Below are 56,524 nucleotides of genomic sequence, written 5' to 3' on the forward strand. Positions count from 1 at the left end.
TTTACGCGGTGTTCAAGCTAGAAAGCTTAAAGATCAAGCACAAAGCTAACCACTTTGCGCTACGCGCCAAGCTCTATATCAAAGCAACCCAGCAGGCCTTGGTGGAACTACAAAACCTGCGGGCTGCGTAACATCAGTTATTAAACAAGGACTGCCTAAGCGATGATAAAGTTTTTGTGTGTGTTGCTTATTGCCTTTGGTGCTTGGAATTGGTATTCCAAGCACCAAAGGCAAGTAGATGAGCCCCTTGCCTTAACGCCCAATCATGCCGAAGTAGTGCCAGAAACAGTCTTAGCAATGAGCACCCCTGTGCCTGTGAGCCGTTATAGTTGTGACGGTAGAATCCATTGCTCACAAATGTCATCTTGCGAAGAAGCTACCTTCTTTTTGAATAACTGCCCAGGCACAAAAATGGACGGGGATCATGATGGCATTCCTTGTGAAGAGCAGTTCTGCCGCCGTTAACACTGCCTATTTAAATTCGAGAAATCAATGAGTGAAGAACAATTAAGCCAACATCGTGATGCCATTGATGCCATCGACGAACAAATTATTCAGCTATTAAATAAGCGTGCTAATCATGCCCGTACCATTGGTGAGATTAAAGGCAGCGGCATTGTGTATCGCCCAGAGCGCGAAGCGCAGGTTTTATCGCGGGTAAAATCTTTAAATAAAGGCCCTTTAAGTGGCGAAACAATGGCCAAGCTATTCCGCGAAATTATGTCGGCCTGTCTTGCGCTGGAGCGCCCGCTAACCATTGCCTATTTGGGGCCAGAAGGCACGTTTAGCCAAGCTGCGGCGATTAAGCAGTTTGGCCATGCGGCGCATACTATGGCTTGCAGCTCGATTGACGAAGCGTTTCGCGTGGTAGAAGCTAAAACCGCCGACTATGTGGTGGCTCCAGTAGAAAACTCCACCGAAGGTGCGGTGGGCCGCACGCTGGATTTAATGGTCAATACCCCATTAAAGATTTGTGGCGAAGTGGTGCTGCGCATTCATCATCATTTGCTGCGCAAGGTGGAAGGCAAGGCAGGATTGCAACGGGTTTACTCGCACGCGCAAAGCCTGTCGCAATGCCATGAGTGGTTAAATAAAAACCTGCCTGCCGAAGTGCAGCGGGTATCGGTGTCCAGTAATGCCGAAGCAGCACGTTTGGCCAGCTTAGATGGATCTTCTGCGGCTATCGCTGGCGATGCGGCTGCAGAAAACTACGCGCTCATCAGCCTGGCACAAAATATCGAAGACGAGCCAAATAACACCACGCGCTTTTTGGTATTGGGCATGCAGGAAGTGGGCCCAAGCGGGCGGGATAAAACCTCTCTAGTGATCTCCGCCCCTAATCGCCCCGGTGCGCTGCATACCCTAGTAGAGCCGCTGGCAAGAAACGGCGTATCGATGGATAAGTTTGAATCGCGCCCTAGCCGCGCTGGCCTTTGGGAATACGTGTTCTTTGTGGATGTAGAGGGGCATGTTAGCGGAGCACCACTACAAGCCGCGCTGGCCGAGCTGGCCGATGTGGCTGCCTTTGTGAAGGTGCTAGGGTCGTATCCTGTTGCGGTGATTTAAATCTGATGTCGCCAAAATGCCGCTCTTACGGGGGGCGGCATTGCTTTGTCTGGCAGATGCTTTTTTGCGGATAAACCCCACTCTTTAACCCCAGAGAGCACTTCGGCCCCAGAGTTTCACAGAGAAAACCCAAAGCAATACTTACTTTGTGTTTCTTGTGTTTTTCAAGGGTGGTTCCAGCAATTCTATCAACTTAAGCAAAACCCGCAGGGCTTGACGGTTGTGTAGGTTGGGTTAGCTGGTTTATTCGCCGTGTAGGGCGGATAAACAAGCGTAACCCAACATTTATGCACAAAAGGATGTTGGGTTACGCGATAAAGCTTGCTAACCCAACCTACCAATTTCCTTGAGTTGATAGGATTGTAGGCTCTAGTTGAAGTTAAAAATTTAAAGGATAAAAAAATGAAATCAGTAGCCGTTTTTTGTGGTGCCAAGCACGGTATTCAGCCTAAGTTTACGGCTGCGGCACGGGAGCTGGGCGTAGTGTTGGCCGAGCGCGAAATTACCCTTGTTTACGGCGGTGGGCACGTTGGTCTGATGGGCGAGGTGGCCACGGCGTGTTTGGATGCGGGCGGCAAGGTGATTGGGGTGATCCCTGAATTTATGGCGGTGCGGGAATTGGCTTTAGAGTCATGTACCGAGCTAATCATTGTGGATTCAATGCACAGCCGTAAGGCCAAGATGGCGGAGTTGGCAGGGGGCTTTATTGCCATGCCGGGCGGCTTTGGCACGCTAGATGAGCTGTTTGAAATCTTAACTTGGTCGCAAATTGGTTTGCATAACAAGCCGGTTGGCTTGCTAAACACGGGTAATTATTACAATTCACTCACAAAGTTTCTTGAAGAAACGGTGGCTGCGGGCTTCTTAGCGGCGGCAGAATACAGTAAATTGCAATCTGCGGCTGATCCACGCAATTTATTGGACATTCTGGCTAATTCGCTGGGAGCAATAGAAGGTGAGTGGTGGAAGGCTTAGCATATTACATATTTAGAAAGCATTGTTTTAACGCCCGATTTAATTCTATGACGGCGTTTTAATCGTGCTTTTACTTAATGAATCGCACTACTGCTTGTGCTGTTCCCTCATCCCCGATTCGTCGGATAGCAAAAAGGATTTTCAAATGAGTTTGCAAGATCTAGCCCCAGAATATGTTCGCTCAATTGCGCCTTATCAGCCAGGCAAGCCGGTTTCTGAATTGGCGCGTGAAATGGGCTTAAACCCTGACCATATCGTGAAATTGGCCTCAAATGAAAATCCGCTGGGGATGGGCAGCAAGGCCCGCGCCGCGATTGAAAAAGAATTAGCTGAATTAGCCCGTTATCCAGATGGCAATGGCTTTGATTTAAAAAGCAAAGTCGCAAAAAAATATAATGTAAAAACAGAGCAAATTGTTTTAGGCAATGGCTCGAACGATGTGCTGGAGCTGATTGCCCATGCTTTTTTAGCCCCCGGTGATTCAGCGGTTTATTCGCAATATGCGTTTGCTGTTTACCCTTTGGCAACGCAAGCCGTTGGCGCAAAAGGCATTCAAGTAAATGCACTGGATTACGGCCACGATTTAGACGCCATGCTGGCCGCGATTGTGCCAAGCACCAAGATCGTTTGGATTGCAAACCCAAACAACCCAACCGGCACTATGGCTAGGCCAGGCGATTTGCTTGAGTTCTTACAAAACTGCCCAAAAAATGTACTGGTGGTATTGGATGAGGCTTACACCGAATTCTTTACCCCAGAAAAACGCCCAGATTCAATCGCTTGGCTGAAAGACTTTGCGAATCTAATCGTGGTGCGTACCTTCTCTAAAGCCTTTGGCTTGGCCGGTTTACGCGTAGGCATGGCGCTGACCTCACCAGAAGTGGCCGATATCATCAACCGCGTGCGCCAGCCGTTTAATGTGAATAGCCTCGCGCAAGCCGCAGCAACAGCCGCGCTGGACGATGAAGAATTCCTAAAAGAAACGCTGCGGGTAAATAGCGAAGGCATGGCGCAATTAACAGCAGCCTTTGTGCGCTTGGGCATCAGCTTTATTCCTAGCCAAGCCAACTTCATCGCCTTTCATTGCGGCGATGCAGCCGCACTGAATTTATTTATGCTGCAACGCGGCGTGATCATTCGCCCATTAGCGCCGTACGGCCTGACCAATACACTGCGCGTTTCAATTGGCCTGCCAGCAGAAAATGCACGTTTTATTGAAGTGCTGGAAGAAGCATTGGTTGATTAATTATCCATAAGATCGTCTGATCATAAAAAAAGCCCCGATAGAAATAGGATCGGGGTTTTTTTATTGCGGGTTTGCCCTTGCCTAATTGGGGCGAGTTTTGTAATTGTTTTGAAGTTGAACCGGTAGATATAATTTATCTGCACGCTATTTTGTGAGTGCGGATTTTACGATTGTTATGCCTATTAAACCAAGCACGGCGCCTGTGATTTTATCGATATAGTAAGCAGCTTTGGAAAACTTTGTTCGGACTCGTTTTGTTGATAAGAAATATATAATTGCTACGTCCCAAAAAAAGACCATAGAGGTCATCCAGACGCCGAGTGCCAGTTTAAATGCAAAGCTTACCTCGCCTGTTAAAACGACCGTAAATAAGCTTAGATAAAATAGTAAATTCTTTGGGTTTAAGATGCCCGACATAAAGCCTATGAGCATTTCTTTGATGAATGTCGTCTCGATTTTTTCGCGCTCAGCACTAATAACGGCTAGATCAATATAGCTGGCCTTTTTTGCTTTTAGCGCCATGATAGCTAGGTATATTAGGAACAGACCGCCTGCAATTTTTAGGGCGATCATAATTGCAATTGAACTGGCAAGAATAGAACCTACACCAACTAAACAAAGACTGATATATGCTGCGTTAGCGCTAGCTATACCTGCAGCGACGCCTATCGATTTTTTACCTCCGTTTTTAATGGCGCTTTTCACTAATAAAACAAAGTCGGGGCCTGGACTGAGCAATGCTAAAAAATGTGCAAAAGCTACCGTGAAGAAAATACCCAGTAAAGTCATGTCCATATATTTTCCTATTTAAGATGGATGAGTTGGCCTGAAAGAATATAGAGCCAAACACAGCAGCTGGCCTGCGCTGCAATTGGATAAGAAAGTCGCACGTTCCGGTAAGTTTGCTGGAATGCCGTGTTAGGAGATTTATAGTGGTTTGCAAGGCCGGTTAAATTAATTGCTTCATGTCAAAGGTAAGACCTGGCCCCATGGTTTTTTTGAATACTCCTTGCTTTTGACGAAAGCCTTACATATGCCAAAATAAAGCCGATTGGACCAAATAAAAAAGAAATAATACCCCAAACAAATGGAGATTCATTTACTGCATTCGCTAACAAACAAGAAGCAATTATAAAAACTAACCAAAGTGACAATTGAGCAAAAAATAAAGCATAAAAAACACTGGAAGGAGCGCCTGAAATTACAGACCAAGCAACTAGAATGCCGGAAATAATGAACAGCCAAAACACAATTGCTTGGGCTAGCGCATATTTTTTCAAAATCGATTTACTCATTTAATATCCAAAAAAATAAAAAAGAAAATAATTTAAAGATCAATGAATGATGTGACGGGGTCAGGTCTTACATTTTACATAAGATAAAATTTACCGTGGTTTGCAAAGCAGCTTAAATTGATTAATTCATGTCAAATGTAAGACCTGATCCCATAGGTTTTTCTTTGTGGTGGAGCGACCACTGGAGCGGCGGGTTATGTTCGTTCACAAAACACCCACTCTTGCGTAATATCAAGTATCTTTCCGCACGCACATGTCACATGTGAAGGATTATTTAAGCAAGAATAATTGATAGGAATTGTTTTTCCACAAGAGCAGGAAATATCTACGTTAACAGGCTCATAGGTGAAATTTCCCCCCTGTATTGCATTGATGGCATATAACATTCCGCATCCTGCATTTGGGCATTTAACTTGGACACCTATATTTAATCCAGAATCTCTGTGATATATCCTTCCACCACAATAGCCGCATGAAAATGTGATCACACTTCCGATATTTTCATCAAAGCTAGAACTAACAATTGGCTCTAGATCATTAAGAATTTTAATCAAGTCCGTTTTTAGTTTAGAGCTTTTCTGCGAATAATCTTTTTGTTGAAGTAAGGTTGGTGTGTGTAAGTTACTACCAAGCTTATTGTATGTTTTTTTAAAGTGATTAGATTTAAGTGTGCGGTGACAATCTAAAAAAACTGTCTTTCCAAGAGAAGAGTTAGTATTTTGTTCCGTAACTTTGAATGTGTAATCTTTCGTCGAATTAGGTGCTACTTTTTCCAAAAACGTAAATACCCTCTGGGGTTGCCAGTTTTTGAGTTCTTCCTCAGGTACAAATTTTTTATACAATCTCAATTTATCGTATGCTACAGATTCAATACATTGCCTAAGTTCTAAGCAAGCATATCTCAAAGAAGCTTCATCTCCTTTAGCAATTAAGTCTTTTGCTCGGTTAAAGCATTCTTTTTTATGAAAACTGTACACAATTTTCCTTTGACATAGCGTTGGAAATAACCTGCCGCCGGAATGCCGTAGGCATGGAGGGAACCCAAAGCGCAGCTTTGGGCGGTCAGGTTGATTGAAAGGTTAGGTTTTATACTACGTATCCAGCAGCCCTAATCTCTTTGGTCAGGGAGGCTTTCCATTCGCCATCTGTATCAAGCGCAGTATAAACAACCCCACTGATATCATTCGGTGTTTCAACTTGCCCTTTAACAATTGCAGCCACTCTGGAGCGCCCCAGTTTCCCAATTAGATATCCATGCTCAAATACAACATTTTGACGTGCCCTGTATGAGGAAGAAAGAGCACCAGCCTTTGAACCAACATCGCATGGTGTATATAAAACGACGCCAAAGCCAACATTTGAGTAGTGCTCTATTTTTTCAATAATTGTTCTGCCGGAGCTGGCTTGAAGGTGCAGAATAATTGGCTCCAAATTAAGGCTTTTAATAAAGTCTGCCATTTCAAGCTTTGCAATTTCATCGTGACCGTGAACTATAAATACTTGTTTTTTATTAAATTCACCTGGAGGTGTTGGGATTAGCGCCGGGTCTGGATTATTTTCTTTCGTAAAGTGTGCCGATGCATTTAATTGTTCTTGTGTTACAAGTCCATTTTTTAAGAGAATTTCAAAGATTGGTTCGTCCTTGATTGCCCAGTGTGTTCGATATAGCTCAAACTTCCCAAGATCAATTTGAGTGCGCATACTTTCTATAGAGCCAATTGGGAGCGCAGGAAGAGATTGGTCAATCTGAAATTCTATAAATATGGTTGATGCTCTAACCTTAATGTTGGTAATTAGCCCAATTTTTGACTCTGTTTTTTCATTTTCTGTGACAAATAAAGTCGGAAAGCCCTTCAGTTCTTCTATGGATTTGCTATCTAAAGATTTGTATCGTTTGCTGATTTCTGTGGCTGCTATATTCTATAGCCACTCGACTCTTGTCGAATTCATATGAGTCGCCGGACCAACTGTCCGGATGTGATGAAATCAACAAGTTGAACATGAGCTATTTCCTATATGAAACCTAACAATATGTAGAAACCCTAAAACGGCAGAAAAACCACCATCTTGGGTGCATAAAAACGCTGAGCCCCTTGTGAAACCCTTGCTGGGCGCAGCCTGAAGTATTTTATGCCGAGATACGATAGTCGATTGAGCGGGGATTTCCATCCTGTTCGTGCTGTTGAAGCCGGATCATGCCTGACTGCTTGCTTTATATTTAAGCAGAATAGGGTTCAGCAGTGTAGCAAATCTTACTGTATTGGCTGTCGTGTAATTGACCATCTCCGTCATTTTTTGATGTTGTTTGCATCGTGATTGATTTTGTAGCCTGAAAGCACGATGCGCAGCAATACGGATCAATGCAGTCCATCAGTCCTCCGGCAGGGCTTTAGGAGTCACTTCTTCCAGCCGCGTTTCAATAAATTGATAGTAAGCCGTTTGCATCACTAGGCGCGTGGCCCGCACTTTGCAGATGCCGCGTGAATCGTGCACGGTGAACATGCGCATGGCTTGGTATTGCTTGCCGGCCAAAATCAGCATGCCGCTGTGGCCTCGGCGGATGTCGGGCGCGAGGCTTAGGGCTGGGGCGAGGGTGTCTGCGCCAAGGCTGGTAATCGGTGCGATATGCACGGCTTCTGGCGAGCGGCCGATTAGCTCGATGCCGCATTCGCTGGATAAGCCGTCGCCCCGTAAGCTTAACCAACGCACTAGCCCAAGCTGCCAGTGTTGGCCACCGCGCCGCAGCATCAGTATTTCGCCAGCTTGCAGGGGCTGGTTGAGCGATTCGCCTTGCAGCAGTAAGCCGGATGCACTGATATTGCAAATATTGAGTTTGGCGGGCTCTGGGGCGGCCTCGTCAATATGGCCTGCGGCAATATCCCAGCAGCGTGACCATAGGCTGATCAGCTGGATTTGTTCGCCATTGCTGCGGCGTAGGCGAAAGTGTTGCCGCCGTGGCGGGGCGGCCCATTCTTGTAATAAGCGCCCGATCAGCTGGATTTCAAAATGTCGGTCTTCGCTTTGTGCCAGCAGTAGCTGCAGCCTGCTACTGAGCTGTTTTAATGTGCCTTGCGTTTCTATCGTCCACCAGATTTGCTCTGGTTCGGGTAGTTCGTGCGCAAAGCGCGGTGCTTCATCGCTGTCGGTCTGATAAATAAACGCGCCTTGCTCATTTAAAGTTTGATCCAGTTGCACAAGGTCTGAAAAGCGTGCTTCTTCCCGCACTATTTTGAATAGCAGGGCCATTTTTTGTGGCTCTAGCCGGTTGCTGGCACTGATGCCTAATAGCAAAATTTGCCGGTAGAGTGCCCCCAAACTGCTGCCATTTTTAAGGCTGCGCTTGGCCCAGCCCAGTGTATGTATTTCGGTGAAAAGTTGGTGGCAGCTCAGCCAAAACCCGGGCGGTAAGGGGGCGAGCGTGCGCGCATACAGGCAAGCTAGCTGCCAGCCGCTTTCAAGCGCCATACCAAAAGCCTCAAGGCGGGGGCGGCTACTGATAAACAAGCTGGTTTCATTGCTGCGCAACAGGGTTATTCTGATAAACGTTTGGTGCAGGCTGCGCAGTAGGCTTTGTGCTTGTTGGGCTGCTAGGCGTGTATGCGTCTGTGCTTCGGCATTTGCAGTGCTGGATTGCTCAAGTTGTGGCAATAAGGCCATGCTGCGTTCGTAGCAGAGCAGCGCCGCCGCATTTAGCCGCTCTGGATGGTTTTCATAATTCAATTGCCAAATTTGTTCTTGTAAGCTAAGGGCGGTCGTCAGCCCAGTATCGGGGCTGGGAGTGGTAAGTGGCATCATGAAAGGGTGTAAGGCATATTAATTAGAGCGTCATCATAACGCGGGTGCAATTTTACACTGGTTGCTAAGTAACGGCATTATTACCATAATTTGTAAGAAAGGAAATGCGCCGTTTCTGCGAGCTTTACTTTCACAAATCTTAGGCAGATATAAGGCAAACTGCGAGTTGGATTATTCAGATATTTATTTTGAGAATGGGTGTTATTTATCACTAGGCAAGTGCTTATTTTTAGCTATAATGAGAACAGTTATCAATCTGAGAAGCTACCATGTACGTCTGCATTTGCAATAGTGTTACTGACAAAGCCATACACAAAGCTGTGGCCGGTGGCGTGCGCACATTTGCTGAATTACAGGCAAAAACAGCCGTGTCTACCTGCTGTGGGCAGTGCACCAGCTGTGCAAAACAGGTTTTGGCTGATGCCCTGAGTGCTCAGCCGCTCGTGCAAACTATCAGCTGGATGCCACAGCTAACCGCCGCCTGATTGCCATCATTTATCTTCTCTGAAGCGTGCTTGGCCGGCACAGGCAAGGCTAATTGTAAAGCGTGCCCCTCCCAGCTCTGATTGATCTGCCCGTATTATCCCCTGATGCAAAGTAATTGCTTTTCTGGCAATGGCCAGCCCTAAGCCAAAGCCTCCGCTTGCCCTGTCACGGCTTCTATCGAGGCGGTAAAAGGGCTCAAATATCCGTTCGCGCTCATTTTCTGGGATGCCTGGCCCATCGTCTTCAATGGTGATATCAATGCCCCCGCTTAGATTGCTAAATGTGGAAACTTTAATCTGCTGATTGGCGTATTTGGCGGCATTGCGCAAAAGATTACTTAAGGCTCGCCCTAGTAATTTAGGGTCCCCCATGATCATGCTAGTTTGCGAATGCAGGCTATGGCTTATTTTTTTGCTTTGTAATACATGATCGAGTGAGTTTAAAATGAGATGCAAGGTTTCGGCCATATTGATGGTCTGCATGGGGAGGGCTTGTTGCTGCTCTATTTTAGCTAGGCTAAGTAGCTCGCTGACTAAATCATTTAATTCATGTAAATCATTTTCCATTGAAATAAAACGCGGCTCTAGCTGCTGATTTTTAGCGTCGTTTTTAAGAAGTGCTAGGCCAAATTCTAGCCGTGCAATTGGCGTGCGTAATTCATGCGAAACGGAATGCAGTAATTCACGTTGCGAATCGATTAAACGCTGAATTCTTTCTGCCATTAAATTCATGCATTGGGCGAGTGGATAGACGCTGGCGCTTTTTCTGACCTTGGCGCGGCTAGATAATAGGCCAGAGCCAAAATCATTGGCTGTTTTAGACAGCGATTGCAATTCTCGCCAATGCAGATAAGACCAAATTCCACAAGGAATAAGCAATAAAAAGAAGATAATCGTATATTGAAATCTTTTTATTTTAGTAATCAATGGGTCATGATCTTCTTTGTTTGTTACATAAATAACCTGATTGGCACTGCCTGGGAATGTTAAATTATTGGTATCTACTCGGCGGAAATAAGCATTACTTTTAACATCAACAACGACCTTTCTATTTAATAGCCTTTGTCGATTGCGGGGAGCAATCATGGCTATTGTGCGATCAAGCGTGATCAGATTGTAGCTTTCATTGGCTTTTTTTTGCAAAGTTTTAAAGCGATCTAACCAGAGTTGTCCGTGGGTATTATCTAAATATTGTTCAACCAAAAAAATTTGTGCGTCGGCATCTCTCACTGCAAATTGTTCAAGCTGCTCTGCATAAAACTGGTTGGTCATATAGCTAAGCACTTGCGTTAATGAGATTGTGACTACTGAAATTAATATAAAAATACGCAAATAAAGACGCCACATGGCTTACTCCCAAGCCGAAGGGCTAAATAAATAGCCTTCGCCCCACACTGTTTTTATTTTCTCAGAATCATAATCATTAAATTTGCGGCGTAAGCGCGAGATGCTGTTATCTATACTTCTATCCATGCCATCAAATTCAATGCCGCGCATTGATTTTAAAATATCATCGCGTGATAAAACGCGGCCAGCAGATTCAGCCAGTAATAGCAGTAATTTAAACTCTGAGTTACTTAAGGATGATGCTTCGTTTTTCCAGTGTACGCTGCGGTTTGTTTTGGATATTTCCAGTTCGCCAAAAGTTAGGAGGGCATTTTGTGCGCTGGGTTTTCCCATGCCTCTTCTGAGTAATGCCCGTAAGCGAGCCAGTAAAATACGTGGCTGAATCGGCTTGTTGACATAATCATCGGCGCCTTGCTCAAGGCCAGAAACTTCATCAAACATATCTTCACGTGCGGTTAGTATTAAAATAGGCACGCTGCTTATTTCACGAATCTGTCTACATACGACCATGCCATCTAAGCCAGGCAGCATGAGATCAAGAACAATAATGTCAGGCTCCGTTGCTTTGTAATGAGCAACCGCCGTATCGCCACGGCCGATAATCTCTACATTAAATTCATAGCTGCTGAGGTACTCCTGAATGAGTGCCGCTAGCTTGATGTCATCTTCTACCAGCATCAATCTGAACATTGTTTTTCCCTAGTCGAGTATGCAATCAACATTGCACAAGCAGCTTGTTGGCGATGGCTTGGGGAAAGACACTTCATTGCAATGCGCTACACTTTTTATACATTTGTTTGTGGCTTTGCTACCCTACAATTTAGCGACAAATTGCAGACAGTTTAGGTGTGATGTTTCAATTTTCTCTCTTTAAGATGGCTTACTTTTTCAAAAAGAGAGTTGCTACGATGCGTTATCTAATTGCCCTGATTGCTCCGTTAATGGTTGCCCCCCTCTGCGCGGCAGAGGCGCCGAAAGATGAATCCAAGATTACCCTCGGAGTGGGGGTGGGTTATGGCCCTGAGTTTGTTGGCGGTAAAAAAAATAAAGTATCCCCCATTTTTTATGCCGATTATCAAGCTGCCAATGGTTTTTTTGCAGGAATGCGTGGGATTGGCTTTCAGGCAGAAAAAGGCATTTTTGATGGCAGTATTGCGCTGGCTTATGGCGGTAGCCGTGGTGATGACGTGGGCAATTTTTCTGATACCAAAAGTAAATTTAAGGGCATGGGTGATATACAAAACTCGGCCTTATTAAATTTAGAGGCGGGCGTTAATTTATGGGATGTAGCGCATTTATCTATGGGGGCAGAATTAAAACTGAATCATCGCGAAAACGGCCATGCCTATCACTTAGGGATTTCTGCGCCTCTTTATTCCACAGAAAGTAATCAAATCTCTGTGAGTAGCTTTGCGCATTATGCCGATGCTAAATATGCGCAAACTTATTATGGGGTGACGGCAGCACAAAGCCTTGCTTCAGGCTATAAGATTTACGCTCCTAAGGCTGGTTTTGATATGGGTAGCTTAACGCTGACTTGGAATCACTCCTTTGATAAAAACTGGGGAATTTCTTCATCAATAGGGGTGCAGCGTTTATTTAAAAATGCTGAAAATAGCCCCTTAACAGAATCAAAAACGAGCCCTACTGCCACAATGGTTGTGGGCTATTCATTCTAGTGGCTATAGGCAATGCCTTATCTGATTATGCCTCTTGCTCAATGGGCTCTGTGTAGATGGATTTCTTGAGCGCTTGGTTTGGTTTGGAGTTTGTAGGGCGGGTGAAACCCAATCCTATCAACTTAAGGGAAATTTGCTGATCGTTAAATCTTAAGCGATCAACTTAGATCTATCTATTGCAAGCATTGAAACATCGTAGGGCGGGTGCAACCCGCGTTTTTTTTAGCATGACTCGCGGGTTGCACCCGCCCTACGAATGGCATATTGCTTAAGTTGATACACTCACTATGCGGTGATATTTTGCTTGAATGGATTGCTTAATGCATGGAGGTGATATGAAACAACGTGTCCTGGGTTTCGATCTGGCTCGTGCGCTGGCCATTTTTGGAATGGTGATTGTTAATTTCAAGATTGTGATGCACGCCAATGCCAGTGAAAATTTGGCCTGGTTAAAAATAGTTAATATCATTGATGGCCGTGCTTCTGCATTGTTTGTGATATTAGCTGGGGTGGGTTTATCTTTGCTGACTCGACAATCAAGATTGGCTGGTGATTTACAGCTATTGGCTATAGAGCGAAAGTCGTTATTTAAGCGGGCTGGATTTTTATTTGTACTGGGGCTTTTGTATATAGAAATCTGGCCTGCTGATATTCTTCACTATTACGGTGTTTATATCTTAATAGGGGCTTTATGCTTGATGCTGGCAAGCCGTTATATTATGGTTTTTGTTTTACTATTGCTGATTATTTCTACTATTTTATTTACTATGCTTAATTATAGCACTGCTTGGAATTGGCAGACGTTAGCCTACGCTGATTTATGGACGATTAAAGGCTTTGCTCGTAATTTAATTTTTAATGGTTTTCATCCGATTTTACCTTGGTTGGGTTTTTTATTATTAGGTATGGTTATTGGGCGGCAAAACTTAGGTCAAGTTGCTATTCGAGAGCGTTTGTTTTTATTGGGTTTGTTTGCTGCTGTACTGGCTGAGTTGATTGTTTTATTTTTACCCTATGCCCGTTTAATGGGGATGCCTTTAGCGTATGAGATTTTTTTTAGCACCCAGCCTATGCCGCCTTTGCCTGTGTATTTTATTGGTGCGGCAGGAAGTGCCGTGGTAATCATCTCACTCTGCGTGGCCTTGGGCGAAAAACATGGGAAAAAAGCATGGTTAATGCCTTTTGTATATACCGGCCAATTAGGGCTGACTTTCTATTTGGCACATGTCATTTTAGGCATGGGCTTATTAGAGTCTTTAGGTATGCTGGAAAAACAATCTTTAGCTTTTTCCGTTATGAGTGCACTGCTGTTTTGTGCCTTTGCGGTGGTGTTTGCAAACTATTGGCGCAAGTTTTATCGCTTAGGGCCTTTGGAAAGCGTATTGCGGCGTTTGAGTTAGGCTTGGGTAAAAAGTGCAGCGCGCAGGGCCAATTGACTACTTCAGGGGGGGGCGGTGCAAGAAAACATCCCTCAGTCGATTGCAGCAGGCGCTACACCACTTCAGCTAAAACAATTCAAGAAGTTGTTTTGTAAGTAAGCTGAAGAGTGCCCTTATGTTTATCGCTAGCAATAAAAAGCTTGGTGTTCGAGAAGTCATTCACGGCGACCAAGCTTTTTTTTTGGCTTACAGCCAGTCCAATCTAAGCGATCAGTTTTTCTAAGGCTTTTTCATAAATAGCAGCGAGCTTGGGTAGGTCTTCAATGGCTACGCATTCATTGAGTTTATGAATGGTTTTATTGATAGGGCCAAATTCGACCACTTCAGGGCAATACTTGGCGATAAAACGCCCGTCTGAGGTGCCGCCCACGGTATTCAGCGCTGGGGCATGTCCACACACTTCGGTGACTGCCGAGCGCATGGCGTCAATCAGTTGGCCGTGATCGGTTAAAAATGGCTCGCCCGATAGCGCCCAGTCGATTTCATATTCAAGCTGATGCCGGTCCAAAATTTCATGTACGGTGGCTTTTAACGATTCTGCGGTGCTGGCGGTGCTGAAGCGAAAATTAAACAAAGCATCTACAGTGCCTGGGATGATGTTGGTGGCACCGGTGCCGCTGTTTAAATTGGAGACTTGCCAAGTGGTTGGCGGGAAGTATTCATTGCCATGATCCCAAACGGTGCTCGCAAGCTCAGCCAGCGCTGGGGCTAGTAGATGAATTGGATTTTTGGCAAGATGCGGATAAGCAATATGGCCTTGCACGCCGTGCACAATTAAATGCCCAGAAAGTGAACCACGACGGCCATTTTTGATGGTGTCACCAAAGGTCTCGCTCGAGGTTGGCTCGCCAACAATGCAGTAGTCAATGGCTTCGCCACGCGCTTTTAGTGCTTCAATCACTTTAACCGTGCCGTGATGCGCAGGGCCTTCTTCATCGGATGTAATCAAAAAAGCAATCGAGCCTTTAGGCTTGGGGTGCTTCGCTAGAAACTGCTCACACGCAACGACAAACGCCGCTAAAGAGGCCTTCATATCGGCCGCGCCTCGTCCAAATAAGTGGCCATCCCGAATCGTGGGGTCAAAAGGGTCGGAATGCCAGCGATCTAGTGGGCCGGTTGGCACTACATCGGTATGGCCAGCAAACACTAGCACGGGGCCGCTATCGCCAAAGCGCGCCCATAGATTGTCGACATCTTCAAAACGCATATGCTCAATCTTAAAACCAATTGCGGCTAAGCGGGCTGCAAGCATATTTTGGCAATTGGCATCGTTAGGAGTAACCGAGGCTTGGCGGAGTAATTGTTGGGTAAGTGCAAGTGTTGAGTCGTTCATTGCGGTGTCGTCAGTCTCGAAAAAGTGAAGGACTTTGGGGGTGAAGCCTGCCGTAATCCTACCTATGCTGGGCTGCTGCAGTGTGCCCGCATGGCTGGCTACGCTGTAATTAGCTTGGAAAAAGCGCCGCGTAGACGTCAGGTTTGAAGCCGACCGTAATCGTACCATTGTTGTCGAGCACTGGGCGCTTGATGATTGAGGTTTGCATTATCATTAAGGCGATTGCGGCGTCTTTATTGTCAATTTGTGCTTTTGTAGCATCGTCTAGCTTACGCCAAGTGGTGCCTTGGCGATTCAAAAGGGTTTCCCAGCCAACTTGGCTGACCCATTGCTCTAGTGTTTCTGCGCTAATGCCGGTTTTTTTATAGTCATGCCATTCAAAATCGTGGCCTTGTTCGCTGAGCCATGTTTTGGCTTTTTTAACGGTGTCGCAACTGGGGATGCCATAGAGTTTCATTGGAATTTTTCTAATGTAATGAGAAGGGAGCGGCGTTGAGCTGCCGCTGGTAATGCAGATTGTGCAGGGAGATAAATCTTTACTTAATGCAAAGAGAGATCAAATCCCATGTCTGGCTCGTCATTAGGCCCTTTGCTGACTGTGCTGGCTTCGTGCTCAACAAGGGGCTGCGCGTTGTTAACCAGCCAAGATAGATTGGTTGCGGAATCGGCGCTTTTGAGCGCTTCGTCCAGCTCGATTTCGCCATTGCGATAAAGTTTATACAGCGCTTGCTCAAAGGTTTGTGAGCCTTCAGAAAGGCTTTGTTCCATCGCTTGCTTGATATCGCTAAGCTCACCAGCACGGATCAGCTCAGAAATGCGTGGGGTGTTGAGTAGCACTTCCACGGCGGCAACCAGCTTACCTTCTTTGTTTTTAACGAGGCGCTGGGAAACAATGGCTTTCAGTGAGGAGGATAAATCATAGAGCAGTGCTTCACGTGATTCTTGCGGATAAAAGTTAACCACGCGTGAAAGGGAGTGGTAACTATTATTGGCGTGTAGGGTAGAGATACAGAGGTGACCTGCTTGCGCGTATTGCATGGCGTGCGTCATGGTTTCGCGGTCACGAATTTCACCGATCATCAGCACATTGGGCGCTTCGCGCATCGCATTGCGTAGTGCTTCATGGTAGCTCTTGGTATCGATCCCAATTTCGCGTTGGTTAACTAAAGATTTCTTGTGTTTGTGTAAGAATTCGATAGGGTCTTCCATCGTCAAAATATGGCCCGCATGATTCTCGTTGCGGTGGTTGAGCATCGCGGCCATGGTCGACGATTTACCCGAGCCGGTAGCCCCAACCACCAGAATAATGCCGTGCTTTTCCATGATCAGATCTTTAAGCACGGGGGGGACGCGTAATTCATCAAAAGAGGGGATGTTGCTGCGGATATAGCGTGCCACCATTGATACGGAGCCACGTGCTTTAAAAATATTGATACGAAAACTACCTACCCCAGCCACAGGGTAGGCAAAATTCATTTCCAAGGTGTTTTCAAATTCTGCAATCCGCTCCGGCGTCATTAATTGATAAGTGAGTTGCTTAACGTGCTCGGGAGCCAAGACCTGATTATTGACTGGATAACACAGGCCATCGATTTTAATCACAATGGGTGATTGAGCTGCAAGAAACAAGTCGGAGGCGTTGCGTTCCGCCATCAATTTAAAAAACGGCAAAAGGTTCATGAAAAACTCGATTAAGTAGGGCGCAATTCGCGTCTCAGTATTTTACCTACATTTGACTTAGGTAGGCTGTCGCGAAACTCCACTTGTCGCGGAATTTTATAATTGGTGAGGTTTTTACGGCAGTGGGCAATGATGTCTTCTTGGGTTAATTTAGGATCCTTTTTAACCACAAAGATTTTCACGGCTTCGCCCGATTTATCATCGCTAACGCCAATGCAGGCCACTTCTAATACGCCCGCTAGGCTGGCGACTACATCCTCAATCTCATTAGGATAGACGTTAAATCCTGAGACCAGAATCATGTCTTTTTTGCGATCAACCAAGCGGAAAAATCCCGTGGCCGACATGATGGCAACATCGCCCGTGCTGACAAAGCCATCTTTGCCTAACACTTTGGCCGTTTCGTCTGGCCGCTGCCAGTAGCCAGCCATGACTTGAGGGCCGTGAATAAATAGCTCGCCCGCTTCACCCGGAGGGAGGGGCTGGCCCTCGTCATTGCGCACTTCACCAATGGTAGAAGAGATGGGTAGGCCAATCATGCCGTTAAATTCTGGCAAGTTCATAGGGTTCATCATGGCGGCTGGCGAGGTTTCGGTTAGGCCATAGGCTTCAATTAAGCGGACACCCGTTGATTTTACCCAGCGTTCCGCTACGGCGTGTTGCACCGCCATGCCACCACCTAGGGCCAGCTTCCATTTGCTAAAGTCTAGTTTGGCAAAATCGGGGTTGTTGAGTAAGGCGTTAAATAAAGTGTTAACGCCGGTGATGCAGGTGACAGGATATTTGCCAATTTCTTTGATAAACCCTGGGATATCGCGCGGGTTGGTAATCAGTAGGTTGGTTGCACCAATTTTAGAGAAAACCATGCAGTTCGCAGTCAGTGAAAAAATGTGATACAGCGGTAGCGCTGTCACAATCATTTCGCTGCCTTCATTCACTACTGGGGCAATCCAGGCGTGTGCTTGTTGCATATTTGCAACAATATTGCCGTGGGTAAGGATGGCACCTTTAGAAACGCCGGTGGTGCCGCCAGTGTATTGCAAAAATGCAATATCACTGTGGTTAAGATCCACGGGCGTAGCTGTGAGCGCGTTGCCGCGTTCAATGGCATCATTAAAGCGGGTGTGGCCAGGCAGATTAAACGCTGGAACCATTTTTTTGATATGTTTGACCACTGCATTCACGATCAAGCGCTTAGGAAAACTCAGCCTATCGCCAATTTCGGTCAGTAAAACGTGCTTTACATCGGTATCTTTAATGACTTCTTCAAGCGTGTGGGCAAAGTTAGCCAAGATCACAATGGCCACTGAGCCTGAGTCTTTTAATTGGTGGCTTAACTCGCGTGGCGTATAGAGTGGGTTGACGTTAACCACCACCATGCCTGCCCGCAAAATGCCGAAAATAGCGATGGGATATTGCAATAAATTAGGCAGCATCACGGCAACGCGTGAGCCACGGGGGAGTTTTAGCTCGTGTTGCAAGTAGGCGGCAAAGGCAGAGGATTGTTGGTCAAGTTCTTTATAGGTAATTGATTTGCCCATATTAAGAAAGGCGGGCCGCTCGCTAAAACGCTCTACTGAGCGAGCAAGTACTGCAGGTATTGCTGCGAATTCATTCATATCAATGGTCTGGGGAACCCCAGGTTGATAGCTTGCCCACCATGCTTGTTCCATCTAACTGTCCTCTGTTTAATTACAGGTAATCATAGAACTCTATTGTGTTGCTGTCAGCTGAACAAGTATCTATGTTCCCTGTTTCGCCAAGTGATTGTTTCTGTTACAATCCCGCCTTCTTCGGTAAAAGGCCGGAGAAGTGGTAAAGAAATGGGCGCAGTTTTGCAGCCCATTTTTTGTTTGTGGCGATAGCGTGCCGTATTCGATGTGCAGCTTTTGCGATGGATGCAGCGGCGGGATTAGCCAGATAAGAGATGAAGGAATGTATGGCAGCAAATTTACAAGATGTACTGGAAACTACCCTGCCAGGGCTCGGGTATGAACTCGTAGATCTGGAGCTGGCGCGTAATGGCTTAGTGCGCGTCTTTATTGATAAAGAGGGCGGTATTAATGTGACTGACTGCGTAACCGTAAGTCATCACCTTGAACGACTTTTTATTGTTGAAGGCGTGAATTACGAGCGCTTAGAGGTTTCATCCCCAGGCTTGGACCGTCCGATCGCGAAAGCAGCAGATTTTGCTCGCTTTGCTGGGCAGATGGTGAAAGTGAAATTGCGCTTACCGTTGCCGGATAAACGTAAAAAGCTCGTCGGTATTTTGATTGGGCTAGAAAATGATGTGGTGCGCGTAGAAGTCGATGGACAAGAGCTATCCCTGCCGCAATCACAAATTGACAAGGTGCGGTTAGAGCCGCAGTTTTAAGAACTAATCAGCCTAGAATATTGGGGTTGTTTGCCGGAGGGGTAGTGAGATGAGCCGGGAAATTCTGTTGCTGGTCGACGCGCTGGCGCGTGAAAAAAACGTAGAAAAAGATGTCGTATTCAGTGCCTTAGAAATGGCATTGGCTTCGGCGACCAAAAAACGTTACGAAGAAGATGTGGATATCCAAGTGGATATCGACCGAGATAGCGGCGATTACAGAAGTTTTCGCTGCTGGACTGTGGTTGAAGACAATGATCATGAAGAGCCATCTCGTCAGATCGCCATTACTGATGTGCCGGATTACGATCCAGAGCTGAAGGTGGGCGAGACTTGGATGGTTGAGCTTGAAGCGATTGAATTTGGTCGCATCGGCGCGCAAACCGCTAAGCAAGTGATTTTGCAAAAAATCCGTGATGCAGAGCGTGAGCAAAATCTGAATGACTTCCTGCAACGCAGTGAATTCATTGTTTCTGGCAATATCAAGCGCATCGAGCGTGGCAGTGCCATTCTTGAGCTGGGTAAGCTAGAAGCCGTATTGCCGCGTGATCAAATGATCCCTAAGGAAAACTTACGGGTTGGCGATCGCGTTAAAGCGTTCTTATTGCGTGTTGATCGCATGGGCCGTGGCCCGCAGCTGGTATTGTCGCGTATTTCAAATGAATTCATGACCAAGCTCTTCGAAATGGAAGTGCCTGAGATTGAAAATCAGCTGATCGAAATCAAAGCAGTAGCCCGTGATGCGGGTGCGCGTGCCAAGGTGGCGGTTAAGTCGAACGACGCACGTGTTGATCCACAAGGCACATGTATTGGTGTGCGCGGTACTCGCGTGAACGCTGTAACCAATGAATTGGCCGGTGAGCGTGTTGATATTGTGTTGTGGTCGCAAGATCCTGCGCAATTCGTGATTAACGCCCTGTCTCCTGCTGAAGTGAACTCCATCGTGCTTGATGAAGAAACGCACAGCATGGATGTAGTGGTGGATGAAGATAATCTGGCCATGGCGATTGGTCGCGGTGGCCAGAATGTGAAACTAGCCGCTGAATTAACCGGCTGGAAAATCAATATCATGACCGTTGACCAAGCTCAGCAAAAACACCAAGAAGAGTTCGCCAATGTGCGTCAGCTCTTTATTGATGTGCTGGGCGTTGACGAAGAAGTGGCGGACGTTCTTGTAGAAGAAGGTTTCACCACGCTAGAAGAAGTGGCTTATGTGCCGATTGCTGAGATGCTAGAAATTGAGGCCTTCGATGAAGACGCCGTCAATGAGCTGCGTACTCGCGCACGGGATGCCTTGTTAACACAAGCCATCGCCCGCGAAGAAAAGCTTGAGCATCAAGCAGAAGACCTTAAAAACCTTCAGGGAATGACACCAGAATTAGCAGCCCTTCTGGCTGATAAAGAGGTGCATACCCGAGACGATCTCGCCGACTTAGCGGTCGACGAACTAATAGAAATGACCGGAATTGATGAAGAAGCTGCCAAGCAACTGATCATGAAGGCGCGCGAGCACTTGTTCGCCTAACGCTCGGGAGAGAAATGCATGAGTGACCTTAATGTCAACCAATACGCGGTAGAGCTGAAAATGCCATCGCAAGAGCTGCTAGAAAAATTGCGCGCAGCTGGCGTAAATAAATCGAGTGAAATCGATGTGATTACAACTGAAGATAAAGCGAGCTTACGTGCTTATCTTGAGAAAAAGCATGATGGCGATGGTGATAAAAAAATCACAATTCATCGTAAACAAAACAATGAAATTCGTAAGACAGATGCAACAGGTAAAGCGAAATCAATCCCTGTTGAAGTGCGTAAAAAGCGTGTGGTAGAAGCCAGTGCTGTGGCAGAAGCTGCCGTACCGCGCGCGGCTGAAGCTGCTGTGGCCCCAACGGCTGCTGGCCAAGTGATTGATGACGCTGAGCGTTTATCACGCGAAGCGCAAGCGCGTCGCCAGAATGAATTGTTCGCACGTCAGGCGGCAGAAATGCGTGCTAAGCAAGGTGGTAAAGCTGCTGCTGAAGCGCCTGCTGCGGTGACTACTACTGCCGCACCCGTTGCTACTGCTCCAGTTGCCGCGCCAGCGCCTGCTCCGGTCGTTGCGCCAGCTAAGCCTGCTCAGCCAGCACCTGCTCCGGTTGCCGCTAAACCTGCGGCTCCAGTTGCTAAGCCAGTAGCGCCAGTTGCAGCTGCTCCTGCGGCTTCAGTTGTGCCGCCAGTTGCAGCACGTCCTTCACCTGGCGCATCGCAAGCTAGCCATCCAGATCGTCCGCGAGTAGGGATGCGTGTTGAATTGCGTAAGCCACGCAATGAGCCAATGAAAGCGCCTGAGCCAGTTGCACCGGCTCCGGTGGCAGCACCTGTGCCAGCACCGGCTCCAGTGGCAGCGCCTGCACCAGTTAGTCGACCAAAACCAGCCGCTACGCCAAGCAGCGCATCTCCTGCGGCAAAACCTGGCGATAAAAAGCCAGCGGCAGCCCCAGGTAAGAAAGAGCCTTGGAGCGATGGTCGTGGTAAGAAAGGTATTCGTAGCCGTGGCGGCGATGCCGGTAATGATTGGAAGAGCAAAAAGGGTGGTAAGGGCCGTCAGGCTGCAGCTAACCCAGATAATGCACACGGCTTCCAAGCGCCAACTGACAAAGTTGTGCATGAAGTAATGGTTCCAGAAACGATTTCCGTAACCGATCTTGCGCATAAAATGGCAGTGAAGGGTGTGGAAGTAGTTAAAGCCCTGATGAAAATGGGCATGATGGTAACTATTAACCAAGTGCTGGACCAAGAAACCGCGATGATTATCGTCGAGGATATGGGCCACACGCCAATGGCCGCTAAGCTTGATGACCCAGAAATTTACTTGGGCGATGGCACGGTTATAGAACATGTGCTCTTACCACGTGCGCCAGTTGTGACCGTAATGGGTCACGTTGATCACGGTAAAACCTCCTTGCTTGATTACATCCGCACCGCAAAAGTGGCGTCGGGTGAGGCCGGTGGTATTACTCAGCATATCGGTGCGTACCACGTACAAACCGAGAAAGGCATGGTTACCTTCCTTGATACTCCAGGTCACGAAGCGTTTACCGCAATGCGTGCCCGTGGTGCCAAGCTGACCGATATCGTGGTGCTGGTGGTGGCTGCTGATGATGGCGTGATGCCACAAACCATCGAGGCGATTGCTCACGCAAAAGCTGCGGGTGTGCCAATTGTAGTTGCCGTGAATAAGATCGATAAGCCAGAAGCAAATCCTGAGCGTATCCGTCAAGAGCTGGTAACACATGAAGTAGTTCCTGAAGACTGGGGCGGCGATGCCATGTTCGTGGATGTCTCGGCCAAGAAAGGCTTGGGTATCGATGAGCTGCTAACAGCTATCTTGCTGCAGGCTGAAGTGCTTGAGCTGACTGCCGCGACCGATGCTCCTGCGAAAGGGATTATCATCGAAGCGCGTCTGGACAAGGGTCGTGGCCCGGTTGCTTCTATGCTGATTCAATCAGGTACATTGCGTAAGGGTGATGTGATTCTTGCTGGTCAAGTATCAGGCCGCGTTCGTGCGATTATTGACGAGCATGGTAAGTCGATCCTGGAAGCGGGCCCTTCTATTCCGGTAGAAATCTTGGGTCTGTCTGATGTGCCGGCTGCTGGTGAAGACGCCATGGTGCTGACAGATGAGAAGAAGGCGCGTGAAATCGCACTGTTCCGTCAAGGTAAGTTCCGTGATGTGAAACTGGCTCGTCAACAAGCATCTAAGCTTGAAAATATGATGGCACAAATGACAGAAGGCGAAGTTCGCAATCTGCCTATCATCATTAAAGCCGACGTTCAAGGTTCTGCAGAAGCGTTGTCACAAAGCTTGCAAAAACTATCAACCGACGAAGTACGCGTGCAAATCTTGCACAGCGCCGTGGGTGGTATCAGCGAATCCGATATCAACTTGGCACTGGCGTCGAAAGCCGTGGTGGTTGGTTTCAATTCGCGTGCAGATGCAGCGGCACGTAAACTGGCAGAATCCGAAGGCGTGGACATCCGTTACTACAATATCATTTACGATGTAGTGGATGACGTGAAGTTGGCGCTGTCAGGTATGTTGGCCCCAGAGAAGCGTGAACAAATCATTGGTATGGTTGAGATCCGTCAGGTCTTTACTGTTTCCAAGGTGGGTACAATTGCGGGTTGCTTGGTCATGGAAGGCTTGATCCGCAGTCATGCGGGTGTTCGCTTACTACGTAATAATGTGGTTGTGCACCAAGGTACGCTTGATAGCCTGAAACGCTATAAAGACGATGCAAAAGAAGTGAAGGCTGGTTTTGAGTGTGGTCTAAGCTTGAAGAACTACAATGATCTACAGCTTGGCGATCAGTTGGAAATCTTCGAAATCGTTGAAATTGCTCGTACACTGTAATTAATTAAACGGTGAATCGATAGGGGGAAGAGGGCGTTGTCCCGCTTCCCCTTTTGCGCTTTACCAAAAGGTTTAAAAATGGCCAAACAATTTACGCGTGCTGATCGTGTAGCACAACAAATCCAGCGTGATTTAGCCACCGTGATTCGTGCGGAGCTGGATCATCCCCAAGCATCTTTAATTACGATTACAGACGTTGAAGTCACGCGTGATTACTCGCATGCCAATGTTTTTTACACTTTCCTCGGGACAGAAGAGCAGGGTAAAGATATTGCGTCTTTGATTGAACGCGCTAAGGGTTTTTTGCGCAGCCAGCTGGCGCGTGGTATTTCCTTATACAAAATGCCAGAATTGCATTTTGAATACGACCATTCGGTTGAGCATGGCATGACCTTATCCCGCTTGATTGATCAGGCGACAAGCTTGCCCAAAGCGCCTGAAGATGATGGCGATGATGAATCTACCGGCAAGCCACTAAATGGCTAAACGTAAGGTTGATGGCGTTTTATTACTGGATAAGCCATTTGGTATCTCTAGTAATAATGCCCTGCAAAAAGCGCGCTGGTTACTGCAGGCCGAAAAGGGTGGGCATACCGGTGTGTTAGATCCGTTTGCTACCGGTTTGCTGCCACTTTGTTTTGGTGAGGCGACTAAATTTGCTCAGCGCATGCTGGAAGCCGATAAAGGCTACCGTGCCACCATTAAGCTAGGAGAGATCTCTACTACGCTGGATGGTGAGGGTGAAATTACCAAAAGCGGTGATGCGCCTAGCGATCAAGCCTTGATTCGTGCGGCAATCAACGTCTTTGTTGGCCCCGTGACACAAACGCCGCCAATGTATTCTGCGCTAAAGTTTCAAGGCAAGGCGCTGTATGAGTACGCGCGAGAAGGCGTAGTGATTGAGCGGCAATCCCGTCAAATCACCATCTATAGTATTGATATTATTTCGATTGATGGTGATGTCGTGGTGATCGATGTGAGCTGCTCAAAAGGCACTTATATCCGTGTTTTGGCGGAAGATATCGGTAAGGCATTAGGCTGTGGTGCTTACCTTACTGGCTTGCGCCGTACCCGCACTGCGGGGTTTTTGCTAGAAAGCTCGATTAATTTAGATGATTACAATCATGTGCCAGTTGAAGAGCGTGATAGCTATTTATTGCCGGCAGATTGCTTGTTGCTTGATTTACCCGCTTTGTTTTTTGATGCGGCAGAGTTTGAAAAAATTCGCCATGGCATAACGGTTGAGTGCGCTGGTTTAATCCCTAGCGAGTATCGTCTTTACGCCGAGGGTGAAACTAGGGATAATGCACGGTTCATCGGTTTGGGCGAAGTGGCCACTGCGGCTGAGAATCCGCATGCATGGCTGCGGCCTAAACGACTTCTGTCTGGCTTGTAAAAGTCAGGCAGATTAAAGGGAGCTTGATTGGGTTGAAATCCTTAGGGATAGACGCTCGGCCTAGCTCGACGGTGCTTTATATGTGTAAAGCACCTTATCTCAATGGAGCAGTAAAATGTCAGTAACAGTTACTCAAAAAGCAGACATCGTTAAGAAATTCCAACGTGCTGAAGGCGATACGGGTAGTCCTGAAGTGCAAGTTGCACTGTTGACTGCACGTATCAATGACTTAACACCTCACTTCAAAGCCAACAAGAAAGATCACCACTCACGTCGTGGTCTGCTCAAGATGGTTAGCACACGTCGTCGTCTGCTTGATTACTTCAAGCGTGTTAACTCTGCTGGTTACCGCGCCCTGATCGCTGAACTCGGTCTGCGTAAGTAATACAAAAAAGTCGCAGTCGCCAAGACTGCGGCTTTTTTGTTGGCTGAGTCAGTTTTAAAGAAGTGTCGTGGTGGCTTGTCAATATTACGCAAGAAACTGAGGTACTTTTTTAAGTAAGTCCCTTCATACCTGTCAAATAGCGGTTTCGGCGGCGGGTTGGAGTAGTGGTTGTGCCGAAGCCGGCAGCGCCTCAGTCGAGCTGCAGCGGAAAATCAATCACGCCTTGGACTGGAGGCGTTAGTGTGAAAAAAGGATCAGTCAGTGTTCAATAAAATTGTGAAATCATTCCAGTACGGTAAGCATAATGTCACCATGGAAACAGGTGAAATTGCCCGCCAAGCGAGTGGTGCCGTCCTTATTAATATGGACGATACTGTTGTTCTTGTGACTGTTGTAGCCGCTCGTGACGTTAAGCCTGGTCAGGATTTCTTTCCACTGACCGTTGACTATCAAGAACGTACCTACGCTGCGGGTCGCATTCCAGGTGGTTTCTTTAAACGTGAAGGCCGTCCTTCCGAAAAAGAAATTTTAACCTGCCGTTTGATCGATCGCCCAATTCGTCCCCTGTTCCCTGAAGGTTTTTATAACGACATCCAGATCATTGCGACGGTGATGTCGGTTAATCCAGAAGTCGATCCAGATATCGTTGCGATGCTGGGTGCTTCTGCTGCATTGTCGATCTCTGGCGTGCCTTTCGATGGCCCAATTGGTGCCGCACGCGTGGCTTATATCAATGGCGAATATGTTCTGTGCCCAACCTTATCTGAGCTGAAAACTAGCCAGATGGATCTGGTGGTTGCCGGTACATCACAAGCGGTATTGATGGTTGAGTCTGAAGCAGACGAATTATCTGAATCTATCATGCTGGGCGCGGTTGTATTTGGTCATGAACAAATGCAAGTGGCAATCAATGCCATTAACGAATTGGCTGATGAAGCTAATCCAGTATTGTTTGCTTGGGATGCCCCAGTGGCCAATGAAGCGCTGATTGCACAAGTACGTGCAGTAGCGGCTGCGGGTCTATCTGAAGCATTCAAATTGCGTCAAAAACAATTACGTACCATCAAAATCAATGAAACTTGGGCGCTGGTTAAGGCTGCATTGATTACTGAAGAAACCGGTACGCTGGCTGCTAATGAAATCAAGGGTATTTTCAAAGGCCTTGAGGCAGAAATCGTGCGTGGCCAGATTCTGGACGGCTACCCACGTATTGACGGCCGCGATACTCGCACTGTGCGCCCAATTACTATCCGTACTGGCGTATTGCCACGCACTCACGGCTCGGTACTGTTTACTCGTGGTGAGACTCAAGCAATTGCAGTGGCCACACTGGGTACTAAGCTTGATGAGCAAAAAATTGATGCATTGGCGGGTGCTTACACAGATCGCTTTATGCTGCATTACAACTTCCCTCCGTACTCGACCGGTGAAACTGGCCGTGTAGGTACACCGAAACGCCGCGAAATTGGTCACGGCCGTTTGGCTAAGCGTGCACTGGCTGCGATGCTGCCTTCGGTTGAAGACTTTGGCTACTCGATGCGTGTGGTTTCAGAAATTACTGAATCTAACGGCTCAAGCTCGATGGCTTCGGTTTGTGGTGGTTGTTTGGCCTTGATGGATGCCGGTGTTCCAATGAAAAACCACGTGGCGGGTATTGCCATGGGTCTGATCAAGGATGGCAATCGTTTTGCAGTATTGTCCGATATCTTGGGTGATGAAGATCATTTGGGCGATATGGACTTTAAAGTAGCGGGTACAGAAAACGGTATCACTGCGCTGCAAATGGATATCAAGATCAACGGTATCACTAAAGAAATCATGAAAGTGGCACTGGATCAAGCGCAAGAAGGTCGTGTGCATATCCTTGCTATCATGAAAGGCACCATGGAAGGCGCACGCACTGAAGTCAGCGAGCACGCTCCACGTCTTTACATGATGAAAATCAATCCAGAAAAAATCCGTGATGTGATTGGTAAGGGTGGCTCAGTGATTCGTGCCCTAACCGAAGAAACCGGTACTCAGATTGATATCCAAGAAGATGGCACCATCACCATCGCTTCGATCTCAGCTGAAGGTGCGGATGAAGCAAAGCGTCGTATTGCGGATATCACTGCAGAAGTTGAAATCGGCAAGATCTACGAAGGTCCAGTAGTTAAAATTCTGGACAACAACGTAGGCGCGATTGTTTCAATCATGCCAGGTAAAGATGGTTTGGTTCATATCAGCCAAATTGCTAACGAGCGTATCAAAAACGTTGGCGATTACCTGAAAGAAGGCCAAGTTGTTCGTGTTAAGGTGATCGAGCAAGACGAGCGTGGTCGTATCCGCTTATCGATCAAAGCAGTAACCAACGAAGAAACACCCGTTGTAGCTGCTGAAGTAGTTGCAGTACCGGTTGAAGCTGCAGAATAAGTTTTAGCTTAAAAAAATACCGACCTCTCAATGGTCGGTATTTTTTTGTCTGTCATTTGTGGAGTGGTTTAGCGGTGTTGGTGCTTATTGCTGACTAGCCAGTCGAGCAGGGGTTGCCATTGCAGGCGGTCTTGTTTGGTGCGTGAAACGGGTAGATCAAATAGGGTTAGGCCGCGCTGTATGCTTTGTACATAGAGCTGGGTATCTCTAATGCAAGTCAGTAGGGGTAGCTCAAACTGTTTTAAGAAGTCGGTAAGTTGCATGGCGGCTTGGGTGCGTGGGTTGACCCGCATCCCAACAACGGCAACTGAGATTTCTTCACGGCGCACCGCTTTGACTTCGGCAAGGGTGTTAAAAAAATCAGCGCTGGCCCACATATCAAAGGCGGATGGCAGCACGGGAATCACTACATGATCGACACGCATCAAGGCTTGCTTAAGTTGTTTGCCATGTAGGCCCGCTGGTGAATCCAGCACGGCAATGCCAGTGCCCTTGGGGGGGCGAGCTTTCTCTTCATCATTAATGTCCCAGCCACGAATTTGGGGGGAGCTTGCAGGCCGCATCGCTAGCCAGTGGCGGCTTGATTGCTGAACATCAATATCACCCAGCATCACGGCTTCTTCTTGCCATGCAAACCATGCTGCCAAATGAGTTGAGAGGGTGGATTTTCCACTGCCACCTTTGGGATTTGCAATAAGAATGCTGCGCATAATAACCTGAGAAGTGAATTTAACGGTTTATACTATTTATATAGTTTATACTGTTTTTACCTTATACGGGAGAGCGGGCGATGATTTCAAGTAAAGATAATGTAATATTAGAAGAAGATGTTGTAGTGTTGAAGAAACCTACAGCACGGCGTAGGCCAAGCAAATCTGTAACAAAACTTGCGGATGAAGTGATTTTAATTGATGTTACGCCTGTTGCCGTGCTTGATGCACCTGAAATGATTACGGTTGTGAAAAAGGCGAAGGTAATTAAGGCTAAAAAAACTAAGTTAGTAAGAGATAGCTTTACTATTCCAGAGTTGGAATACGCTCAGTTAGCAGCGTTAAAACAGCGCTGCTTGGCCGTCGGTGTGGCGGTTAAAAAAAGTGAGCTATTAAGGGCGGGCTTACAGGCCTTGGCGTTGATGCCAGAAGCCGTATTAATTGGGCAATTAGCAACGTTAGAAAAATTAAAAACGGGCCGCCCCGCACATAAATAAGTGCGGTTGGCATAAAAAAGCGCCTTTCTTAAAGGCGCTTTTTCTTAAATCAATTCATCATCGCGCTAGCATCAAATCCTAGGCGTAAATTGCCCCAGTGCTGATTATCTATCATGATAGGCATATCTAATTCGGTCATGATTTCGCCCGTATCACGCATATAGGTTTGTAATAAAAAGCGCTGCTGGTTTTTAGCGGCTCTTAAGCCCGCTGTATCATTAAAAATTCTTTGATCTCGGCTATTTAGTAAATCGGTTTGCAGATCGCCGCTGGCTGGTTTGGAATACCAGCTATTGTGGGTTGGGCCATAGCCTTTATTGTCTACGGCTAAAGAGAATTTCCCACCAGGGGTGCTTTTAACTAACTGATCATAAAGTGCTTGGATATCTTTTAAAAATAAAGCGTTATAGCTGGTTTTGTATTTGGGTGGTTTGGTGTTCGGAATGGCTTGGTAGTTTTGATCAAAAACACCAACACCTTGCTTTTTTAATGCACTGATATGCGCTTGTATTTGATCTCTAAATTGTGCTGTGCGGGCAATTGCTGCATCTAATTCCCCTTTGCCAACGGTAAAGCTACCTATCATAGCTTGCACGCGCTCGGCCGCTTGCGCTAAATCTTGCGAGGATTGGGCCGAATGATGCATGCGCTCATTAACTGAAAGGGATAATTTATGAATTTCACTTACATTGGCATTTACAAGTAAATTGGCCGAGGTAAATAGCTCTAATGTGCCAGCAATATCAATCAGTGTTACTGAGGTAAGCTCAAAATCGCTCATCATATTTGCAAACTGCTTGGATGCATTTAACACAACATCTTTGGTTGAATTTGCATCTAAATTAATTGTTTCTGTTTCATTTAGCGTTTCAGCAACCTGATCCAGCATATTGTCGATATTAATTGAAATATCATCGGTGGCTTTATGTACTTTTTCTGAAAGTTTGCGTACTTCATCGGCCACTACAGCAAAGCCGCGCCCTTGCTCGCCGGCTCTAGCTGCCTCAATCGCCGCATTGAGTGCCAATAAATTGGTCTGCTTAGAGATGTCTTTAATTAAACCTACAATTGATTTGATGCTGGCCGAGCGTTGATTTAAGCCATCTACCGTTAGGCTGAAATTGGCCAGTCTTTCGGTGATAGTGGTGATTTTTTTGCTGACATCTTCTAGCTCGGCATAAGAGGCGCGGGCAAGTGATAAATTTTGAGTGGTTGTTCTTGAGATGTCTTGCGTTCGATCTGTGACTTGGTTGATGCCGGATGTGGTGGCATTGCTTGCTTCGCAAACCATTTGCGCCAGCTGATCTTGCTGCTGCGTAGCGGCTGCCGAATCATTGATGTTCTTCATTGATTTAGCGGCTTCTAGTGCAATGCCCACCGTCATAGCTTGCACATTAGCAATGATATCTCTTTGCTTGGCTAAAAAAACATTGCAAGTATGGGCTAATTGGCTGACTTCATCGTGGGTAATGGCGGGGATGTCATTGGATAAATCGCCTTCGCCACTGGAGGCGTTACGAAATACACTGGCAATTAAATTAATTGGCCGAGTAATCCAATAGTGTAAATAGGTGATTTGAATAAAAGCCAGTAGGGCGGCAAGAATAAGGCAGAGCCATGCTAAGGATTGAATTGGACTAATAATGCCTTGTAGTTGAAGGCTTATGCTGCTATTTAAGCGAAGTTCTTGGCATAGTGTGGCCATGCTGTGTGCTGCAGAATAACTAGTAATAAGTGAAATAAGCGGGAAAAGAGCAAATAACAATATAAATGAAAATTTTCGCGCTAGTGTGGGGATGAGTTCACGTTCTAGCCTGATATGAGCTTGATTGAGCCATTCCATCTTGCGTCTCCATGACAATATTAGCCAATGATGTTTTAGCTATTTAAAGCGCAGCAGCCTAAAAGAGCCCGCGCTCTTTTAGGCCAAAATAGCAGCTACCGTGTGGTGGAGATTCTATTTGCGCTTAGGATTCAAATGCAGATTGTAGGGAGTCTAGGGTGATACGCCAATGGCTGAGCATATGGCTAAATACGGCTAGCTCGGCGTCGTTAATAACCTGATCAGATTTGGATAAATCCAGTGCCATTGCGGCGACTTGTAGGCGTTTTTTAGGCTCGCTTACGTTATCTAAAATAAAGTCGATGCGTTCACGATTAATCAGGCTAATACGACCTTCTTCATCGGCTTCATCAGAAATGTCATTGCAGTAATCGTGTAAGACTTGAATAAAACCTTTACGGCTAATGCCGATGGCTTCATAAACATGTAGATGCTCTAATTCTTCTAGTTCTTCTGGATTGAAATTGCCATCACAAACCATTTGCATGACTAAAATTCGAGCCATTGCTTCAGGGCTATTGTTTGCATATTTTTTCATTGTGTATCCCTTATTGCTGCGAGTGCCTGTTCAAAAGATACAGGGGTATCTGCTCGCTTGTGTGTGTGGTGGTAATCAAAAAAAACAATAGACGTTTTAGCTAAAGCAATTTCTGCATGATCACTGCTTCGATCTACCCGATAATATAAATCAAAACCAATGCGGTTTAAATCACTAACGAACATGCTAATACTGAGCTGATCACCCAAAAAAGCTTCATTTCTGAATTGGATTTCAGCGTCCGCCAATATAATGCCTGGTGTTTCTGCATTGCCAATTTCGTTGTGCTTTAAATGGTGTAGAAAGCGTACTCTAGCCTCGTGGAGCATTCCAAGCAATGCCTGATTAGCAAGATGGTTGCCATAGTTAAGATCAGTTACGCGAACTTCAAGTTGCGTGCTGAAATCCGCACCTTGTGGACGCAATAATTTAAGGCGAGGCATACGGTAATCAATCGTTATTTATATCGCAACGAGTGTATGCTGAAGCTTTATACAAGGCAACACCGCTTGCTGTTAAACTAATCTTATTGTATCTATGTTTTAATAAAGGGAGACGACCATGTATAAGCGAATTTTAGTTCCTGTTGATAATAGTGATACCAGCGCTGCGGCTATTATAGAGGGCCGACGTTTTGCTGGGGAGCAGTGCGCTAAAGTTAAATTGGTACATGTGGTTGATTTGGCTCAGTTTGCTTGGAGTGCTAATGAGTTTTTGGATGTTCCTCAATTGCAAAATGCTTTACGCCAATCCGGTGAAAAATTATTGGCTGAATTAGCCGAGGGCCTGACGGCGGATGGTATTGAGGTGGAAACTAATTTACTAGAATCATGGGGCGGCAATTTAGCGCAGGCGATTGTAAAAGAGGCTGAAAGTTGGTCGGCAGAATTAATTGTGATGGGAACCCACGGTTATGGTGGATTAACTCATTTATTGATGGGCAGTGTTGCTGAAGGTGTGGTGCATTGCACCCCTGTGCCGGTGTTATTGGTGAGAGCCAAGCCCGCTGAAAAATAGCCAAGGATGTATGCCCAAGTTTGAGTGAGAGTGATGTTGAATGGCTAGTAATGTAAGTAAGGTTTTACAGGTGATTGACCACAGCCGGGATAGTGCCGGCTGTGTTTACGTTTACCCTGTGGTTTCACGTCGTGCAGGCGGGGTGTCGGTGGGGATTAATTTAAACCCCAATAATGCTTGCAATTGGCGCTGTGTCTATTGTCAGGTTCCTGACTTGATCCGTGGTGGTGCACCACAAATAGATTTAGATTTGCTTGAGTCTGAATTACGCGGCTTGCTGAACGAGATTGTGCATGGTGATTTTATGCAAACGCGAGTACCCGCTGACGCTCGCCGCTTAAACGATGTGGCTTTTTCAGGTAATGGTGAGCCAACCAGTAGCTTGCAGTTTTTTGCCTGTGTAGAGCGGGTGGCGGGTGTGCTGAAGGCATTTGATTTGATCGGTAAAATCAAGTTGGTGTTGATTAGCAATGGCAGTCAGCTAGATCGTCAGCAAGTTCAGGCGGGCATTGCGCTAATGCGTGATTTGGGTGGCGAGGTGTGGTTTAAGTTAGATCGTGCCCCAGTCGATGGTTTTGCGCCGGTTAACCAAGTGCAGCTCAAGCGTGCGCAAGTGGCGCGGCGTTTACAGCTGGCGGCTAAACATTGCCCAACCTGGATTCAAACCTGCATGTTTGAGATGGATGGTGCATTACCTGATGAGCAAATAATCAGTGCTTATTTGGAGTTTTTGCAAAGCAATCTTCAGGCTGGTGTAAAGCTAGAAGGGGTATTGCTATATGGCTTGGCTAGGCCATCGATGCAGCCAGAGGCAGATAGGCTGAAAGCCGCGCCAGTAGGTTGGATGCAAAAATTAGCCCAGCGTATCACTGGGCTTGGGCTGGAAGTGAAATTAAGCCTGTAAATGGCTGTGGGCATGTTTAGGGCGCACAGGTGCGTCTTCTTCATGCGCTGCGGCAGCGGCCCGCAATGTGTCGTATAGCTCGGTGCGCTCTTCACGCAAATGCTGAATGACTTGGTAGTCTTCGCGATTGATTCGGGCTAAATCAATTTGCTCTACATGCACCACGCGCAATAGTTCACGAACGGGGCGTGGCATATTGCGGCCACTTTCATAGCGTGAGCCACCACTTTGCGTGACACCAATGCGGCTCCAAAACTCTTGTTGATTCAATCCGAGTTGTTGACGAATTTCGCGTGGGTTGATGGTTGTGCTGGTCATGAAGCTTCCTCTTTGTGACGCATGGGTCTGTGTGCAGGCCCATGTCATTATCAATGTTATCGTCATCTTATCTAGCTAAAGGCTAATATACACGTCACTATTTCACGATTATCACTGTAATAATTTACGCTGTTTAATTGGAACTTATTTTTAAAATTAAAAATAGCAAGACCTTGGTTTATTATATTTTGGAATGAACTAAGTAGTTTCAGTTATTGAGGTGGGCTTTGGGCGGCAGTAATTGCTGAATCAATCTATGCCCGCTACGAGCAATCTTGTTAGAATCGCCGCAGAAAAATAAACAGTAATACAGGGGCAAGGCGCTATGTCGTTTGATTATGGTAGTGATAGCAATAAATTTAACCTTCCTAATCCAATGCGATTAGAAAACATTTTTTTGCTGCTATGTGGTTCAGTATTACTGATCGCAGGTTTGCTGCTGCTATTGATGGTAAAGCAAGCCATTGCTGCCGAAACCATCTACTACAAGCTAGCTGCGGTGCTGCTGGCGGTGGCGATGCTGGGGGCGGGCGTGTCTTTATTGGGCTGGGCGATGCGGCAACTGCGGTTTTTCTTTGGCCGTGGTCGTCCAATCAGCCTTGCTGATGATGTGCCTAATGGTATGCAAGGCAAATCTCCAGCTTCTGATAGCTTACGTGAAGTGCTGCGCCAGCAGGCTTTGGTTTATCAAGAGCCACAGGGGGCGTTAAGTACTTTATTGCACTCTATTGTGCCTAATCTTACATTTGCGCCTGAACGCATCCGTAATTTAGCTCTGCTGCACTTTAAAAAGGGCATTACCTTGCTATTGGTGCTTGCTGCGCTGACTTTAAGCTTGGTGGGGGGCAAGGCGCACGGGCCAGAATGGCAGCATTTTGCTGATTGGATTGGTGTGGCATTTATGGGCTACGTGGTTTGGCTGCTGCTTGCGCCAGTTAATAACGCACTTGGCTTATCCTTGCGTGATGCTGAACAAACGCTTAGCCCATCCCGACTGGTGTTGATGCTGGTGCTAGCTATTCTTGGCCCTGTATTATTGCTAAAGCTGGCCCCTAAGCTGCCTAATGTGGCGTGGCTCGATCCCTTTCCTCAAGTATTTGTGTTGATTGTGCTGGCCTTGGCTGTATATGGCGTGTTTTATCTAGCGCTGCTGCGTAATGTAAAGCAGCCACCTAATACCGTGGTGAGTAATAAACAAGACACTTGGAGCATTAACTGCCACCCCGGTTTGGCACTAGAAGAATTTGCGCGTGAGATGCAAAATAATTGGCAAGAAAGTATTCCAAATCGCATCTATTCTCGGCTTGAGCCACATATCGATTTAAATGAAAAATCAGGTAAATTTTATGCTGAGGCTTTAGAAGAAACCCAGCCTTTACCTATTGATGCTACAGCGGTTTCATTTGCCAGCGCATTGGCCTCGCCACGGCTACAGCCCTTGCTCTTGCTGGATGTGATTGGTGCTTCTTTTATATTATTAGCCACCGTTTTTCTTACCTTAAGTGGCGTGCAAATATTAAGCGTGACAGCTAGCACGTTTAATGCGAATTTATTGACTTATGGTGCGGTATTTTTTGCTCTGGGAATGTATGCGATTTGCTCTGCGCATCAACTTTGGCAGCGTTTTGAATTTAAATCTCAATTAATTAGCATTGAAATGAGTGGCCATTATGTAACGGCTCAATTGGATCATGGCAATGTATTAAAAGATTCAATTAAAACTAATAGCCATGTGGTGCAAATTGAATCAATGACCTTTCGTTTATGGCTTACCGAGTTAACGAGTGTCACTTTTCAAAATGGCAGCCAACGCTATGCTTTGTCTTTGGCGGGTAATGCAGAGCGGGCCGAGCAGCTATTGCGCCACTTCAAGAAATTTGCTCACGATCAGGCGATTATTTTAGCGCCTAAGGCGCAGGCAGATCAGCAACGTCATGCCGTGCTAGGCCAATTTAATCAGGCGGCTGTATTGCCAGATGCGCCAGAGGTGATGGCGATTCCTCTGGGAGATGGCGTCTTGATTAATACGGTGGTAGCGGATGCCGCCCCTGCATCAAAACGGCCTAAGTTTTGTAGAAAATGTGGCTCAGCCACTCTGCCCGAGGGCTTGTTTTGCGGTGAGTGCGGCGAGAAAATTATAGAGGCTTAAGTTGCTGAGGTGATGTGCTGGCCTAAAAGTTGGCGTTTTCAGATGTGCTTTGCTGTGCCTATTCTAGCCAATAGTGCGCGGCAAGCAGCGCCCCTAGCGTGCTTTTTATGGGCGGGGAGATGTCTTGCTTCGCTCACAAAGCCCTCGCCAAAACCCACGCATCAACCTGTGCCGCACCCGCTTGTTTTAAACACTTGGCGGCGGCGTGTAGGCTAGAGCCTGATGTCATTACGTCATCCACAATCGCAATATGTTTGTCTGCTAAATTGTGCTGGGTATAAAACGCTTGCCGCATATTTATATGTCGATCGGCTTGGGATAAGCGCGCTTGGTGTTCGGTATTGATTTTGCGCTCTAAATAAAACTGAATAGGGCGCTGTAATTGCCGTGAAATAGGAATAGCTAATTCAAAAGCTTGGTTATAGCCACGCTCAGCCAGACGGGTGGGGTGTAATGGCATCGCCAAGATAAAGTCTGGCCTAGGTGCAGATTGCACCCGCTGCAAAAGCAATTGCCCTAGCGTAGGCAGCAATGACCATTGCCCAGAGAACTTAGCTGCAATGATTAGCTCGGTAATGGGTGGGGTATAGATCAGTGCCGCGTAACTAAAATCAAAAGCGGGCGGATGGCTTAAGCAGGCGCCGCATAAGCCATTATTATTGGAGGGAAGGGCGCATTGCGGGCAAAGCTCAGCGTTTAAAAAAGGCAGTTTCTCAAGGCAAGCGGGGCAAAGTGCGCTGCTTTTACAGCTGGCTGCGCACAGCACACAGCTACAGGGTGGCGCACAGTTGTTCAAAAAATTAGAGATAAAATTTGACAACTTCGCCTCCGCTTTAGACAATCGCTCTTTGATTATGCCTTTTGCTTTGAAAATTGCTGTAATTTCAAGGCTACTTTCTGGATGTCTATGCTCATGACTTCGCCTCAAACCATTGAATTTAAACGCGCTACACCTCATCCAGAAAGCGGTGCTTACTCGCTGGATACTGTGGCGGCCCTTTTTGAGCTGCCTTTTAATGATTTGGTGTTTCAGGCGCAAACCGTACATCGCCAGCACTTTGATGCCAATAAAGTACAACTTTCTACTCTGCTATCGGTAAAAACCGGCGGCTGTTCAGAAGACTGTGGCTACTGCTCGCAATCGGCTCGCTACGATACCGGCTTAGAAAAAGAAGTGCTGATGAACGCCGATGAAGTGATTGACGTGGCCCGCATCGCCAAAGAAAATGGCGCATCGCGTTTCTGTATGGGTGCAGCATGGCGTGGCCCTAAGACCAAAGATTTAGTTGAAGTGAAGAAAATGATTGCTGGCGTGAAAGCGCTAGGCTTAGAAACCTGCGCCACTTTTGGTATGTTGAAAGAAGGCCAAGCCGAAGAGTTACGCGATTCTGGCCTCGATTATTACAACCACAACCTAGATACCTCGCCAGAAAACTACGCCAATGTGGTGACGAGCCACAGCTACCAAGATCGCTTGGATACTCTGGGCAAGGTGCGTAAGGCGGGTTTGAATGTCTGTAGTGGCGGTATTGTGGGCTTGGGTGAAACAAGGCTAGACCGCGTGGGCTTGATCGCCCAGCTGGCTAATCTAGCGCCACAGCCTGATTCTGTACCCATTAATAATTTGGTGAAGATTGAAGGCACGCCACTAGAAGAGGGTGAAGCCATCGACTGGACCGAATTCGTGCGCATGATCGCCGTGGCCCGCATCACCATGCCAAAATCCTTTGTGCGCCTCTCTGCAGGCCGCCAGCAAATGCCCGAAGCCATGCAAGCGCTGTGCTTTATGGCCGGTGCCAATTCTATTTTCTATGGCGATAAATTACTCACCACGGGTAACCCAGACGTAAGCCGTGATAAAAACTTATTTGCTAAGTTAAATATCAAGCCTTTATAAGGGCTTAAATAAAAGGGGAAGCGCAGGCTTCCCCTTTTATTTGGCTAAAAACAATGAGGAAGGCTCTGAATGATTCGCTATTGGATGCCGAATGATTGTTTTCCAATTTTGCGGATTGGCGCGCCGAATATCGCTCAGGTAAATTTCATGATGTTTACCGGCCCGGCTGGCACGGGAATCAATAAAATCATGCAGGCGTTCAATCGTTGGGCCTTCTTGATCAAACGGGCCAATATGCAAAATTTGGGCGCAGCGCCCTTCGGTGAAAGATTCAAAGCGTAATAGGGGCAGTCCAGGGAGATTTTTCTTTTTTTGCACTTCAGCAATTGCCGCCGTAATCAATGCTTTTTCAAGAAAAGCGGGCTGCATAATCATCATGGTCCATTGCCATTGCGCTTTATTGCGGGCAATAAAATCAGCCATATCCTCTGCCCACCAAAGCCCCTCTAGTGGCATCACGGCGTAATCGAGTGCCTGAGGCCCTTTTTTGAGCATAAATTTGGCGGTATAAGCCACAGAAAATAGCGCCTCTACTGCCTGTGAATAGGCAATAGAGGTGCTAGGATCCCCCTTGCCATCAATCATCAAATAATTAAATGAGGGGACATCTACCTCTACCACCTCTTTGGCAGAAGGCTGGTAGAGATGTTTTAACTCTTTTTTTAAATCCAACTTTTTCATTTTTCCCCCTAGCAAATATTGGATATCTAGGTTTTTAAAACTGTCAATGGCCACTGTGGGTAAAAAAATAATATTAGCACGCGGGCCTAGTTGCAAAACCCTATGCAAGAATTGGTTTATGGCAGGTATTTAACGATATTTCCCAGCGCTTGAGAGACGTATGCGTCTTTCTCCCCAACGGGGCCAACGTAGTATAGTGCCGCCGCTGCGGCTTCGATGCCCTCGGTGCGCGCAATGATCCACGCCGCTAGGTAGGGAGCAGCCATGCCGCCGCCTGCCGTTGCACTATTGCCTTGGGCGAAGAAGGGCTGGTTTAACACTTTGGCTCCGGCTTCTTGCACCCAAGGTTTGCTTGTGAGGTCCGTGCAGGCAGGGATTTTGACCAATAACCCCAGCTTAGCAAGGATCAGAGTGCCAGAGCATTGCGCCCCGATGAGCTGCTTTGTGGGGTCAAGCGCAATCCTTACCATTAGCTCGGGATTGGCGACCACATCGCGAGTTTGTATGCCACTGCCGATTAACACCGCATCGGCTGATCTTGCCTCGTCTAGGGACGACTGGGTATGCACAGTTACGCCATTCATCGAAGTGACCTGTGGGCAGCATAGGGTGACGCGCCAATCAGGCTTTTTGATTCTATTGAGTACACCAAGCGCAACCAGGGAATCCAGCTCATTAAACCCTTGGAAGGTGAGTATCGCGATGTGCATCGAGGTGCCCACTCTATAAAATGGAGGATATTTAAAGGGCTAAAGCATTTGCTAGCCATTAACGCGGGTAAAGTGCAGGGGCTTTTGTGGGATGAAAAAGCCAAGAGCAAACCCAAAGCCTGCAGTTGCCCAGACAAGCGCGGCAATAACCTCAAAGGTATTGAATAGCTCTGGATGCTGGATCGCCAAGGGGATCAGTAAAAAGCCACGAACAAGGCAAACCGTGGCAATGCTGGCAAGCGCTGGGCGCAGCAAGGGTAGGCGGCGTATTAGCCCAGCGGCAGAGCAGGCATAAATAGCGCAAAGCCCCATCAGCAAAGCAATGGCCGCGGTGCTGACGGGGGCTAGCCATGTGCCGTTACGGGCGGATGCCACAATTTGTGGTGGCGCGCCAAAAAAAGCATACCAAGCAGGCCCACCCACAATCGCCGCTAAATGAATAATAACCCCTATCGCAGCAATGCCTGCCGCAAGCAAGATCCAAGAGGTGGATGCGTTTTTCATAGCTATTTCTCTATTAATTTTTCCCAGAAAGGCCATATTGCGGCATGGATCTGGCTTGGCCGATGATTAATCCACCTGTTTATATTTCTAAAACATGACGCTTTGAGTAATTTTCAGGTGGGTATATTTTAAGCGGTAATAGCGCTGTGGTCATTTGCTATGTGTTGGGTGTGGTAAAACCGCCCAAGCACGAATGATCACTGCGAGTTGTTAGCCGCGTTCTAATTGTAAGGTGATAAATTTCCCATCTTCACTTTCGCCTGTGTCTGCTGCTACCCAGCCTTGTGATAAATAGAAATTTAAAGCGGCTGTGTTTTTGATTAAACACTTTAGTTGCCATGGCAAGGGCAGCCATTGCTGCAGTGCGGTTAATAACGCTCGGCCGACGCCAAAGCGCTGATAGCTGGGTTTAATGTAGAGATGGTGGATAAATGGCTCGGCCATCCAAACCGATACAAAACCGATCAGCTGCTTATCTTCCCCAACCGCTACAAACACGTCTTCACCGATAGATGCTTGCGCAAAATTGCTTGTTAATCGGCTGGATGCGGGAAGCCACTCGGCTGTGCTTCTGCATTCCTCATGGATGGCTTGAATCGCTGGATAGTCCGCAAGTGTTGCGGCGCGAATTTTTGGCGTTTGGGGTGCAGGTGGAGAGGTGATTGTTTTGGAGGTTTGAATGTGAATTTTTTAACTAAAGTTGTTCAGTAATAAGCTGTTTGTTATGGATAAATACTATTTTTCCCTTGGTTTTGTTAATTTGGGTAAAGGCTTGAAACGTATCTTACTAAGCTCAATTAATTCAATATTGTCAGGGCTGGCGAGCCATCTTCGTGTTTCGATAAAGCCAAAAAAACTGTAAAGCGACACCGCGGGGACATTTTTCGCCGCAGTGGAAACTGTGAAGTTACATTGGTCGAAAAGCGATAGAGCTCTCGCCAACAGGCCGCTCCCCACTTGCCGTCTTTGTGCTGAAGGCTTGACGACCAAAGACGAAATACACAGGGAGTCAGGACAAGGTTTTTTACAAATGCTGACAACTCCGACTAGCTCATTGAGCTGATACGCTCCGTAGAAATTTTCGCAGCTTTCCTGAATATCTACGACCGTTACCTGTAGGGGCGGAAAGTCCTTTACTCCTAGTAACTCAGCCTCTTGGCTGTATGCAGCCATTTGCACCGCATGAATTTGAGCTGCAACAGCGTGGTTTTTGTTGAGCAATGCCACAAATTGGCTTGAAATCATTTTCTGCGCTCTAGTATTAGAAGTAAAAAAACTGCTGTCTTTACTTATTACTTAGGCCACTTATGCAGTTGCAATTTGCTCGAGAATCGAGGGTAGTGCCAGCATGCTTGAAAACGTATTGCCTTGCGCTACTAAGTGTGGGGCGTAGTGAAGCGCTTGCATGCCAGCAGCAGCGGCGGCTTTGAGGCCGACAGGGCTATCCTCTACTACAACGCATTGTTCAGGAGCAAAGCCTAGCGTGGCTGCGGCATGCAAAAATAAACCAGGATCGGGCTTCCATGATTTGACGAGGTAAGAGCTAAATAGCCTTTCGCCAAAATGTGTCGCAAGTCCCGTAATGGCAAGAGCATGCCTGATTTTTTCAGGAGGCCCGCTGGATGCTATGCAAAATGGGTGCTGGATTTGCCCTAGCATTTCAGGTACACCCCGCATTGGCTTTAACTCCGTCGCAAATAAATCCGCTACACGCTGGCGGTAACGGGCTTCAAACCCTTCTGGCAATGAGTGACCCAGTTTGTTTTCGATATCGCTAAGAATCTCCGCAAGTTTCTTCCCTCGGTAACGGTTAACAAGGGACACGACTGTTTCGCTTAGCGAAGGAAGCAGGTCGAGAAAAGCTTGGTTGCAGAGGGGCTCGCTATCAACCAGAGTGCCGTCAAGATCAAAAATCACGAGCAACTGAACCATATGGTAGGCCTGATTTTAGAAGGGGGTCTCAATTCTATCAACTTAAGGACAATGTCTTAATCGTAACGCACTGATGCTTAAGTTAATGGATTGGGTAAGCCTTACTTGGCAATTTTAGTTTGTTTTTCCCAGATAGATAAAATTGCATCTAATCGTTGGGATTGTTGCTCTTGTTTTGTAAGTAGTAAATCTACTCGTTGCTGCTGCTCTTCGGCCTTAGTGGCTTGTTCCATATATTTCTTCATTGCTAATGTTTGATTTGCCGACTCTACTGAAGCTTCAGGGGGAGCGGTTGGCCGTATTAAGCAGATCCATATAATGCCAAAAACAATAGAAAAAACTATTTTTTTAATGAGAAAAATAGCGAATTACTTGATGATTGTATGCATGAATAAGTCGTCCGATAGTCATTTTATGCTTAAGTTTTGATGAGTAAGCAAACTTATTGTATTGAGATTGCTGAATGGGTTATTGATGGCGATTGTTGAATACGCAACCAAGGCCAGCGTTGCTGGTAAGACGTAGCTTTTCTGATAAACAAGGGCTCGTGCGGGGTGAGGGGGTTAGGGGTAAGCAGCCCTTCGTATAAGAGCTGAAGGCCATTGGGGGCGTACACTTCTTTATTATTGATGCCCACGCAAGTTGCCGGAATAAGAAAGCGATCAATGCCTTCTTTTGCGCTGCCCAAGGGGGAGTAGGGATGGCCGAAATCTGCTTCGTACCAGCAATGAACGCGCGCTTGATTGGCTACTTCTACGGTGATGTTCAGCTCTGCCAGCACTCCTTCTACATGCAGCTGAACTTCGCGCTCCGCAGCCACGCTGAGGTCTGTTGCATCGAAGTAAAAGAAATCGTAGTCCTTAATATTGCTTTCGGGGGCTTGGCCTGAGAGTGAATTCCAAATGGTTTGGAAAAGGCAGCCAGCGACCAGCCAACCCTCTTTTAGCCCTAAGGCATCCCAGCGCTCAATAATTTTTGCGTTATTGCGGTTTTGCAGCACGTTGGCAAGAAATGTAGCTTGCATGTTGGCCTGTGGTTGAGTTGTAGGGGCTTCCCTATTGCTAGCAGGTTAGAGCAGGCTTAAATATTACCAGCTAGTCCCACTTTGAAAAAACGCTACTGCATTTTATTGCAGTAGCGCTGATGGTTTATTACTTAATCATCTTTGCAACTTTTGCTTCAAATTCATCAAAGCGTTGTTTAAGCGCCTGCATTTCAGATTTTTTTTCTGCTTGGCCTAAAAATGAATACTGGATGCTATTCATGGCCGTGTTTTTTAGCTCGTCGTAAGATGGTTTGTAGCGGCTGGCGTAGAGCAGGTATTCGCCGCTGAGATTATTACGTGACACGCCCGGATCATCGCTGGATATTACAAAGGGCACGCCGTGGCGGCGGTAAACCTGAATAGGGTGGGCCTCATTTTTTATCCCAAGAATAAACTCATTACTGCTGAGGTTAACTTCTACCGCAATATCTTTTTCTTTTAGTTTCTTTAAAAGAAGATCGGCATTTTTTTCGTGGGTGATATCAATGCCGTGGCCGATCCGATTTGCGCCAGCGATTTGTACTGCATCATTAATATGATTTTTTAATCCTTCTGGCGGCACCATGCCAAGTGCTAATTCACCCGCGTGCAGGGCGAGTTTGCTATCTGGGTAGCGTTTCTTAAAGAATTTAAACATCTGCATATGCAAATCATAATCACGCATCGCAACGTGTTCATTTTCTGGCCCAACAATATTAACGGCCACAATTAAATCGCTGGCTTTATCTGCGGCAAAAGCGGAATACATTTGGCTAAAGACCAATGATGGCGATAGATTGCGCAATACATAGGCTTGTACGCGTAATTTAAAATCGCTGCTATCAATGCCTTTGGCTGCGTCTTCCATAGTTTTGATATAGGCGCTAATTTGTTGCTGGCTGGTGGCGTCTTGCGCCATAAAATCGGCGTAACGGGCAAAAATGGCTTCAGCATTGTTTGGGTTTTGTACCAGTTGATTTATTTCTTGGTCTAATTCTTTATTGCTGATACCTGGGGCCAAATCGACCATGGTTTCTAAGTATTGTACGTTTTCTGCCTGCGCACGCTCTTTTAAAGATTGAAAGCCTTCGTGCATGGCGTAGCTGGCAACCGGCATAAAATAGAAAAAGGTATTAAAGAAGTTTTGATCGGGTGCGGGCTGATCATGGCTATGGTTGCTGAAATCTTTATCCGACCATTTTTGCAGTAATTCACGATAAAAAGCATTGTTTTGGCGGGTGGCATCGGCGCTTAGGCAAATTTTGCTACTGGCTTCGCTAGGGCTGGTGTTGATATGAAATTTTTGAGCGTTGAGTGCGGCATTGTCTTCGCTATAAATGCAAAATTTTTGTCGGCCTACCCATTCTAGATAGGTTTCAGCATAAATAGCGCCAGAATAATGGTGATGTAAATCAGCACCCTTAGGCAGCATATTCATCAATAGCCCCAGCTCTGCCGTATTGGGTGTGGGGGCGCTGATTAATTGCGAATAGTATTGCTTGGTTTGTGTGTAGTTATTATTGATATCTTTTGCGTGGCCAGCCCCGATTGCAAGTAGGCAGAGTACAAGTAGTTTAGTTTTCATCTTAATCATCTTTTATGGGTGAAATGGTTAATTATAGGCCGCAGTAAAGGAGTAAATGAATAAGGTGTTAGAGCGCTTGCATTTTTTTTAATTGAAGTGTTGAGTGTTTTTAATGCCAGTGTAAACAGATACTTGATTGATATAAAAGGGGAAATGGGAAGAGGGGAAAGCTAAGTTTTTTCTTGGCGAAAATCATACGCCAACTCTTTGTATAAATGAATTTGAAATTAATTAATTCTTGATGATAAGCAGAATATGAATAAATTAAATGTTGCAGATTTTTTTCCGCATAGTTAAACCTTGTTTTTCTGCGGCAAGGATTAGATAGCATGGTTGATCTAACAGCGGTAGGATTTTTCTAGTTGTTTTGAATGCATCAAGCCTTTGTAAAGTTCTTTGGCTGATTATTTCTAGCCAAGCCCGTGGCTTGTGGGTGGCAGGAACGTATTTATGCCGCTGTTCCCAAATGGCATCACAAGCCCGCTGAGTTTTGGGATGCGCATGTTGGCTTGGGGGGGGGTATTACTACGTGCCTAAGCGAGAAGGCTTTATTTAGCGATGCCTATAGCTGAGCACGCGGGTCATTTTCCACTTTTCCTCAGAGAGTTGCCAAATGGTGGTGAAGCCCGTCATGCCTTCGCACTTCTTGTCTGCGAGGCTACAAAGGCGGTGCTCAATTACTTAACGCCTGTATTGACTGCTGGACTGGCCGTCTCTATGGCATTTTTGATACAGAACTCAACAGACTCCAGGCACGCAGCATTTTGCCCAAAGGTAAGCAGCGCTTTTGCATTTTCATATGGCAGCCACTGATACGCTTTGTGTTCTGGAGAGAGTCGTAAATTGACGTGTTCGGAAACATCGCAGTAAAAAACGCGCTCCTGGACCACCGTTGGCTCCAGTCCATATTGGGCTCGCCATTCCGGCTTAATGGGGTAGGTTTGCTTATAACCGCTTGACATCACTGCGCTAGCTACAATTCCAGTCTCTTCAAAAATCTCCCGAATAGCAGCTTGCTCATGAGGTTCACCTGCTTCCAATGCACCTGATATACCCTGCCAGAAATCCGGCAGTGCAAGTTCTGGCCGAGCATTACGCTGAAGGAGTAAATACTTTCTACCATTCATATTGTTTGAAACGAGGAAAACTTGAATTGAAAACGGTAGTCTCATTGAGTTAGCCTGATATTAGGGAAAAGAGAATGGCTTGGGGTTGGGGAGTGTATAAGTTTAGTGTATTAAATATGCGGCAGGTATTTATTGATAATATTTGGATGTATTGCTGAAGTTAGTCAATGATTTAATTTGTATATTACAGTTGCCGTGCCATACGGGCAATCTTAGTGGGTGATGTTACGCAGCAAAATATAAAAACGCAGTCCACGGAAAACACATAAAGCACGAACAGGTGACGCGTTGTCATCATCCAGTGCGTCATTCATAGGCTAAGTAATTAAAATCAATTACTTAGAACCAAGGCAAAGATGGCGTTAGTTAAACCGATGTGTGTTGCTTGTTTTTTCGTGTTTTTAGTGGACAAAAAGCCTTGCGCGTAACATCAGTTAGTAGGTATTCCAAAGTGATGGCGATTGATGGTGGGCCTTATAAGCCGCCAATATTTGCTACCATTTTTTGTACTTTAATATCAGGGTGGCTTTTTAGCTGCTCATATTGCTCGATAAAGTGAAATCCCATTTTTTCATACAGGCGTTTGGCCGGAATATTTTCTGGCGATACAGAGAGCACCACATTGCTGTGGCCTATTTCTTGTGCGTGAAATAATGCGGTATGAATGAGTTTCTCAGCAATGCCTAAACCTCTATTTTTAGGCGAAACCCACATGGCAATCAGATTATATTCGCCATTACTAATAGCCCCTCCAATCAGCGCGATTGCTTTTAAATGATACCAGGCCATGAAATATGTAGGTGGCGTTTTGCAAGCGGCACTATCTTGCCATTGCGTATCAGTAAATTGGGTCGCGTTGGCATAAGCAAGCCCAAATGCCTTAGGGGATTCATTTAAAGATTCTAGGCGTAATTCCTTTAGGGCGATCCAATCCGTTTCTTCGGTTTTTCTAATATGTATATTCATAAATTACCCTGCTTAGCGGCGTTACTCCGCTATTTTTAGCGCCATTCCCGCGTAGGTTGGAATTTAGCCCTGGTGCACTCAACCTCTTTGGGTTTCCAATAAAAGCACCTGATTATGTCTCTTGCTCAATGGACTCTGTGCAGATGGGTTTCTTGAGTGTTGGGCTTGGTTTTTGAATGTGTAGGGCGGGCCGCCCTACGATATTTATAATGAAATTGAGCAAGAGACATAATCAGGTAAAAGCATTCGGGGGAGGCGTGTTCAGTGGAAAAATGTGCGGTTTTATACACTAGCAGATGAATCAATATTTGCAATCAATGAAGCGTGGTGCCTTTGATTACTCCGTTTGCTGGGCCATGACATCTCGATGGAAAGGCTAGGCGGTGTGTGCTGCACCACGCAGGCTTTTCTTCATAAAGTAGCGTGAGTATCCAGTTGGGTAATTTGGAAGCTCGGCAAAGCAGGTGTAGCCCATACGCTCGTAGAAGCCTTTGGCTTGAAACTCGTAAGTATCTAGCCATGCGCTAGTGCAACTTCTGGAAATGGCCTCTTCCTCTGCCATACCAAGGAGCTTAGAGCCGATGCCTTCTCCTCGGTGAGATGCGGGGACAAGCAGAAGTTGCGTAAATAGCCATTCGTAACCCGTATAGCCCCAAAGGCCGCCAACGATCTTGCCATCTTCGTCAGCTATTGTGATAACAAGGGGGCGGCTATTCCCAGGGCCGGCTTGGCTGGTGTTGTATTCAACCAGCGGGCCAAGAATGGCTTTGCGAACTTGCTCGTCCGCTACATCGGTAAGGGAGAGTTTGTAGTTCATAGGATCTCGGTAAGGATATATGTGGTTTTGAGGTCTCTAACGTTAAAAGTAAGGGCTAAACTCTGGGATGGTGCAAAACAAGGCCCTGTGGCCAGTGCCGTTTGACTGGCGTGCTAGGCCTTTGTTGTTACGAGATTAACTAAGGCTGATTGGCTTAGCTTCAGGATGAGTAACGGTGTGAGCCGCTCATTCTCCAGCATCGGTAACAGCGTTGCGCCAGTAGTGCGGTTGCAACTCAGATAGCCTCTTGGGCTGCCATTCTCCTGGCTGTCCGGGGACGGCAACGGCAACGGCCACCTCAACATCGGGGCCCCATAAGGCCAATCGCTCTTGGCAGATGCCACATGGCGCCAGAATAAGGAATGGCCTGCCAGCTTGGCTGCGAGAGACGCATACAGAGAGCGACTACTCTGGCCCCACAATCCGATTTGCCTCGCAATAGGCCCCTGTTTCGTGGCATAGGCTTGCCCCAGAGTTGGGCGCGTCAAAGCAAACGCTGGTAAACGTTTGGCCAGAATCGGTTCGAATCGCCGCTGCACCAGCGTAGCCCGTTGGGAACCGTGAGAGTGCCTGTTGTATTGCGAGCTCTACAAGTGACTGATTTAGTGCCATGTGGTGCCTATGGCTGGAGTAAAGCGGGCTGCCAAATGCAGCCCGCTTGAACAATTGCTTAGGCTGATTACGCTCGCTTTATAAGGCGCACTATAAACAGCAATACAACGGCTCCGATAGTGGCGACGATAATGCTGCTCATCAGACCGCCGCCAACCGAGATGCCTAGCGCGGGGAGCAGGGCACCGCCGACAAATGCGCCGATTACGCCAACGACAAGATCCCCTAAGAGGCCAAAGCCGCCGCCTTTTACCAATAATCCAGCCAGCCAGCCAGCAATCACGCCGACAATAAGAAACCAAAGAAGATTCATTTTTTAATCCAAAGTTGGAGAACGGTGGGGGTGGGAATTAAGTCGCTAGAATACATTTTAAAAGCGGCCTAACGTAAAAGTAAGGGGTTTGCCACTGAAATGGTTTAAAAGCATAGTCCGATATAATTCAGGGAACTTAAAAAAACCATCTGATCTCATAATACTGCGTTGCACATTAAAAAATCTCCTTACATATTCAAGCATATGCAGTGTCGATTTTTTTAATACCCGCCTTGTCTTATTTAGTAGATAAGTTTTTCAAGGTTCCCTATCGTCAAAGTGATAAGTACGACCAGTTGTCGCGGCACTTTAGCATTCGCATTGAGCAAGTTTATGCACTACTTTATCTAATTCCATCGCTTACGTCATCTAAAAGAAACGGCGACGGATGACATCGTGCTTTTCTTTATCCATCTTTCGGTTGCAAAGAGTGTGTAGGCTTTAGTGCTAAATAAGGCGTAGTTTGCTTTGCTGTTTCTTTTTTTAGCAGGTATTAAAGCTGGATTTTCCTTGGCTAAGCGGGGTGGCAGAGGCTAAAGCGCCTAAGCGTTTGTTGTGGTGTGATGCTTAGGGAGTTAGGAGGGACAGATAAAGCAGAGATAGTCTGTGCTTTTGGTGCGTGTTCGCAGCCTAAAGCGGCGATGAGGTTAGGCCTAATGCCTAGGCAACATCACTCGTACGATCAGGCCATGGGGGTCTGCATCACGTAGCTCGATGCTGCCTTTATGGCGTTCGGTGATTTCTTTGACGATGGCCATGCCTAGGCCGCAGCCATTGCCGGTTTGTTCACGGCGGTAGAAGCGCTCGAACACGCGTTCTTTATCTGAATCTGGGATGCCTGCGCCATCGTCTTCTACCTCCACTACATAGTATTCGCCTTCAATGTTGAGGCGGGCGGTGATGTTGCAGCCGCGTGGTATGTATTTGATAGCGTTTTCGATCAGGTTGGTAAATAGCTCGCGCAGCAAGGCGGAGTTGCCGTTCATGGGGGCTTCGGATAAGTGGGTGTCACAGCCTAAATCCATGCCTGCAGCTAGGGCGCGGGGTACGCATTCTGCGGTAAGCTCACGGATGACTTTGGCTAAATCTAGCGCAACGCGTGGCATGCCTTTTGCGCTGTCTGGCTCTGATCTGGCCAGTGTTAGTAGCTGGTTTACTAGGTGAATGCTGCGGTTGGCGCTGGTATGCACCATGGTGAGCCGGTTGCTTAGGCCTTCTGGCGTGCTTTCACGCATGGCTAGCTCGGTTTGCGATTTTAGCCCTGCCAAGGGGGTGCGTAATTGGTGGGCAGCATCGGCAATAAAGCGGCGTTGTCTGGCTACGCTTTCATTGGTGCTGCTGAGTAAATGGTTGAGCGCAGAGGTAAGCGCGCCGACTTCTTCTGGCTCGTCATCTAATAATAGTGGTGATGGGTCTTGGCCAGAGTGTTCTTCTACGCGGCGTTGTAGGCGGGCCAGCGGGCGTAGCCCACGGTTGATTCCCCACCAAACCAATAGACTCATGATAAAAATCAGCAGGGCTAGCGGCGCGGCGATGGCGATTAAAATCTCTCTAGAGAGTTTATTGCGTATTTGGGTGCTTTTGCCGAGCTGTACGTGTAGCCATTGCTGTTTATTAGCAATTTCCATGGGGAAATATAGCGAGACAATGCGCATTGCTTCGCTTTGGACATTGGTATCGTAAAAAACCGCTTTATTGTCGGGTTTTTTATGATTGAGCGAAGGGGGCAGTTGGCTATTACCAAGGATGACGCCGCCAGAGCTGAGCGTCACCATATAATAAAGGTGTTCGTCGGAATCGTCTTCAAGCAATAGTTGTGAAGCGCGAGGAAAATCAATAATCAGGCCGTTATCTTGCGGCTTGATTTGGCGGGCAATGGCGCGCGCGGTTTGGAGCAGACTATTGTCGATTACCGTATTGGTGTAGTACTTGGCTACGTTGTAGCTCAAGAACGCACCGGCAAGCCAAAGCACCCCCTGCGGTATAAGTAACCACAGGAGGAGCTGTCGCTTGATAGAGAACTTACCCCTCAACATCCTGCGCTTGAGGAGGTTGCTTCTCGAGTAAATAGCCAAGACCACGGATGGTACGGATCACAACGCCACAAGGATCTAGCTTCTTGCGTAAGCGGTGAACGTAAACTTCAATGGCGTTAAGGCCCACTTCAGCATTTTCGGAACCTAGCTCGCCAACGATCTGCTCTTTGGTCACCACACGATCAATATTAGACATCAATATTTCGAGTACGGTGAGTTCGCGGGCAGAAAGATCCAGCGGCGTGTCATTGCACCAAGCACGTTGACCAGCGCGATCTAAACGCAAGTTGCCGAGCTGTTGCACGGATTGCGGTAAGATTTTGCTGCGACGAAGCAGGGCACGCAAACGCGCTTCAAGTTCAGAGAACTCAAATGGCTTGGCAAGGTAATCATCGGCACCTGCATCTAAACCGGCTACGCGATCTTCCAAGCCATCCAGAGCCGTCAGGATCAGGATAGGTAGGGAAGGTTTGTGCTGACGAACGTTTTTTAAAACTTGCAAGCCATCCATATTTGGCAAGCCAACGTCCAACACCACAACTTCGTAGTCGTTGTGCAGTAAAATTTGTAAGGCAAGAGCGCCGTCATTAACGCAATCAACCTGAAACTCAGCCTGAGACAGGCTAGTTTTCAGAGCATCAGCGAGAATTAGGTCGTCTTCAGCGAGAAAGAGCTTTGTGCTCATGGTCTGAACCTCGTTTTGTAAGAATAAGCTTACCGTCAGTTTAACTGTAATTTCATCAATACCCAAGTTAATTTTGCGCACCTAAAGCTTGGGCTCTGCTTAATGTGCATTGTTGTGTATTGTCTATAGCAGTGTTGTCAGTAAGTAGCCAGCCAGAAAGCTCTTTTTTTGTCAGCGCTGCTAAAGAATCTATCCAAAGAGGGGAATCATTCAGGCAGGGGATGTAGTGGTACTCCTTACCACCGGCCTGTAAATAGTCCTGTTTTCCTTCAATTGCGATTTCTTCAAGTGTTTCTAAACAGTCAGCTACAAACCCAGGGCAGATTACATCTAGCCTACCGGTGTTGGCCTTGCCCAGCTTATGCAAGGTGGCGGTTACATAAGGTTGCAACCATTCTGCACGGCCAAATCTAGATTGAAACGCCACGGTATATTCTGATTCGGCAAGGTCGAGTTCTTCGGCTAATAAACGCCCCGTTTTGCGGCAATAGCAGTGGTACGGATCGCCCTTATCCAAGGTGTAGCGCGGCACGCCGTGAAAGCTGATAAGTAAATGGTTGCCTCGTCCCTTTGCTTGCCAATAGCTGCGTACTTGCTCGGCAAGGGCTTTGATATAGCCAGCGTCATCATGAAAGCCACGCAGGGTACGGATAGCGGGCTGGTTGCGATATTGGGCTAGCACGCGGCCTACTTCATCAACTACGGTGGCGCTGGTGCTGGCTGAGTATTGTGGATAGAGCGGCAGAATCAGTAATTTATCGCAGCCAGCGGCTTTCAGCTTAGCCATCTGCGCTGCAATCGAGGGCTGGCCATAGCGCATGGCATAGTCTACTAAAACCTCTTTGTGGCCTTGCTCGCCTAGCCAGCCTTTTAAAAGTTTACTCTGCCTTTGTGTCCAGACTTTTAAAGGGGAACCTTCGCTCATCCATACACTTGCATATTTGGCAGCGGTTTTTTTAGGCCTAAAAGGCAGGATAAAGGCGTTAAGAATCACCCACCACACCGCTCTTGGTATTTCTACCACGCGTGGGTCAGATAAAAACTGCCGTAAATAGGGGCGAATCGCTGCTGGGGTGGGGGCTTCTGGTGTACCTAGGTTAACTAAAAGCACACCAATGCGGCTTTGCTGATCGTGGCGAAAGGATGGCTCGGGTAAGTAAGAGGACATAATTTAGGCTCGGTTTGGCTGCTGTGTGCTGACCCACGCGGATATTTGTTGGCGTGGGGTGTGGTTTGTTGGGTGTTGGTCAGGTATGAAAGCCACTGCTTATATAGCAGTGTGTTTTTATCTGGCGGGTATAATCCATGTGCGCTTAGTAAATATTGGGTCATATGCAGGATTGAGTTAAATATTAAACCCTCGATTCCACAGGCATCCACAGCGGTTTACAGAGGAAATGGGGTTGCACCCCAATCCTATCAACTTAAGGGCACTGTTGATCGTAAAACCTTAAGCGATCAACTTAGATCTATCTATTGCAAGCGTTGAAACATCGTAGGGCGGGTCATACGGTATGGCTAGCTTGATCCACGTCACAATACCTGCCGCTTATCATAACAGCCCAGCTTGCAGTAGGTCATGAGTGAAAATGACGTACTGCTTGCTGCAACTTAAGTAGTGCCTCGGCATCCCCTCCGTATCTTGTGGTGATATATTGCTGGGCAATGTAATTTATGGCGTGATTGTACTCAGGCCATAGCAAGCTGGCACGTAGGCTAAATGTAAGAGGCCCTTCATTGGGTGCGCGAATACAGCCCCGCTTGGCTAATTTGCGGCAAAACTGCTGCCAGAGCTGGCTTGCTGCATCTTGCTTAGGCTTGGCGCTGCGGGTGGCGATTAAAAATAAAGTAATAAGTACCACGCTTATCGCTAACAGCATACGTAGGATAAATTCACTGGATAACACTTCATCAATGCCTAGTTTTTTAAATAGCTGCATTTGCTTGCGCATATCGTAACCAATGACCCATTGATTCCAGTTGTTAACTAGGCTGTCCCAGTGCAGCCGTAAATCTTGCAGCCATGCAGGGGGCGCACCGCCCATAAAGGGCAAGGCATCTGCATTATTGAAACCATTCATTAAGCCTTCGTTGATCCGGGCGGGGGCTACCATCGCCGTGGGGTCTACGCGCTGCCAGCCATTGCCTGCTAGCCATACTTCGGTCCATGCGTGGGCATTGGCTTGGCGCACAATAAGATATTGGCCGTTTTGATTCCATTGGCCGCCCTGATAGCCACCCACTACGCGGCTGGGAACGCCAGCGGCGCGCATCAAAAAAGTAAATGCCCCTGCGTAATGCTCACAAAAGCCTTGTTTATACTTAAATAAAAACGAATCGATGCTATTAGTGCCATTCATCAGCGGCGGGCTAAGTGTGTAGCTGTAGCCACCATTGCGTATCCATTGCAGGCCACGATTGACGCGCTCTATGGGTGGAAGCGTACTCCAGCTGGCGGCAAGCTTTCTGGCCTCTGGATTGCCCGCCTTGGGGAGCTGTAATGCGGCAGGCAGCGTGTTATCGCTGGTGGTTTTCCATGCGCTATGGCTTTCAATGCGATAGCGTTGGCGTTCGGTAATGGGGCTGCTATTCACTGCTTGCATGCGGTTGCTGAGCATGGCGGTATCGGGTAGCGATTCAGGAAGATCGAGTGCCAATAGCCAATTGCGATTGTGTGGCTCCATTGTCATGGTGTAGGCCAGTAGTGGGCCACGAGTTTCAATGCTAGGGCCTCCGGTTTGATCCATGCTGGGCTGCTGCCAGCCTTCACCATCAAAAAAATCAAACACGGGGCCACGCCAATAGCGTGCGGCAGGCTTGGGAATGGCGCCTTCAAATTCCACCCGAAACGCCACGCTTTGATCTTTGGCTAGCTGGCTAAAATTGCCGGGGCGCATTTCATCCGATAGGCCGGTGCGCGCGCTTAGTTGCTCATCCGGCATGCTCCATAGCGGGGTAAGTCTTGGAAAAAAGAAAAATAATAAAATGGCGATAGGTAGGGCTTCTAACAGCATCAGCAGCAGTTGCTTGCTGAGCGCCCACCATGCTTGTGTGCTTTGCCATTGCATAAGCTGCCCAGTAATGGCCAGCATGGCCAAAATAGCCCAAAGTAAAATCCATTGCGATTGGGCAATTAAAAATCCCGCACCCACTAAGAAATAAGCCAAGAGGCTGACAAGTTTAATATCGCGCTGGCTGCGGGTTTCAAACAGCTTAACGGTGGCAAGGCTGGCTAAGGCCGCCACACCGCCTTGGCGGCCGATCAGGCTTTGATATTCCAGCCAAATCAGAGCAAATAAGCCAAGGGCTAATAAAAAGCGCACAGCGGTAGAGGGCAGAGTATGGCCGCGATAGCTGATCCAAGCGCGCCACAGCAGCAAGCCCCCCAGCGCCAGTGTGAGCCAAGGGCTAAATTGCAAGCCATGCGGCAGTAGCACCAGTGCAAAAGTGGCGATCAAATATTGCAAGGGTCGGCGCTCAAGTGAGGCATTCATTCAAACAGCGCCAAGGCGTTTAAGCAGCTGATTTGATGCGCAGCGCCTTTTTCCGCATCAATCTGCATATGCGGTAGGGCCAAGCCATAGGGTACGCCCATTTGCTCGGCGGCTAATATCCATGCAACCAGTCTTGATAGCCTTGCCTCGTTATCTAATTCATTAAGCTGATCCCAATTAAACACTTGTGGCGATAGCCCTTCTGCATCAAAAAACTTAACGGGTAAGGTTTCGCTGTGCGCGGCTTGCTTCCATGCAATTCTGCGTAAGGAATCGCTTGGGGTGTAGGGGCGCAGCCCAGCAAAGTCTTCTTCACCCATGCCTGTTTGCGCCGTATGCCCGCCACCTAATGAGGGGGCCCAAGGCGGTGGGTCAATCTCTGGGTGAGGCCAAACTAAGCAGCGGGCGGGGCTATTGAGGTAGCTCCAAGCATGGCAAAGGCCCATTGGATAATGGCTAGAAAGATGCAAGGTGGGGGCAAATAGCCAGCCACGGCGCTGGCTAAGCAGGGGAATGCTGAGGTGGGCATCGCGCTCAATGACACCACACTCTAAAGCTAGTGGTTTAATCTTTTGCTTAAAGTAAAAGTAAATAGCGCGCTTGGTTAGCCGATTAGGATTGTTAAGTTGCAAAGGGAAATAAGCTGTTTCACCGGCAAAAACAGCGGGAGCATCAAAAAGTTGCAAACGCAGTTTTAATAAATTTCTAAATGTGCGTAGCAAGATGGCGTGGCCTAGCCCCAATAAGGTAAAGGCAAATAAATAAGCCAAGCTAAGCTGGTAATTAATCGCCCCAATTAAAACCAGTAAGGCGGTAAAGGTAAACGCATAGCCAAAGCCACTGGGCAAAATATAGATGCGATCATACTTTAGCGTTTGGGCGCTATTTTGTGAGGGATGCCGCCGACTAAACCATTGCTCGCGGCGTTGAGACAACCATTTTAGTTTGGGCATAGATAAACTTCTAAAGGAAGCAAAGTGGTGTGGGAGATTGCCGGTTTGGTAAAAAAACTTCCCTGTGTAATGGCCTCACGGCCTACAGATTGATTTAAGTTAATGACATAAACCCTGATTATGCCTCTTGCTCAATCTCATTATAAATACCGTAGGACGGGTGAAACCCAATCCTATCAACTTAAGCAATCTGCCCTTCGTAGGGCGGGTGCAACCCGCGAATAATGCTGAAAAAACGCGGGTTGCACCCTCCCTACTAAAAGATACATTTTGTTGTAACGCCGTATTTTGTTATGGCAACGATTTAAGTTGATGCGTATAAGGGCAAGGTAAAGCGCTTTGCTCTCCCTTGCATTAAGGCTGATCTGCTTTGGCAAGTCCTTAGGGAATCGCCGTTTCATCCATCAAAGTTTTTACCATTTCTAGCGCGGCCTTGCCGCTGCCTGCCATCACTAATCTATGCTGGGTGACGGGTACAAATACCGCTTGGATATCCTCGGGTAAAACTAAATCTCGGCCATCTAGCCAAGCCCAAGCGCGGGCAGCTTGAATCAAGCCAAGCGCCGCACGCGGTGATAATCCACACATAAATCGCCCTGGTTGGCGCGATGCAGCAATCAGCGCTTGCACATAATCGAGCAGGGCGGGGGCGACATGCACATCGCGCACGGCGTTTTGGCTGCTTTGCAAATCATTGCTGCTGATGGCTTCAGGCAGTGTTTCAATTAAATGGCGGCGATCTGATCCGGCCAGCATGGCGCGCTCTGCCGTGGAATCGGGGTAGCCTAATTCAATACGCATTAAGAATCGGTCGAGCTGAGATTCGGGCAGTAGAAATGTACCTATTTGATGCGATGGGTTTTGGGTGGCAATCACAAAAAAAGGCTCGGGCAGGGGCCAAGTGGTGCCATCGGCGGTGACTTGCCGCTCTTCCATCGCCTCTAATAGTGCCGATTGGGTCTTGGGTGAGGCACGGTTGATTTCATCGGCTAGCAATAATTGGGTAAAAAGTGGCCCGTGGTGAAACTGAAAGCGTTGGTTTTCTCTATCGTAAATCGATACCCCTGTGAGATCGGCAGGGAGTAAATCGCTGGTGAATTGTACCCGCTGAAACTTAAGCCCTAGCGTGCGGGCTAGGGCGTGGGCGAGTGTGGTTTTGCCAACGCCAGGTAGATCTTCAATCAATAAATGTCCTTGGGCCAAAAGGCAAGATAGCGCTTGGCGAATTTGGATGGGCTTACCCAAAATGATCGCTTCAAGTTGCTTAAGCACCGCAGGTAAGCGAGGGGTCATGATGGGCTTTCCATAGGGTTGTTGGCTCGGCATGGCCGCTGATAAAACGTTTTAAGTGGCTTTGTGTCACTGGCCCTTAGAGGGCTAAATATTATTTTTATTTTAGTGCTTAGTGAATGCTTATG

55 protein-coding genes and 2 pseudogenes are annotated in these 56,524 nt (G+C 47.1%); 20 read left to right on the forward strand and 37 right to left on the reverse strand.

All coding sequences use genetic code 11. The annotated features are described in order from the left end of the window. From Q0R17_RS11780 to hisC, 5 genes and pseudogenes are all read left to right on the forward strand, one after another. Nucleotides 1-131 (forward strand): annotated as a pseudogene (locus Q0R17_RS11780) (IS701 family transposase); the annotation flags it as partial. A gap of 193 nt (nucleotides 132-324) precedes the next feature. Then, nucleotides 325-465 (forward strand): annotated as a pseudogene (locus tag Q0R17_RS20080) (excalibur calcium-binding domain-containing protein); the annotation flags it as partial. Between the two features lie 27 nt (nucleotides 466-492). Beyond that, complete coding sequence (pheA, locus tag Q0R17_RS11790) at nucleotides 493-1,566, forward strand: prephenate dehydratase (protein ID WP_293935452.1); 1,074 nt, start codon at nucleotides 493-495, stop codon at nucleotides 1,564-1,566. 402 nt (nucleotides 1,567-1,968) lie between these two features. Next, a complete protein-coding gene (locus tag Q0R17_RS11795; RefSeq protein ID WP_293935454.1) occupies nucleotides 1,969-2,541 on the forward strand; it encodes a TIGR00730 family Rossman fold protein in 573 nt (190 codons plus the stop codon). Nucleotides 2,542-2,686: 145 nt separating this feature from the next. After that, complete coding sequence (hisC, locus tag Q0R17_RS11800) at nucleotides 2,687-3,787, forward strand: histidinol-phosphate transaminase (RefSeq protein WP_293935457.1); 1,101 nt, start codon at nucleotides 2,687-2,689, stop codon at nucleotides 3,785-3,787. 144 nt (nucleotides 3,788-3,931) lie between these two features. Here the strand turns inward: hisC and Q0R17_RS11805 are convergent, their stop codons facing one another. From Q0R17_RS11805 to Q0R17_RS11825, 5 genes are all read right to left on the reverse strand, one after another. After that, entirely contained in the window at nucleotides 3,932-4,582 is a 651-nt protein-coding gene (locus tag Q0R17_RS11805) for a LysE family translocator (protein WP_293935459.1), read from the reverse strand. Between the two features lie 173 nt (nucleotides 4,583-4,755). Continuing rightward, nucleotides 4,756-5,082, reverse strand: coding sequence for a hypothetical protein (locus tag Q0R17_RS11810; protein ID WP_293935461.1), 327 nt, complete (start codon nucleotides 5,080-5,082; stop codon nucleotides 4,756-4,758). A gap of 194 nt (nucleotides 5,083-5,276) precedes the next feature. After that, nucleotides 5,277-6,059 (reverse strand): hypothetical protein, encoded by a 783-nt coding sequence (locus Q0R17_RS11815; protein WP_293935464.1) that lies wholly within the window; start codon nucleotides 6,057-6,059, stop codon nucleotides 5,277-5,279. A 109-nt stretch (nucleotides 6,060-6,168) separates the two neighbouring features. Next, nucleotides 6,169-6,783: a nucleotide-binding protein gene (locus Q0R17_RS11820; RefSeq protein WP_293935467.1), complete on the reverse strand. Its 615-nt coding sequence runs from the start codon at nucleotides 6,781-6,783 to the stop codon at nucleotides 6,169-6,171. A gap of 669 nt (nucleotides 6,784-7,452) precedes the next feature. Then, nucleotides 7,453-8,877 carry a hypothetical protein gene (locus tag Q0R17_RS11825; protein ID WP_293935469.1) on the reverse strand — a complete coding sequence of 475 codons (1,425 nt, stop codon included), beginning with the start codon at nucleotides 8,875-8,877 and terminating at the stop codon, nucleotides 7,453-7,455. A gap of 269 nt (nucleotides 8,878-9,146) precedes the next feature. Between Q0R17_RS11825 and Q0R17_RS11830 the strand changes: the two genes are divergently transcribed. Next, the gene (locus Q0R17_RS11830) at nucleotides 9,147-9,362 is read left to right on the forward strand and encodes a bacterioferritin-associated ferredoxin (protein ID WP_293935471.1); all 216 of its coding nucleotides are present in this window, start codon (nucleotides 9,147-9,149) and stop codon (nucleotides 9,360-9,362) included. Nucleotides 9,363-9,368: 6 nt separating this feature from the next. On the opposite strand, the gene Q0R17_RS11835 is transcribed toward Q0R17_RS11830, so the two are convergent. Both Q0R17_RS11835 and Q0R17_RS11840 read right to left on the reverse strand, forming a co-directional pair. Continuing rightward, nucleotides 9,369-10,709, reverse strand: coding sequence for an ATP-binding protein (locus tag Q0R17_RS11835; protein WP_293935473.1), 1,341 nt, complete (start codon nucleotides 10,707-10,709; stop codon nucleotides 9,369-9,371). A gap of 3 nt (nucleotides 10,710-10,712) precedes the next feature. Then, nucleotides 10,713-11,399 (reverse strand): response regulator, encoded by a 687-nt coding sequence (locus Q0R17_RS11840; protein WP_293935476.1) that lies wholly within the window; start codon nucleotides 11,397-11,399, stop codon nucleotides 10,713-10,715. 218 nt (nucleotides 11,400-11,617) lie between these two features. On the opposite strand from Q0R17_RS11840, the gene Q0R17_RS11845 reads away from it, so the two are divergent. Then, the gene (locus Q0R17_RS11845) at nucleotides 11,618-12,388 is read left to right on the forward strand and encodes a MipA/OmpV family protein (protein WP_293935479.1); all 771 of its coding nucleotides are present in this window, start codon (nucleotides 11,618-11,620) and stop codon (nucleotides 12,386-12,388) included. A gap of 335 nt (nucleotides 12,389-12,723) precedes the next feature. Beyond that, nucleotides 12,724-13,788, forward strand: a complete 1,065-nt coding sequence (locus Q0R17_RS11850; RefSeq protein ID WP_293935482.1) for a DUF418 domain-containing protein — start codon at nucleotides 12,724-12,726, stop codon at nucleotides 13,786-13,788. Between the two features lie 241 nt (nucleotides 13,789-14,029). Here Q0R17_RS11850 and dapE read toward each other — a convergent pair whose 3' ends face one another. The 4 genes from dapE to Q0R17_RS11870 all read right to left on the reverse strand — a co-directional run bounded on the left by dapE (nucleotide 14,030) and on the right by Q0R17_RS11870 (nucleotide 18,513). Then, nucleotides 14,030-15,160: a succinyl-diaminopimelate desuccinylase gene (gene dapE, locus Q0R17_RS11855; protein WP_293935546.1), complete on the reverse strand. Its 1,131-nt coding sequence runs from the start codon at nucleotides 15,158-15,160 to the stop codon at nucleotides 14,030-14,032. Nucleotides 15,161-15,269: 109 nt separating this feature from the next. After that, complete coding sequence (locus tag Q0R17_RS11860) at nucleotides 15,270-15,617, reverse strand: ArsC family reductase (protein WP_293935485.1); 348 nt, start codon at nucleotides 15,615-15,617, stop codon at nucleotides 15,270-15,272. 83 nt (nucleotides 15,618-15,700) lie between these two features. After that, nucleotides 15,701-16,840 carry a PilT/PilU family type 4a pilus ATPase gene (locus tag Q0R17_RS11865; protein WP_293935487.1) on the reverse strand — a complete coding sequence of 380 codons (1,140 nt, stop codon included), beginning with the start codon at nucleotides 16,838-16,840 and terminating at the stop codon, nucleotides 15,701-15,703. An 11-nt stretch (nucleotides 16,841-16,851) separates the two neighbouring features. Continuing rightward, nucleotides 16,852-18,513 carry an AMP-binding protein gene (locus Q0R17_RS11870; protein WP_293935489.1) on the reverse strand — a complete coding sequence of 554 codons (1,662 nt, stop codon included), beginning with the start codon at nucleotides 18,511-18,513 and terminating at the stop codon, nucleotides 16,852-16,854. 266 nt (nucleotides 18,514-18,779) lie between these two features. On the opposite strand from Q0R17_RS11870, the gene rimP reads away from it, so the two are divergent. The 7 genes from rimP (at nucleotide 18,780) to pnp (ending at nucleotide 27,794) form a co-directional block, all read left to right on the forward strand. Further along, on the forward strand, nucleotides 18,780-19,214 hold the full coding sequence (gene rimP / locus Q0R17_RS11875; protein WP_130105133.1) for a ribosome maturation factor RimP: 435 nt from the start codon (nucleotides 18,780-18,782) through the stop codon (nucleotides 19,212-19,214). 49 nt (nucleotides 19,215-19,263) lie between these two features. Next, entirely contained in the window at nucleotides 19,264-20,736 is a 1,473-nt protein-coding gene (gene nusA, locus Q0R17_RS11880; RefSeq protein ID WP_293935494.1) for a transcription termination factor NusA, read from the forward strand. An 18-nt stretch (nucleotides 20,737-20,754) separates the two neighbouring features. After that, entirely contained in the window at nucleotides 20,755-23,601 is a 2,847-nt protein-coding gene (infB, locus tag Q0R17_RS11885; RefSeq protein ID WP_293935496.1) for a translation initiation factor IF-2, read from the forward strand. 78 nt (nucleotides 23,602-23,679) lie between these two features. Continuing rightward, complete coding sequence (gene rbfA, locus Q0R17_RS11890) at nucleotides 23,680-24,087, forward strand: 30S ribosome-binding factor RbfA (protein WP_293935498.1); 408 nt, start codon at nucleotides 23,680-23,682, stop codon at nucleotides 24,085-24,087. Continuing rightward, nucleotides 24,080-24,997 carry a tRNA pseudouridine(55) synthase TruB gene (gene truB / locus Q0R17_RS11895; protein WP_293935501.1) on the forward strand — a complete coding sequence of 306 codons (918 nt, stop codon included), beginning with the start codon at nucleotides 24,080-24,082 and terminating at the stop codon, nucleotides 24,995-24,997. The genes rbfA and truB overlap by 8 nt, the downstream gene beginning before the upstream one ends. Nucleotides 24,998-25,112: 115 nt before the next feature. After that, nucleotides 25,113-25,382: a 30S ribosomal protein S15 gene (gene rpsO / locus Q0R17_RS11900; protein ID WP_293935503.1), complete on the forward strand. Its 270-nt coding sequence runs from the start codon at nucleotides 25,113-25,115 to the stop codon at nucleotides 25,380-25,382. Between the two features lie 261 nt (nucleotides 25,383-25,643). Continuing rightward, nucleotides 25,644-27,794: a polyribonucleotide nucleotidyltransferase gene (gene pnp / locus Q0R17_RS11905; protein ID WP_293935504.1), complete on the forward strand. Its 2,151-nt coding sequence runs from the start codon at nucleotides 25,644-25,646 to the stop codon at nucleotides 27,792-27,794. A gap of 68 nt (nucleotides 27,795-27,862) precedes the next feature. Here the strand turns inward: pnp and Q0R17_RS11910 are convergent, their stop codons facing one another. Further along, a complete protein-coding gene (locus tag Q0R17_RS11910; protein WP_293935506.1) occupies nucleotides 27,863-28,504 on the reverse strand; it encodes a ParA family protein in 642 nt (213 codons plus the stop codon). An 80-nt stretch (nucleotides 28,505-28,584) separates the two neighbouring features. Between Q0R17_RS11910 and Q0R17_RS11915 the strand changes: the two genes are divergently transcribed. Beyond that, nucleotides 28,585-29,001: a hypothetical protein gene (locus Q0R17_RS11915; protein WP_293935507.1), complete on the forward strand. Its 417-nt coding sequence runs from the start codon at nucleotides 28,585-28,587 to the stop codon at nucleotides 28,999-29,001. A gap of 49 nt (nucleotides 29,002-29,050) precedes the next feature. On the opposite strand, the gene Q0R17_RS11920 is transcribed toward Q0R17_RS11915, so the two are convergent. From Q0R17_RS11920 to Q0R17_RS11930, 3 genes are all read right to left on the reverse strand, one after another. After that, entirely contained in the window at nucleotides 29,051-30,706 is a 1,656-nt protein-coding gene (locus tag Q0R17_RS11920) for a methyl-accepting chemotaxis protein (protein WP_293935509.1), read from the reverse strand. Nucleotides 30,707-30,968: 262 nt separating this feature from the next. After that, nucleotides 30,969-31,382: a hypothetical protein gene (locus Q0R17_RS11925; protein WP_293935511.1), complete on the reverse strand. Its 414-nt coding sequence runs from the start codon at nucleotides 31,380-31,382 to the stop codon at nucleotides 30,969-30,971. Beyond that, nucleotides 31,379-31,825 carry a thioesterase family protein gene (locus Q0R17_RS11930; protein WP_293935513.1) on the reverse strand — a complete coding sequence of 149 codons (447 nt, stop codon included), beginning with the start codon at nucleotides 31,823-31,825 and terminating at the stop codon, nucleotides 31,379-31,381. Before Q0R17_RS11930 ends, Q0R17_RS11925 begins: the two co-directional genes overlap by 4 nt. 118 nt (nucleotides 31,826-31,943) lie before the next feature. Between Q0R17_RS11930 and Q0R17_RS11935 the strand changes: the two genes are divergently transcribed. Then, a complete protein-coding gene (locus Q0R17_RS11935) occupies nucleotides 31,944-32,399 on the forward strand; it encodes a universal stress protein (RefSeq protein ID WP_293935515.1) in 456 nt (151 codons plus the stop codon). Between the two features lie 40 nt (nucleotides 32,400-32,439). After that, nucleotides 32,440-33,303: a radical SAM protein gene (locus tag Q0R17_RS11940; protein WP_293935517.1), complete on the forward strand. Its 864-nt coding sequence runs from the start codon at nucleotides 32,440-32,442 to the stop codon at nucleotides 33,301-33,303. On the opposite strand, the gene Q0R17_RS11945 is transcribed toward Q0R17_RS11940, so the two are convergent. Next, on the reverse strand, nucleotides 33,292-33,621 hold the full coding sequence (locus Q0R17_RS11945; RefSeq protein ID WP_130105121.1) for a DNA-binding transcriptional regulator: 330 nt from the start codon (nucleotides 33,619-33,621) through the stop codon (nucleotides 33,292-33,294). The two genes, Q0R17_RS11940 and Q0R17_RS11945, sit on opposite strands and share 12 nt — an antisense overlap. A 325-nt stretch (nucleotides 33,622-33,946) precedes the next feature. On the opposite strand from Q0R17_RS11945, the gene Q0R17_RS11950 reads away from it, so the two are divergent. Further along, on the forward strand, nucleotides 33,947-35,770 hold the full coding sequence (locus Q0R17_RS11950) for a hypothetical protein (protein ID WP_293935519.1): 1,824 nt from the start codon (nucleotides 33,947-33,949) through the stop codon (nucleotides 35,768-35,770). Between the two features lie 133 nt (nucleotides 35,771-35,903). Here Q0R17_RS11950 and Q0R17_RS11955 read toward each other — a convergent pair whose 3' ends face one another. Then, complete coding sequence (locus Q0R17_RS11955; protein WP_293935521.1) at nucleotides 35,904-36,590, reverse strand: ComF family protein; 687 nt, start codon at nucleotides 36,588-36,590, stop codon at nucleotides 35,904-35,906. Nucleotides 36,591-36,677: 87 nt separating this feature from the next. Here Q0R17_RS11955 and bioB point away from each other — a divergent pair, with 87 nt between their 5' ends. Next, on the forward strand, nucleotides 36,678-37,667 hold the full coding sequence (gene bioB / locus Q0R17_RS11960; RefSeq protein ID WP_374759870.1) for a biotin synthase BioB: 990 nt from the start codon (nucleotides 36,678-36,680) through the stop codon (nucleotides 37,665-37,667). 36 nt (nucleotides 37,668-37,703) lie between these two features. Here the strand turns inward: bioB and Q0R17_RS11965 are convergent, their stop codons facing one another. The 20 genes from Q0R17_RS11965 to Q0R17_RS12060 form a co-directional block, all read right to left on the reverse strand. Continuing rightward, on the reverse strand, nucleotides 37,704-38,348 hold the full coding sequence (locus tag Q0R17_RS11965) for a GyrI-like domain-containing protein (RefSeq protein WP_293935525.1): 645 nt from the start codon (nucleotides 38,346-38,348) through the stop codon (nucleotides 37,704-37,706). Between the two features lie 116 nt (nucleotides 38,349-38,464). Continuing rightward, nucleotides 38,465-39,058, reverse strand: a complete 594-nt coding sequence (locus Q0R17_RS11970) for a DJ-1/PfpI family protein (RefSeq protein WP_293935527.1) — start codon at nucleotides 39,056-39,058, stop codon at nucleotides 38,465-38,467. Nucleotides 39,059-39,109: 51 nt separating this feature from the next. Continuing rightward, nucleotides 39,110-39,562 carry a hypothetical protein gene (locus Q0R17_RS11975; RefSeq protein ID WP_293935528.1) on the reverse strand — a complete coding sequence of 151 codons (453 nt, stop codon included), beginning with the start codon at nucleotides 39,560-39,562 and terminating at the stop codon, nucleotides 39,110-39,112. Nucleotides 39,563-39,772: 210 nt separating this feature from the next. After that, nucleotides 39,773-40,249, reverse strand: a complete 477-nt coding sequence (locus Q0R17_RS11980; RefSeq protein WP_308446359.1) for a GNAT family N-acetyltransferase — start codon at nucleotides 40,247-40,249, stop codon at nucleotides 39,773-39,775. 48 nt (nucleotides 40,250-40,297) lie between these two features. Further along, nucleotides 40,298-40,807: a GNAT family N-acetyltransferase gene (locus Q0R17_RS11985; RefSeq protein WP_293935529.1), complete on the reverse strand. Its 510-nt coding sequence runs from the start codon at nucleotides 40,805-40,807 to the stop codon at nucleotides 40,298-40,300. Between the two features lie 60 nt (nucleotides 40,808-40,867). After that, complete coding sequence (locus tag Q0R17_RS11990; protein WP_293935530.1) at nucleotides 40,868-41,494, reverse strand: HAD-IA family hydrolase; 627 nt, start codon at nucleotides 41,492-41,494, stop codon at nucleotides 40,868-40,870. Between the two features lie 101 nt (nucleotides 41,495-41,595). Further along, nucleotides 41,596-41,727: a hypothetical protein gene (locus tag Q0R17_RS11995; RefSeq protein WP_293935531.1), complete on the reverse strand. Its 132-nt coding sequence runs from the start codon at nucleotides 41,725-41,727 to the stop codon at nucleotides 41,596-41,598. 209 nt (nucleotides 41,728-41,936) lie between these two features. Beyond that, nucleotides 41,937-42,518, reverse strand: a complete 582-nt coding sequence (locus Q0R17_RS12000; RefSeq protein ID WP_293935532.1) for a nucleotidyltransferase family protein — start codon at nucleotides 42,516-42,518, stop codon at nucleotides 41,937-41,939. Between the two features lie 127 nt (nucleotides 42,519-42,645). Beyond that, nucleotides 42,646-44,103, reverse strand: coding sequence for a hypothetical protein (locus tag Q0R17_RS12005; protein WP_293935533.1), 1,458 nt, complete (start codon nucleotides 44,101-44,103; stop codon nucleotides 42,646-42,648). Between the two features lie 677 nt (nucleotides 44,104-44,780). Further along, nucleotides 44,781-45,275, reverse strand: coding sequence for an NUDIX pyrophosphatase (locus tag Q0R17_RS12010; protein WP_293935534.1), 495 nt, complete (start codon nucleotides 45,273-45,275; stop codon nucleotides 44,781-44,783). Between the two features lie 429 nt (nucleotides 45,276-45,704). Next, entirely contained in the window at nucleotides 45,705-46,196 is a 492-nt protein-coding gene (locus Q0R17_RS12015) for an N-acetyltransferase (RefSeq protein ID WP_293935535.1), read from the reverse strand. 376 nt (nucleotides 46,197-46,572) lie between these two features. Beyond that, a complete protein-coding gene (locus Q0R17_RS12020) occupies nucleotides 46,573-47,013 on the reverse strand; it encodes a GNAT family N-acetyltransferase (protein WP_293935536.1) in 441 nt (146 codons plus the stop codon). 405 nt (nucleotides 47,014-47,418) lie between these two features. Continuing rightward, nucleotides 47,419-47,625, reverse strand: coding sequence for a hypothetical protein (locus Q0R17_RS12025; RefSeq protein WP_293935537.1), 207 nt, complete (start codon nucleotides 47,623-47,625; stop codon nucleotides 47,419-47,421). A 67-nt stretch (nucleotides 47,626-47,692) separates the two neighbouring features. Beyond that, nucleotides 47,693-47,938, reverse strand: a complete 246-nt coding sequence (locus Q0R17_RS12030) for a GlsB/YeaQ/YmgE family stress response membrane protein (RefSeq protein WP_293935538.1) — start codon at nucleotides 47,936-47,938, stop codon at nucleotides 47,693-47,695. A gap of 653 nt (nucleotides 47,939-48,591) precedes the next feature. Next, nucleotides 48,592-49,974: a sensor histidine kinase gene (locus Q0R17_RS12035; RefSeq protein WP_293935539.1), complete on the reverse strand. Its 1,383-nt coding sequence runs from the start codon at nucleotides 49,972-49,974 to the stop codon at nucleotides 48,592-48,594. After that, on the reverse strand, nucleotides 49,961-50,659 hold the full coding sequence (locus Q0R17_RS12040) for a response regulator transcription factor (RefSeq protein ID WP_130107717.1): 699 nt from the start codon (nucleotides 50,657-50,659) through the stop codon (nucleotides 49,961-49,963). Before Q0R17_RS12040 ends, Q0R17_RS12035 begins: the two co-directional genes overlap by 14 nt. Nucleotides 50,660-50,726: 67 nt before the next feature. Continuing rightward, nucleotides 50,727-51,827 (reverse strand): ferrochelatase, encoded by a 1,101-nt coding sequence (hemH, locus tag Q0R17_RS12045; RefSeq protein WP_293935540.1) that lies wholly within the window; start codon nucleotides 51,825-51,827, stop codon nucleotides 50,727-50,729. A gap of 409 nt (nucleotides 51,828-52,236) precedes the next feature. Next, nucleotides 52,237-54,153 (reverse strand): DUF3488 and transglutaminase-like domain-containing protein, encoded by a 1,917-nt coding sequence (locus Q0R17_RS12050; protein WP_293935541.1) that lies wholly within the window; start codon nucleotides 54,151-54,153, stop codon nucleotides 52,237-52,239. Next, on the reverse strand, nucleotides 54,150-55,106 hold the full coding sequence (locus Q0R17_RS12055; protein WP_293935542.1) for a DUF58 domain-containing protein: 957 nt from the start codon (nucleotides 55,104-55,106) through the stop codon (nucleotides 54,150-54,152). The genes Q0R17_RS12050 and Q0R17_RS12055 overlap by 4 nt, the downstream gene beginning before the upstream one ends. Before the next feature lie 381 nt (nucleotides 55,107-55,487). Next, nucleotides 55,488-56,399: a MoxR family ATPase gene (locus Q0R17_RS12060; protein ID WP_293935543.1), complete on the reverse strand. Its 912-nt coding sequence runs from the start codon at nucleotides 56,397-56,399 to the stop codon at nucleotides 55,488-55,490. Nucleotides 56,400-56,524: the final 125 nt, after the last annotated feature.

The sequence above is a fragment of the Iodobacter sp. genome, assembly GCF_025352645.1.
GTDB lineage: Bacteria > Pseudomonadota > Gammaproteobacteria > Burkholderiales > Chitinibacteraceae > Iodobacter.

Excerpts from the sequence above, each read along its gene's own strand:
- pheA (WP_293935452.1), top strand. The coding sequence starts at position 493 with ATGAGTGAAGAACAATTAAGCCAACATCGTGATGCCATTGATGCCATC.
- Q0R17_RS11795 (WP_293935454.1), top strand. The coding sequence starts at position 1,969 with ATGAAATCAGTAGCCGTTTTTTGTGGTGCCAAGCACGGTATTCAGCCT.
- hisC (WP_293935457.1), top strand. The coding sequence starts at position 2,687 with ATGAGTTTGCAAGATCTAGCCCCAGAATATGTTCGCTCAATTGCGCCT.
- Q0R17_RS11805 (WP_293935459.1), bottom strand. The coding sequence starts at position 4,582 with ATGGACATGACTTTACTGGGTATTTTCTTCACGGTAGCTTTTGCACAT.
- Q0R17_RS11810 (WP_293935461.1), bottom strand. The coding sequence starts at position 5,082 with ATGAGTAAATCGATTTTGAAAAAATATGCGCTAGCCCAAGCAATTGTG.
- Q0R17_RS11820 (WP_293935467.1), bottom strand. The coding sequence starts at position 6,783 with ATGCGCACTCAAATTGATCTTGGGAAGTTTGAGCTATATCGAACACAC.
- Q0R17_RS11825 (WP_293935469.1), bottom strand. The coding sequence starts at position 8,877 with ATGATGCCACTTACCACTCCCAGCCCCGATACTGGGCTGACGACCGCC.
- Q0R17_RS11830 (WP_293935471.1), top strand. The coding sequence starts at position 9,147 with ATGTACGTCTGCATTTGCAATAGTGTTACTGACAAAGCCATACACAAA.
- Q0R17_RS11835 (WP_293935473.1), bottom strand. The coding sequence starts at position 10,709 with ATGTGGCGTCTTTATTTGCGTATTTTTATATTAATTTCAGTAGTCACA.
- Q0R17_RS11840 (WP_293935476.1), bottom strand. The coding sequence starts at position 11,399 with ATGTTCAGATTGATGCTGGTAGAAGATGACATCAAGCTAGCGGCACTC.
- Q0R17_RS11845 (WP_293935479.1), top strand. The coding sequence starts at position 11,618 with ATGCGTTATCTAATTGCCCTGATTGCTCCGTTAATGGTTGCCCCCCTC.
- Q0R17_RS11850 (WP_293935482.1), top strand. The coding sequence starts at position 12,724 with ATGAAACAACGTGTCCTGGGTTTCGATCTGGCTCGTGCGCTGGCCATT.
- dapE (WP_293935546.1), bottom strand. The coding sequence starts at position 15,160 with ATGAACGACTCAACACTTGCACTTACCCAACAATTACTCCGCCAAGCC.
- Q0R17_RS11860 (WP_293935485.1), bottom strand. The coding sequence starts at position 15,617 with ATGAAACTCTATGGCATCCCCAGTTGCGACACCGTTAAAAAAGCCAAA.
- Q0R17_RS11865 (WP_293935487.1), bottom strand. The coding sequence starts at position 16,840 with ATGAACCTTTTGCCGTTTTTTAAATTGATGGCGGAACGCAACGCCTCC.
- Q0R17_RS11870 (WP_293935489.1), bottom strand. The coding sequence starts at position 18,513 with ATGGAACAAGCATGGTGGGCAAGCTATCAACCTGGGGTTCCCCAGACC.
- rimP (WP_130105133.1), top strand. The coding sequence starts at position 18,780 with ATGGCAGCAAATTTACAAGATGTACTGGAAACTACCCTGCCAGGGCTC.
- nusA (WP_293935494.1), top strand. The coding sequence starts at position 19,264 with ATGAGCCGGGAAATTCTGTTGCTGGTCGACGCGCTGGCGCGTGAAAAA.
- infB (WP_293935496.1), top strand. The coding sequence starts at position 20,755 with ATGAGTGACCTTAATGTCAACCAATACGCGGTAGAGCTGAAAATGCCA.
- rbfA (WP_293935498.1), top strand. The coding sequence starts at position 23,680 with ATGGCCAAACAATTTACGCGTGCTGATCGTGTAGCACAACAAATCCAG.
- truB (WP_293935501.1), top strand. The coding sequence starts at position 24,080 with ATGGCTAAACGTAAGGTTGATGGCGTTTTATTACTGGATAAGCCATTT.
- rpsO (WP_293935503.1), top strand. The coding sequence starts at position 25,113 with ATGTCAGTAACAGTTACTCAAAAAGCAGACATCGTTAAGAAATTCCAA.
- Q0R17_RS11910 (WP_293935506.1), bottom strand. The coding sequence starts at position 28,504 with ATGCGCAGCATTCTTATTGCAAATCCCAAAGGTGGCAGTGGAAAATCC.
- Q0R17_RS11915 (WP_293935507.1), top strand. The coding sequence starts at position 28,585 with ATGATTTCAAGTAAAGATAATGTAATATTAGAAGAAGATGTTGTAGTG.
- Q0R17_RS11920 (WP_293935509.1), bottom strand. The coding sequence starts at position 30,706 with ATGGCCACACTATGCCAAGAACTTCGCTTAAATAGCAGCATAAGCCTT.
- Q0R17_RS11925 (WP_293935511.1), bottom strand. The coding sequence starts at position 31,382 with ATGAAAAAATATGCAAACAATAGCCCTGAAGCAATGGCTCGAATTTTA.
- Q0R17_RS11930 (WP_293935513.1), bottom strand. The coding sequence starts at position 31,825 with ATGCCTCGCCTTAAATTATTGCGTCCACAAGGTGCGGATTTCAGCACG.
- Q0R17_RS11935 (WP_293935515.1), top strand. The coding sequence starts at position 31,944 with ATGTATAAGCGAATTTTAGTTCCTGTTGATAATAGTGATACCAGCGCT.
- Q0R17_RS11940 (WP_293935517.1), top strand. The coding sequence starts at position 32,440 with ATGGCTAGTAATGTAAGTAAGGTTTTACAGGTGATTGACCACAGCCGG.
- Q0R17_RS11945 (WP_130105121.1), bottom strand. The coding sequence starts at position 33,621 with ATGACCAGCACAACCATCAACCCACGCGAAATTCGTCAACAACTCGGA.
- Q0R17_RS11950 (WP_293935519.1), top strand. The coding sequence starts at position 33,947 with ATGTCGTTTGATTATGGTAGTGATAGCAATAAATTTAACCTTCCTAAT.
- bioB (WP_374759870.1), top strand. The coding sequence starts at position 36,678 with ATGCTCATGACTTCGCCTCAAACCATTGAATTTAAACGCGCTACACCT.
- Q0R17_RS11965 (WP_293935525.1), bottom strand. The coding sequence starts at position 38,348 with ATGAAAAAGTTGGATTTAAAAAAAGAGTTAAAACATCTCTACCAGCCT.
- Q0R17_RS11970 (WP_293935527.1), bottom strand. The coding sequence starts at position 39,058 with ATGCACATCGCGATACTCACCTTCCAAGGGTTTAATGAGCTGGATTCC.
- Q0R17_RS11975 (WP_293935528.1), bottom strand. The coding sequence starts at position 39,562 with ATGAAAAACGCATCCACCTCTTGGATCTTGCTTGCGGCAGGCATTGCT.
- Q0R17_RS11985 (WP_293935529.1), bottom strand. The coding sequence starts at position 40,807 with ATGATTTCAAGCCAATTTGTGGCATTGCTCAACAAAAACCACGCTGTT.
- Q0R17_RS11990 (WP_293935530.1), bottom strand. The coding sequence starts at position 41,494 with ATGGTTCAGTTGCTCGTGATTTTTGATCTTGACGGCACTCTGGTTGAT.
- Q0R17_RS11995 (WP_293935531.1), bottom strand. The coding sequence starts at position 41,727 with ATGGAACAAGCCACTAAGGCCGAAGAGCAGCAGCAACGAGTAGATTTA.
- Q0R17_RS12000 (WP_293935532.1), bottom strand. The coding sequence starts at position 42,518 with ATGCAAGCTACATTTCTTGCCAACGTGCTGCAAAACCGCAATAACGCA.
- Q0R17_RS12005 (WP_293935533.1), bottom strand. The coding sequence starts at position 44,103 with ATGAAAACTAAACTACTTGTACTCTGCCTACTTGCAATCGGGGCTGGC.
- Q0R17_RS12010 (WP_293935534.1), bottom strand. The coding sequence starts at position 45,275 with ATGAGACTACCGTTTTCAATTCAAGTTTTCCTCGTTTCAAACAATATG.
- Q0R17_RS12015 (WP_293935535.1), bottom strand. The coding sequence starts at position 46,196 with ATGAATATACATATTAGAAAAACCGAAGAAACGGATTGGATCGCCCTA.
- Q0R17_RS12020 (WP_293935536.1), bottom strand. The coding sequence starts at position 47,013 with ATGAACTACAAACTCTCCCTTACCGATGTAGCGGACGAGCAAGTTCGC.
- Q0R17_RS12025 (WP_293935537.1), bottom strand. The coding sequence starts at position 47,625 with ATGGCACTAAATCAGTCACTTGTAGAGCTCGCAATACAACAGGCACTC.
- Q0R17_RS12030 (WP_293935538.1), bottom strand. The coding sequence starts at position 47,938 with ATGAATCTTCTTTGGTTTCTTATTGTCGGCGTGATTGCTGGCTGGCTG.
- Q0R17_RS12035 (WP_293935539.1), bottom strand. The coding sequence starts at position 49,974 with ATGTTGAGGGGTAAGTTCTCTATCAAGCGACAGCTCCTCCTGTGGTTA.
- Q0R17_RS12040 (WP_130107717.1), bottom strand. The coding sequence starts at position 50,659 with ATGAGCACAAAGCTCTTTCTCGCTGAAGACGACCTAATTCTCGCTGAT.
- hemH (WP_293935540.1), bottom strand. The coding sequence starts at position 51,827 with ATGTCCTCTTACTTACCCGAGCCATCCTTTCGCCACGATCAGCAAAGC.
- Q0R17_RS12050 (WP_293935541.1), bottom strand. The coding sequence starts at position 54,153 with ATGAATGCCTCACTTGAGCGCCGACCCTTGCAATATTTGATCGCCACT.
- Q0R17_RS12055 (WP_293935542.1), bottom strand. The coding sequence starts at position 55,106 with ATGCCCAAACTAAAATGGTTGTCTCAACGCCGCGAGCAATGGTTTAGT.
- Q0R17_RS12060 (WP_293935543.1), bottom strand. The coding sequence starts at position 56,399 with ATGACCCCTCGCTTACCTGCGGTGCTTAAGCAACTTGAAGCGATCATT.